Below are 55,533 nucleotides of genomic sequence, written 5' to 3' on the forward strand. Positions count from 1 at the left end.
TTCAACTACAACGATTGGGAATCCCACCCTAACCCTTGATAGCTCAAAAAATCTCAATGTCAATATTGATAGCACTTCTTCTCTCACTCTAGCAAGTGTTAGCACTTCTAGTGGGGCATTCAATGCTAGTGGTGATGGCTCACTTACTGCTACAAATATCACAAGTTCTAGCACTTCAGGAAGCAACACTATCAATGTAGGGACATTGACACTTAGTGGCAACCTTACAGCACAACAAGGCTCAACTAACTCTATCACAGCCAATACTGCAACTTTCTCAGGAGAGATTTCTGCCAACAACAATAATGCATCATCTAGAAATCTTATCACAATCAATGAAAGTGTGACTTTCAATACAAATGCTTCTATCAAAGCAGATAGCAATAACAATAATACAGGCAATATCTTCAAATTGAATGGAGCAGTGAATGGAACAATTACAGAAGTTACTAGCAAACAAGTTAATACCAAAAATATCCTAAGCTTTGATGGGACGACTGCAAATACTCTTACAATTAATGATATCAATAAAACCGATACTCTTAGTTCAAATGCTTCAGGATATGTCTATATTGGCAAAAACCTTACTTCAGGCAGTGGCTCAAGCCTTGCCCTTGCTTCAGGAGTCAATAACAACTGGAATTCAAGTGATTACACAGCCAACCTTAACCTCAAGGTTACAAACAATATCTACTCAAAAAGCAAAGGATTTAACTATATCAATGTAGCTTCTTTAGAAGTAGGCACAACAGGACAAGATAATACTGGAACAATCACAAGTGATGGAGCGACAAACAATATTGCCACTTCAGGGAGATTCAAAGCCAACAAAATTACCTCAGAGTCTGGAGGGGTAATGAATGTTTTCATTGGTGGAAATGGAGAGATAGGCAGTATCAATGCAGGAGGTGGAAGTGGAAGTGGGAATGGAACCAACACAATTACTTTCACTGGTGCAAACACTCAAAGTATAGTCAAGGGTGATATTACTACCACAACAGCTGGAACTGGGACAACAAAAGTCAATAATCTCACCCTCTCAGGCTCAAACGCTACTCTTACCCTTGAGGGCAAGGACGCTAATGGCACAACTCACGCAATCACTACTCTCAATGCAAGTGGAGCAAACACAATACTTGTGCTTGACAACTCAAAGGTTACAAGCGGAGCGATGAGCACAACGATTGGCACACTCAGCAATGGAGCTAACCTCACAGCCACACTCAAAGGGCAAGGAACTGACAAAGAGGTAACTCTAGCTCTCAATGGCGGAACTCTTAAAGCTCTCACACTAGGAGAGACAAGCACAGGAAATATCCTTGATTTGAGCAATGCTACTTCTATGAGTATCACAAACCAAGTCAATGTAGGAAATGGACAAGATCTTACAATCAAGCTCAAAAACACAACTCTAGCCCTCAATGGAGGATTAAGCACTTCAGGGAATGGCTCAAAGATAGAGTTAGTAGGAGATGATACCAATACTTCAAATGCCACACTCACAGGTAGAGCAGTTGCCCTCAGCAATCTTGCTCTAAGTGCGACAACTTCAAATACTCTCACTATCTCTAGCTCTTCAGCTGTGATTGATAGTATTAGTGCAAGTGGAACTACAAGCAATACTATTGCTTTAAGTGGCACACGCACTACAATTACTTCAGCTATCAATGTAAATGATACTAATAACAATAATCCTCTAAGCTTTGAGGTTACTAACTCCACTCTAGTGTTTGGCTCAAGTGATAATACGATTACTTCACTCACTTCAAATGGTGGATTAGTCGATCTCTCTGTGGGAGTGAAACCAGCAGGACAAGATATCTCCACACAAGACGCTATCACAGGACTTACTCCTGCTCTCCTCACAAGAGGACTTGTAAGAGAGGGAGAGGAAAGCGGAGTGGTTACAACTCCTGAAGCTCCTGTAGTTACAGATCCACAAGCTCCTTCTGTGGATTCTCAACCCTCCACTACTCCTAGCACCAATACAGGAAGCAAAGATGCTAGAAACACTCTTACAATCACAAGTGGATTTACAGGAGAAGCGACATTCAAACTCTATGCAAGTTCTAATACAGCAGATAGAGTGGTCTTTACACAAGCCTCAACACTTGATGCAGGTGATGATGCAGACAACTCATCTAATGTAACAGGAAAAGCAATCATTGCTCTCACAGGAAATAGTGATATCTACAATATTACTTTTGACGAGAATGGAAGCGACAATATTATGGTCGCTGATGCAAGTGGTGCAAATGGAAGTGTAGAAGTTGTGGGTGGAGAGAGTATGATAGGGACAAGCACAGCGATTGTCAATCTTGTTACAATAGATGAAAAAACTTATATCGGTGATGTAGTTGAGGGAGAAATCAATCAATCTCTCCAAGCCATAGCAAGTTCAGCCCTAGCTGTCAATTATGATCTCTACCTTGCCAACTTCAACTCTCTAAATAAGAGAATGGGAGAATTGCGAGATAATGATCACAATCAAGGAGTATGGGCTAGAGTCTTTGGTGGAAATATGAGCAATAGCTTTGGAGCAGGAAGTAAGACAGATTATCTCACAGCTCAAGCAGGATATGACTACTCACTTAGTGTAGGAGAGAATGCAAGAAACTATATGGGAATTGCCCTAGCTTATGGAACTTCTAGCACCAAGAGCAACACTCTAGGAATCAATGCGATAGGCACTCCATTTGAGAGCATTGCACTTGATAGAGTAGATTCTAATATGGTAGAAGTAGGACTTTATAACTCCTATGTCGCTGATAGTGGTTGGTATAATGACACAATTCTTAAATTTGATTACATTATGAGTGAATTCTCTTTGAGCAATGATACAAGCGTGATGAGCAAAACCAATAACTTTGCAATGGTGCTCAGTGATGAGTTTGGTTATCGCTATAGCTTTGCAGAAAATGAAAAAGGAAGCTGGTATATTGATCCTCAAGTAGAAGTCGCCTTTGGATACTTCAATCAAAGCGATTTTAATCGTGCAGTGCTTAATAACGACAAAGTTCCTGCTAATCTCAATGCTTCTCAAGATGCTATTCTCACTCTAAGAAGCAGAATTGGAGCAAGTCTAGGGAAGAAATTCACTACTGATAAAGGATTTGCAAGTCTTTATGTAGGAGCTTCTTATGAGTATGACTACATTGAGGGAGGACAATCTGAAGCAAGCACAAGAAGTGGAGGATATATCACCCAACTTGACAAAGTAGAGAGCAATGGAAGAGCAGTGCTAAATGTAGGAAGCAATATTGAGCTAACTAAGGGGGCTAGACTTTATATCGATGTAGAAAAGAGCTTTGGAGATAAGCAAAGAACCTTTATGCAGTTTAATCTTGGAGCAAGATATAGTTTCTAAGACAAGTTAGAAAAGGGAGTGGGAGAAAAGCAAAAAAGAGGGAAAAAAGGAAAAGGGGAGTGGAGAGAAAGAGGTAGGGAAACCCCTCTCTCTTAACCTCTCTCACAAATCTTTTAAGAGGATAGAAAATCTCTTTATCTAGCTCTCTCATCAAAAAAATCTATCCATAGATAGATAGATAGATAGATAGATAGTAGTCTTGCTGATACCTCTACTCTAAGATAGAGGTATCACAGAGCCTATTTTTTCTTTGTTGAGAATTTTGATTTTTAAGGCTCTGTTTTTGTTTTTTTCTCATTTTTGAGTGGGCTTTGCCCCACTCTAGCAAAGATTTGCTGATACTTCTTTAGCTTAAGCAAGGAAGTATCACAAAGTTTTTCCCCTAGCCTATTGCAAGAGGGTATAAAAGCCCTCTTTGAGATGGTGGAGGAGTATTACAGAGTTTAAGAGTAGAAAAGGTTTCTCTCTTGGATAAGATTTGATGATACCTCTTATCTCTAAGATTTTTTAGAGATTGTTTTAGAGTAAGAGGTATCATAGAGTTTTATGCTTTTTATGAAGAGTTTTTTAGTCTCCTCATAAAAGTTTTATTTCTAGGGGTTTTTCCTTTGTAAGTTGTTATATCCTAGAGATAAAACCTCCTTATCCCCCCCCCCCCAAGGAGTGCAAAAACTCTTGTTCTTGGTAGTTTTTTCATTATTTGGAGTGGGCTTTGGCTCACTCTACTCTTCACTAACTCTGCAAAATACCAAAATCGTTTTGTGCTTAAAATATAGAGATGATAAAATGGGAGATAAAGTGGTGTCCCCAGAGAGGTTTGAACTCCCGACCTTACGATTAGGAATCGTATGCTCTATCCAGCTGAGCTATGAGGACAAGCCCCCAAGAAGGGGGAGAGATTACTTAGCAGCTGCTACGCTATCTTTAAGACCTTTTCCAGGCTTGAATTTAGGAACAAATTTATCAGCAGTCTTGTAAGTTTTATTGCTTCCAGGAACTTTTCCTTCTTTTCCTTTTTGCATTGCAACCTCAAATTTACCAAAACCAACAAGCTCAATGCTCTCTTTTTTGATTAGAGCTTTCTCAACTCCTGCAACAAAAGCATTGATTGCTCTCTCTGCATCCTTCTTAGTTTCAAACTCACCAACTTCTTTTACAAGTTCTACAAATTCTGACTTATTCATCAGAAACCTCCATATAGAAATAATATTGCATCTTTGAGAGAACCAAAGATTGAGGCATTCTACAAAGTTTTTTTTAAATAATCAAGAATAATCAAGCAAATAAGGGGAGTTTTGAGCTTTATTGCAACTTTTTGACACTTTTTTTCCTCTTTTTTTCTAGCATAAGATAGAATCTAGCTCATACTATCTCATTACTATAAGGAGTCCTTATGCCAAAAGTAGGTATCAATGGAAGTGGTCGTATTGGACTTTGCACTGCAAGAATTATTGCAAACCGAAAAGATTTAGAGCTTGGAGCTATCAATACCACAGCAGATATTGATACCCTCATTCATCTTTTGCGTTATGACTCCATTCATCGTGGATTTGAAGTGCGAAAAATAGATGACAACACTATTGCGATGGGAAATTCTAAGAATATCAAAGTCTTAAGCAATCGAGAGATTACAAAGATTGGCTTTGAAAAATACGATATTGAGGGCGTGATAGAATGCACAGGGGCTTTCAATTCTCTTGAGAAATCCACCCCTCATCTTCATCACAGCATTCAAAAAGTCATCATCTCTGCCCCTGCTGAAAATACCCCTACTTTTGTCTATGGGGTTAATCACACAGCCTATAATGGAGAAAGTATCATCTCCAATGCAAGTTGCACTACAAACTGCCTAGCCCCACTTGTCAAAGTCCTAGATGAGAGATACACTATCATTGATGGCTTAATGACGACAATCCATAGCTATACCAATGATCAAAACCTCCTAGATGTCAAACATAGTGATATTAGAAGAGCAAGGGCAGCAGGAGTGAATATGATTCCTACCAAAACTGGGGCTGCCAAAGCCATAGGACTTGTCCTCCCTCATCTTCAGGGCAAACTCAATGGTTTTGCAATCCGAGTGCCAACCCCTGATGTGAGCTTGATTGATCTAAGTGTCAATCTCAAAGAGAAGACTTCTATTCAAGAGATAAATACTCTATTCAAAGAAGCTTCACTAGGAGAGATGAGGGGGATTATTGAAGTTGATGAAGAAAAAAGAGTTTCAAGCGATTTTATCGGCTCAAATGCAAGTGCGATTTTTATCCCTGACAAAACAACACTTCTTAATGATACTCACGCCAAAATCTTAGCGTGGTATGATAATGAAATGGGTTATTGTCATCGCCTTGTGGATATGAGTGTCTATGCCCTCACACATTAAGTCAAAGGATTGAAATATGGTTGTTTTTGAGAATTTTTTGGAAAATACAGGATCCAAATCCACTCCTCACCCAAGTGCCAATGCACTAGATAACCTCTATGATCTTATAGTCAAAGAAAAAGTGGCTGATCATAGTGGATACTATCGTTTGCCTTTTGAGGATAAAGGACCAAAGGATTGCCAAGAGTATATCCAAACTCACAAAGAACTTCTCTCAACCCTAAAAAATCTCATTGTCATTGGCGTGGGGGGTAGCTCTTTGGGGACGAAAGCTATCGATACAATGCTCTGTCATCTCCCTCATCGTAAAAATATTGCTCTCAAATTCCTAGAGCATACCGATCCTATTGAGATCACCAAAGCTCTGCAAGGTGTGGAGGTAGAAAACTCACTTTTTTTAGTCATCTCCAAATCTGGCACAACCATTGAAACCTCCTCTCTTGCAAAATATGTCCTCTCTCACTACAATCTCCTCTCTCACAAATCTCATCTTGCCATCATCACCGATGAAGGCTCTCCACTGCAAAAATGGGCTATGGAGAATGAAGTTGCTTGTATTGATATAGCCAAAAATGTAGGGGGGAGATTTTCAGTGCTAAGCTCTGTGGGGCTTTTGCCTTTGATGATTTTAGGATATGATATCCCCTCACTTCTTGAGGGAGCAAAAAAGTTTATGATGAGCTTTTTGTATCGCAAAGAAGATCATATCTTGAGAAAAGCAATCTTCCTAGCAAAAAGTCGTGATCGCTACCCTATCAATGTCCTGTTTTCTTACTCAAGCTCTTTTAAAGATTTCAATGCGTGGTATGTGCAACTTTGGGCTGAGAGTTTGGGGAAAATTGACACCTATGGCAAAAAAGTGGGGCTTACTCCTATTGCTCTAATTGGAAGCATTGATCAGCATTCATTTTTGCAACTCATTACTCAAGGGGTTATGGATAAAACCATTACTTTCCTTAATATCAATCGCCGAAATTACTCTGAACCCAAAATCCCTGATTTTAAAATGCAATATCTTGAAAGCACAGATTTTGTCAATAATACTTCCTTTGCCAAACTCTTAAGCTATCAGCAAATTGCCACAATGCAGACAATCCAAAATGAGGGAATCCCCACAGATGAAATCAAAGTAGATATGCTTTGTGAAGAGAGTGTGGGAACTTTGATTTTCTACTTTGAGCTTCTCACCTCTTGTGTAGGTAAAATTTTGGATATCAACACCTATGATCAACCCGGTGTGGAATTTGGAAAAATTCGGCTTAGAGAGATGTTTTAATTACCCTAAACTTGCTACAATTAGCAATATTTCAAAAATGGAGAAGACAATGCTAGAAGTTGCTGGAATTGAGTTAATGCAAAAAGTCAAAACAATCCGAGATATTGATGTGGCAGGAAAACGCGTTTTAATCCGTGTAGATTTCAATGTGCCAATGGATAGAGAGTTTAATATCTCTGATGATACTCGCATTAGAGAAGCACTCCCCACGATCAACTACTGCATTGATCATCAAGCAAAAAATATCATTCTAGTCAGCCATCTTGGACGCCCAAGTGGCAAAAATGCTGAACTTTCTCTCAAGCACATCATCAAACGCCTTGAGCGACTTTTGGGAAGAAGCGTTGTGTTTGCCGATGATATTGATAGTGCCAAAAGCATTCAAGCCACACTCAAAAACAACGCAATCATCTTGCTAGAAAATATCCGATTCTACAAAGGCGAAGAACAAAACGATGACAAACTCAGCAAAGAGTTAGCAAGTCTATGTGATGTCTATGTCAATGATGCATTTGGCACAAGCCACAGAGCTCACGCAAGCACTCACGGCACTGCTAAATACACTCAAGAGAAAGTCGCAGGACTACTCCTAAAAAAAGAAATCGATTCTTTTGCCAAAGCGTTTTCAAACCCACTCAAACCCGTTTTGCTCATCATTGGAGGAAGCAAAGTCAGCTCCAAACTTGCCTTACTCAACAATATCTTAGGACTTGTAGATAAAATCATCATCGGTGGAGCGATGAGCAATACATTTCTACAAGCTCTAGGCAATGATATGCAAAAATCTCTTGTAGAAAAAGATCTTATCACTCAAGCCAAAGCTATTCTAGATCACGCCAAAGAAAAAGGAGTAAAAATCTATCTCCCTGTTGATGTAGTCAGCACTGATTCGCTTCAATCTCCAAGTGAGATCAAAATCTCTCCAGTCCAAGATGTCCCTAGCAACTTTATGGCTGTAGATGTTGGACCTGCAAGCACAAAGCTATTCAACCAAGTAATCCGCGATAGCCAAACAATCGTTTGGAATGGACCACTAGGAGTTTATGAGATGACACAATTCTCACGAGGGACTTTTAGTGTCGCTCATAGTATCGCTGATACTTATGCTTTCAGTCTTATTGGTGGAGGAGATACAGCAGATGCTGTGGATAAGGCAGGAGAGAGAGATAATATGAGCTTCATCTCCACAGGTGGAGGAGCTTCTTTGGAGCTACTAGAGGGCAAAGTCCTCCCTGCATTTGAAGTCTTGGATAAGAGAAACTAAAATGTATATTTTTCTCAAAGAAGGTCAAAAACAAATCAAAAAAGAGGAGATTCACAATCCCTCTCACCAAAATATCATTTGGATTGATTTGTTTAAACCCATCCATGAAGAAATCTCTTATATCTCTCAAACCTACAATATCAATATCCCAACCAAAGAAGAGCAAGAAGAGATTGAGGAGAGTGCAAGATATTGGGAAGATGATCAAGCAATCACAATCAATACCTACTTTCTTATCCCTATGAGAGAAGAGAAAAGGATAGGCAATCAAAGTGTTACCTTTATTCTCTCTGAAAATATCCTTTTCACCGTGCGATATGAAGAGTTTCGTGTCTTTGATGAAGTGCAAAAGATTATCCTAGCCAATCCCAAGCATTTCAATAATGGTTTTGATCTCATCAGCAAAATCTTTGAAATCCGAGTAGAAAAAGATGCTGATATGCTAGAGGGCTTTGCACGCTCTACAAGGGCGTTGAGAAAAAAGGTATTTGACAAAGATATAGGCGATGATGTTTTGCAACAACTCTCCCACCTCCAAGAGTTTAATATGACGGTGCGAGATTCACTCTTTGATAAAAGGAGAGCGATTGCAGCAATGCTCAAAAGCCTTCAACCTCATATTGATGTGAAGAAAAATCTAGGCATTATCCTCAAAGATATCAACTCTTTGATTGAGTTTGCAAATACAAGTATGAATGCACTTGATAATGTTCAAAGTCTTCTAACCAACCAAATCAATATCGAGCAAAACAAAATCATCAAAATCTTCACCGTTGCCACAGTGGCAATGATGCCCCCTACCCTCATAGGCACAATCTATGGAATGAACTTTAAGCATATGCCTGAGTTAGAGTGGAGTTATGGCTATCCCATTGCTGTGGGCTTAATGGTAATTTTTACATTTTTGCCTATCCTTTATTTCAAAAAACGAGGATGGCTTCACTAAAAAAGCTTACCCAACTAAGATACAATACACGCTTTTGAAAATTCACAAGGAGAAAAAATGTTTGAATGGTTAGCTCAACCTGAAGCGTGGGTAACGCTTATTACCCTCACTGCCCTAGAAATCGTTTTGGGGATTGATAATATTATTTTTATTGCTATTCTTGTCAATAAACTTCCTCAAAACCAAAGGGACAAAGCAAGATTTTTTGGATTATCTCTTGCAATGCTGACTAGAATCGCACTTCTAGCCTCACTCTTTTGGATAATGAAGCTTACAAAACCGCTCTTCTCTATCGGTAATCTTGGGATTTCAGGTAGGGATTTGATTTTGATTGTGGGGGGGATTTTTTTGCTTTATAAGAGTGTCAAAGAGATTTATGAGCAGACTCAAACTCATCATCAAGATACCCAATCAAACTTCCATGGTGGCTTTTTCTCCACTTTAGTTCAGATTGCGATTTTGGATATTGTTTTTTCACTTGATTCAGTGATTACGGCTGTGGGTATGGCAAATCAACTAGAGATTATGATTATTGCCATTATTTTGGCTGTGGGAGTGATGATGTTTGCTTCCAAAGGGATTGCTCACTTTGTCGATACTCACCCCACTATCAAAACCCTAGCTTTGGCATTTTTAGCAATGGTAGGAGTCGTGCTTATCCTAGATGGATTCAAAATCCATATCCCCAAAGCCTATATTTATGTCGCTATGGGCTTCTCCCTAGTTGTGGAGCTTTTAAATATCTACATTAGGAAAAAAACTCACTCTTAAGATTTTTTCTTCTTACTCTCTACTCTTTTGTAGGGGGGGGGGGCAGAGCACTTTTAGAAAGTGATTTTCTAAGATTTTTTTCTCTTTAAGCTCACATAAAAAACTAGCAATTTGAGCCCTTTTGATAAAAATTGGCTCATCATCATTTTTTGCACCAATCACCCCTACAAGTCGCCCCTCTCTTGTATAATAAGCCTTGCCATAAGGATACTTATATCCTGCAAAATTGCTTGTTTGTGTATGTGCCAAATCCTCCAAACTCCCCTCTATGGGTGTAGCTTTTGTCAAAAACGAATTGATAGCACTAATGGTGGCAGAGTAAAGCACTCCATATTTTTCACTATCACCAAAATTGCTAAAGACATCAACCCAATTTTTTGCATAGATTCTGTCGTGATAAAAACTCTTCTCTCTCACATTACAATATGCATCAGTATATTCTGCAGTTTCTAGCACAGCCAATCCTCTTTGCAAGTCCAAAGCCTTGATAGAAAGCTTAGCCACACACAAAAAAGGAGGAGTGCTATCATCTTGCATCATTGCATAACTTGCCCTTGCATAGACATTTTGATTATAAACCATATTGGCTGAAGTGAGATACATTCCATCTCTAAGCAAGATTCCATAACTTCTTTTGATACTTCCATCTAAAAATGTCGTTGTGATGACTGCTGTGCCATAAATCCAGTCTTGATTGATGACGATTTTTTCTTCACTAGCTTTCTTTTTTTTCTCCTCTGCACTCATTCCTGCATAGGGATCATCAAGCTCTAAAGAGCCTTTGATATGCTCTTGTTTATGGGTTTTGGATTTTTTTTGTTTTTGGGCTTCTTGTAAAATCTTTAACTCTTCAGGAGTAAGAGAGGTTGGATCTTTAAGATAGCGTCGCATCAAAGCGTCTTCAGAGCCAAAGCAAAACAAACAAACACAAAGAAATACGATAATTTTTTTCACATTTTTTCCTTACATATCAACTCAGCAAAATAAAATCGGTAAAATACCCAAAATCTAAATCCAAAGGATATACAAAATGGCATTAAAAGTCTATGAAATTTCACCCAGTGAGTTGAGTGAAGCAAAATATGCGACAATCATTACTAACAAAGGAGCAATGCACTTTGAGCTATTTGGCTCTGAAGCCCCCCAAAATGTGATAAATTTTGCAACTTTAGCAAAAGAGGGATTTTATAAAGGGCTAACCTTTCATCGTGTGATTCCAAACTTTGTCGCTCAAGGAGGTTGTCCTATCGGCAATGGATGTGGAGGACCGGGATATAGTATCAAATGTGAAGTAGAGAACAATCCTCACAAGCATATCAAAGGGGCTTTATCTATGGCACACGCAGGAAGAGATACAGGAGGAAGTCAATTTTTTATCTGTTTTGCTTCCTTGCCTCATTTAGATGGAGAACACACGGTGTTTGGACAAATCATTGATGAGCAAAGCCTTGAAGTGCTTGATAATATCAGAGGAAATGATGTGATTGAGGATATTATCATCAGTGCAGAAAAACCTCAATAACACCCCCTTTGAGGGGATTACTTTGTAGGAATTGTGCTTAGCACTTCTTGCATACTAGGCTTATTTGCCAATAATGGAGCGATTTGCTCCTCGCTGACTTTCTTCCAAGTCAAAGTTTTTCCAATCCCCCAAACTGTGGCTTTGACTTTGAGTGTATCACCCTCAAGCTTGGCACTTGCACTATAAGTTTTACCATTAGAAGTATTATAAATCTTCCCATTATCCCACTCATCTCCATCTTTCTCCAAGCCCCACATAAACACCACACCTCTAAGTGGGCGTCCTTTGAGCTTGTCATCACGATTATTTACATCTTGACTATAAGTGCCATCACTATTGATAATCCCATAGGCATAATACTTGCCATCTTTTTCAAAAATCTCAGCAACAGCCTCTTTGCCCTCATCGTTTTTCTCTAGTAGATAATATCCACAAATTCCCTCAGCCATTGCAAAGGTAGTGAATAATAAAGTTGCAAGAATTTTCTTCATCTCTTTACTCCTTATCAAAAATAAAGCTTGAATGATACCCAAATTTACTCATGTCTTAGTGCATCAATGGGATTGAGTTTTGAAGCTCTCCTTGCAGGGAGATAACCAAAGAGTATCCCAATAAACACAGAAAATGCCAAAGCATAAAGCACAATCTCAAAATCAAACACAAAAGGCATATCAAAGTATTTGATAAGTCCCAAACTCACTCCCACAGCAAATAAGACCCCCAAAACTCCACCCAAAAAGCTCAATACCACAGCTTCAACTAAAAATTGCAAAAGCACCTCTCCTCCTGTGGCACCAATGGCGATTCTTATCCCTATCTCTTTGGTTCTCTCTGTAACTGAAACAAGCATAATATTCATAATCCCAATCCCACCTACAAGCAAAGAGATTCCTGCAATGGCAGTGATAAAGATTGTCATCATTTGATTGGTAGAACTAATGGTTTTTAAGATTTCTTTAGTGTCCATTACCTCAAAAGGATCTTTTTGTCCTCCCTGAACATTTCTTATCTCTCTCAAAGCTTCAGTAATCTTGCTGACTACATTTGTAGAATCCACTCCATCTTTGAGAGAAACAAAAATTCGTTTAATGTTATTAAGTGAAGCATTGGAATTGATTTGAGAATTAAAAGTCTTGATTGGCACTAATACAACATCATCTTGATCTTGCCCCATTGCCCCCTGTCCTTTTGGCTTTAGCACACCCACAACCTCGCAGATAAAATTGCCAACCTTAAGATTGCTTCCAAGTGGATTTTGCTCTTTATAAAGCTCTTTTCTCACACTCTCTCCAATCAGACAAATACGACTGATAGAGTGAAACTCGCCACTTTCAAACTCTCTCCCTTCTTGGACTTGAGAGTTTGTAGCATTAAGATATTCTTCCCCTATACCATTGATTGTCGTCATCACATTTTTGCTTCCATATTGCACCAAAGCATTTGTAGATGAAAGTGGGGAGAGATAAGCAATATCTCCTTGAATGCGTGAGCGTAAAAAATCCACCTCTTTTTGAGAAAATTGCTTTTTGCCTATACTTACCCCCCTACTATCCAATGCTCTTGAGGGCATTACAATAAGCAAATTACTTCCAAGAGCAGAAATGTTTTTGGTAATATTAAGCGTAGTGGCTTTTCCAAAATTAACCATACTTACCACAGAAGCTACACCGATGATAATCCCTAGCATTGTTAAAATTGAGCGTAAAAAGTTTCGGCTAATCTGCCTAAAAGCGATAACAAAAGCATTCCAAATCATCTTTTTACCTCTCTTTGAATCTTGCCATCAAGAAAATGAATTTCCCTACTTGCATAACTTGCCATATCACTCTCGTGCGTTACCATAAGGATAGTAATCCCCTCATTTTGATTTAGTCCTTGCAAAATCTCCATAATCTCAATACTTCTTTGAGTGTCAAGATTCCCCGTAGGCTCATCAGCAATCAAAAATACAGGAGAAATCGCCAAAGCCCTAGCGATAGCCACTCTTTGCTGTTGCCCTCCACTTAGCTCAGCACTGCTGTGATTTGCCCATCTCTCTAGCCCCACTTTTTGCAGTGCTATCATTGCAAGCTCTCTTCTTTCTTTTTTCTTTAATCCCTTATAGATAAGGGGCAATTCGACATTTTCTAGTGCTGTGGTTTTGGAGAGGAGATTGAAGCTTTGGAAAATAAAGCCAAAATAGTTTCTCCTAAGCCTTGCTTTCTCTCCAAAACTCAAATCACATACATTCACACCACAAAAATCATATACCCCGCTATCTGCATCATCTAAACAACCCAAAATATTTGAGAGTGTAGATTTACCTGAACCACTAGGACCCATTAGAGCGATAAAATCCCCTTTTTGTATATCCAAATCCACTCCCTTAAGCACTACAAAAGCATTTTCTCCCTTGCCATAGGTTTTTTTAATCCCTCTCAAACTCACAAAGCTCATTGCTCTTCTCTCATTCCCACTATCACTTGAGTGCCTTCCCCTATCCCCTCAATCTCCACACTTTTTCCATCTGAGATTCCCACTTTTACCCTTTGAGGCACAGGCACACCACCTTGCAAAACCCAAATCTGCTTCTCTTCTCCTGCATTTGTCTTTTGATCTTTGGGTTTGGCTGTGTTTTTGTGTCTTGGAGGCATAGGAGGAGAGAAGAAAGAGCCTGATTTTTTCTTGCTTTGAGTTTGTTGCTTGGTAGGATCAAAAAACAAAGCAGACACAGGAAGCAATAAGACATTTTTTTGCTCTGCCACTACAATATCGGCTGTGGCACTCATTCCAGGGCGAAGCAATAAGTCTTTGTTTGCTACATTGATTGTTACCTCATAGCTTACGATATTGTCTGTGGTAGTAGAACCAAAATTGACTTTATCCACTTTGGCAGAAAATTTGCGATTGGGATAGGCATCGACACTGAAAAGCAAGGGCTGATTGATTGCGATTTTACCCACATCACTCTCTGCAATTTGCACGACAAGTTTCATCTCCTCAAGATTTTGAGCAACATTAAATAGCTCAGGAGCAGAGAAACTTGCTGCCACAGTTTGCCCCACATCGACACTACGAGTTAGCACCACGCCATCGATTGGAGAAGTGATAATCGTGTTGTCAAAATCAATCTTTACCCCCTTGATATTTGCTTCAATCTCAGCAATATTGCCCTTTTTGCTCTCAATCTCAGCTTGTGCGACTTCATAAGCCACTTGAGCAGTTTGCACATCGGCAAATGAAGGGTATTTTCCTTTGCTTTGTTTATAGAGCTTTTGCAATCTTTCATATTGCCATTTTTTGTCTTTGAGAGTAGATTGCAATGAGCTAAGTTGGGCTTTGGCACTTTGAAGTTGAGCTTCATAGCGACTAAGCTCTTGGAGAATCTTTGAATCATCAATCTTGGCTAAAACCTGCCCTTTTTTGACTAAATCATTGGTATCTACATAGATTGAAGAGATGATTCCTGAAACTTGTGAGCCGATTTGAACTTCATTGAGAGGGTTGAGTGTGCCTGTGGCTGAAATGATTGCTGAGATATCCCCTCTCTTTGGCGTTACCACATCATAAACGATTTTGACTTCTTTTGGCTGAAGATAATAATACACTCCTCCCCCACACATTGCTCCTATAATTGCCAAAATGCCAAAAATTTTCCATAGTTTTTTGCGAGGTTTGACAACCCCCATAATCTCATCTTTTTGCATTCCCTATCCTTTGAATATAAATGCCAAAAGTTTAAAAAAGAAATATAAAGCCAAAGTAAAATAGACTAATTTTTGCAAAAACCTTTTAAAAAGATTGTAATCTCTTCTAATCTCTTATCCAAATCCTCAAGATTTTCGCACCCATCAAGCAAAGAAAAAAACTCTTCCCTCACCCACTCAAGCTTCTCAAATACCTCTATCGCTCTCTCCCCCTCCAATCTCAAAGAAGTTCCACCCCCACCAACCCCTCCATTGCTACTCTCTATCAAAGGCACACCTGAGAGTTCATTGATTTGATTGAGATTATCCCAAGCAGCTTTATAGCTCATATGCATTTTTTTGGCTGCTTTTGAGATAGAGCCTTCTTTTTGGATATGTTTCAAAAGCTCGATTCTCCCCTGCCCCAGATAGCTTTTCCCGTCTTTTTGTATCCAAATTCTTGATTGTATTCTCATCAACTATTCAACCATACAGCCCCAATCACACCGATAAGAATGAGGGGGATATTATAGACGATAAAAGTTGGCACACAAGTATCCCAAATGTGATTATGTCCTCCATCAGCATTGAGTCCTGAGGTGGGACCCAAAGTGCTATCACTTGCAGGAGAGCCACTATCTCCCAAAGCCCCAGCTATCCCTACAAGCAAGATAATAGAGGGGATAGAGAAGTTTAGAGCCAAAGCCAAAGGACAATAAATAGCAGCAATGATTGGAATCGTTCCAAAAGAAGTGCCAATCCCCATCGTGATAAGCAAACCCACTAAAAGCATTACAAGGGCTGAAAGTGCGTATCCTCCCATCATCGCTGAAGCCTCTCCTACAAGCAAATTGATTGCCCCACTCTCTTTAAGAACCGCTCCAAACCCTGAAGCCACAAGCATTACAAAGGCAATAAAAGCCATCATAGATAATCCCCCCTCCATCACCTTATCTACATCACTATATCGTATCCCACGCACGATAACCATCACGACAAGCCCACACAATGCCCCCAAAGGAAGCGAGGAAGTGAAGATTTGGATAGCAAAAGTTACAACTACCCCCAAAAGCACGCCATAGTCTTTAGGAGTCATTTTAGGCTCTTCTTCTACAAGCTCTTTTTTCTCTAGGCGAGTTTGCACATAATCTCTTGGTCTTGAATAAAGGATAAAGATTGCGATAAAAAGTCCTATAAGCATCGCAACTCCACCTATCCACATCACAGAAGTTACATCTGCAAGAGAAACCTTTACTCCATTTTGAATAAGATTGTCTTTGATAATATTTTGGAAAATCAACCCAAAACCAATAGGCAAAGCAATATATGGAGCTTGAAGTCCAAAAGAGAGGGCACAAGCAACTGCCCTGCGATCAAGTCGCATTTTATTCATCAGAGCCAAAAGTGGGGGGATAAGGATTGGGATAAAGGCAATATGCACAGGAATTAGGTTTTGAGAAAAACAAGCAATAAAGGCAATAAAAAGGCAAAAAAGTATCTTTTTGTTACCGACAAATTTAGACACCCAATGGATCAAAAATCTTGTGAGATTGCTTTGAGCAATCGCATAAGCAATCCCTCCAAGCAAAATATAACTCAATGCTGTTTCTATATTTCCACTCATTCCTTGAATGAAAATATTCATACTCTCCTCAACCCCCAAACCACTTAGCACCCCTGCAACAAGAGCAGAGATGACAATAGAGAGGAGGATATTAAAACGCAAAAGGCACAAAAGCGACATCAAAACAATAGATACCACCACAGGATTAGTCAAAACCACAATATCCTCCTAAAATACTTTTATCCATTCTAACAAAAGCTATTGGGTTTTTATCTTAAATATTTTAAAACTTCTTTAAATGAGAGAATTTTGATTGGAAGAAGAGGAGTGAGGAAGTCCCCCTAGCCAAGAGCTAGGGGTAAAGATTACTTCGCACCTTTTGGAGGAGTGAAGGCTTTAAGCTTTGGAGCTTTACCTTTGTATTTTTCAATATTTGCCAACGCTGTGTTTGCAATGTTTGCATCTGCAAGCTCAGAAGTTGGGATATCAATTGTCAATACATTGGCATTACCATTTACACAAAGTGTGTTTTCTTTTGCAGGATTCTCAGGATCATACCAAGCACCCTCATATACTCTAATCACACCTTTTGGAACAATATCACTTACCACTGCACCTGTAAGGATCTGTCCTCTTTTGTTGAATACTCTTACGATATCGCCATTTTTGATCCCCTTAGCTTTGGCATCAGCAGGGTTGATCCAAATTGGCTCACGATCAGCAACAGCATATTGATTTCTCAAACTTGTGTTGTTGAGTTGAGAGTGAAGTCTTAGGCTTGGGTGTGGGCTAACAAGTGCAAATTCAGCAGGTTTGTTTTTCATACCCATCCACTCAATTGGCTCAAACCATTGTGGATATGCACCACAATCTTTATATCCCATTTTTGCAATTGTCTCAGAGTAGATTTCAATCTTACCACTTGGTGTTCCTAGAGGATTGAGGATTGGATCTTCTCTAAACTCTCCATATCTTACAAAGTTTAGCCCTTCTTCTGTTGGAGCGAATGTAAGAGGTCTATTTGCATTCCAGAATGTTGTAAAGTCAGGCATTGGCTCACCATCAGCCATCAATGCTCCTGATTTTTGAGCTTGATTGTAGGCGACATTATAGAACTCTTCAAGCCATTGCATCTCGCTCTTGCCTTCTGTGAATTGTGCTTCAAATCCTGCAACTTTTGCTAGATCTGCAAATACCTCATAGTCGTGTTTGCTCTTTGGCATTCTCTTGACTACTTGTTTCATTGGATTGATATTGAGATTACTATAATCCCCACTCATTGTAAGGTCGTTTCTCTCATAAGGAGTTGTGATTGGGAATACGATATCTCCCATTTTTGCTGTTGGAGTCCAATACATATCATGGACAATGATTGTGCTAGGTTTCTTCCAAGCTTTTACAAGTAGGTTTGTATCTTGGTGATGAACAAATGGGTTACCACCTACCCAATACACTAGATCAATCTCAGGATAAGTAATCTTTCTACCATTGTAGTCAATTGTTTTTCCAGGATTGAGCAAACAATCAGCAATTCTTGCCACAGGGATAGAGAGTGATGATCCATCATTGAGCCACTCTTGTCCTCCACCACTTGCTTTACCCACAGTGATACCACCAATTACAGGGGCATTTGTTGTAGGACTTCCACCATTTGCATAGTGATAGCTGATACCAAATCCACCACCAGGGAGTCCGATTTGTCCGATTGCACTTGCAAGAGCCACAGTCATCCAATGCACTTGCTCTCCGTGGTGCTGTCTTTGCATATTGTAACCTGTCATAAGCATTGTTCTATTAGCAAAGAATAGATCTGCAAGTTCTTTGATTTTACTCTCACTTACTCCACAGATATTTGAAGCCCATTTTGCACTCTTTGGAGTTTTATCAGCAGTTTTGCCCATAACATAATCTGCAAACTTATCAAATCCTTCTGTATAAGTTTCGATAAATTCTTTGTCATATTTTCCAGTTGAGAGCATTGTGTGGATAATTCCTAGCATCATTGCCACATCGGTGTTTGGCTTAGGAGCGATATGCTCTGCTTTGTTGCCATAGAATGCAACTGTATTGCTCTTGATTGGATCAATGATGATGATTTTTTTGCCACTATTTTTGAGCTTTGTGAAATACTCTAGTCCTACACCATCGTTTGAACTCCAAGCGATTCTGAGTGTATCCATTGGGTTTGCTCCCCAGATTACTACCACTTTAGAGTGTTCCATAATCAAAGGCCAAGAAGTTTGTTGCTCATAAGTCTCTAGTGTTCCCATAACATGAGGCATAATCACTTGAGCCGCACCTGCTGAGTAATCCCCCAATCCTCCTACAAATCCACCACCCATAGTGAGGTATCTGTGAAGCAATGTTCTTGCATTGTGCAAGTTTCCACTTGATTTCCATCCATAAGATCCACCATAGATTCCATTTGCACCTTTTTCTTTTCTTACTCTTGCTACTTCATCAGCAACAAGTTTGATTGCTTGCTCATAGCTTACCTCTACCCACTCATCAGCTCCTCTAAGCTCACGATTGTTTTTCTTTTTCTCAAGGTAACTTTTTCTTACCATTGGAGCTTTGATTCTATTGGTGTATTTTCCATCTACCAAATCCGCTGTAACGCTTTGAAGTGGGTTATAAACCATTCCATCAAAAGCATTCACGCTCTTTACAATCTTTCCATTTTTTACACTGACTTTCATCGCTCCCCAGTGTGCTGCTGTATAAACATCACCATTGAGAACCAAATCTGTGCTGAATTTATTTGCACCTGCTGCTAGAAGTGTGCTTTTATCCACCAATTGGCTAACAAATGGGATAGAAGCAAAAAGTCCTGCGTATTTAAGGATATTTCTTCTGTTTGTATCGATTGTTTTCATGCATTCCTCCTTATTGCATATCTTTTGCATTTTTTTGTAGGTATTCAATCACAAGTTGATAGTCATTTTTATCAATTCCTGTTCGACCTGCCATTGATTTGAACATACTTGGCCATTGATTTGCACTAAACTCTTTTTCAGGGTGAAGTCCGTGACACATAGAGCAGTTTTGAGAGAATAAATCTTTTGCCTTAGCATAAAGAGGTGCTACATCTGAAGTCAAATTGGACTTATCTGTCCAAGCTGTCGCACTGACCTTATCATAAGTAACACCATTCACTACAACTGAGCCGAGTTTTTTAAACTCTACTCCTGCTTTTCCATCAAAACCTGCATTGAGGATTCTTTTCCCTGCTACAAAGTAGATTGCAGGTTTTCCTGCATCTTGATACCCACTGATAGAAACCAATACACGATTTCCCTCTTCTTTGAGAACCTCTACTTCTGCCGTAGGAAGAAGCTTCCCTATCACTTTTCCACTTGTTGCATCTGCATAAAGTGGCTTAACTACTTCAGCATATTGGGCTGCAAATACTGAAGCACACAATAAAGCTGATACTGCAAAAACTCTAGCCAACATAGACTTTGCTCCTAATGTAATGATTTTAGACTTTTTGAGAAAGTCCATGGCAATCATTTTACTTCAGTGCATTTACAAAAGCTTCAAATGGGTTATATATATTTTTATACAACGATAAAAAATACTTACAAAAATAAATAAAACTATACTTTCTTTAAAATCAAATGATTTGAAATCCCCCACCTATCGCTATTTGAGAAAAAGTGTTACTTTTGGAAAACATTCTAAAATTTTTATATTTCCCCCTTATGAAAAATCAAACCCTAAGAGATAAAAAGCTTTTTCAAGATATAATTACACCCCTATATCTAATCAATAAGGACTTTCTATTAAATATTTATTTTTAGCATTTTGTGCAATTTTTGCCTTTTTTGAACTTATGATTGTTTTTGGTGGATTTGATCTTATGGGCGTTTTTGGCAAAAGGTTTTGGGAAATCAATTTTAAATTTTTTGGAATCTTTGCCTATCTCTATCCTATCGTTTTGGTGTATTTTGGCTACTTGCTTTACCAAAAAAAAGGCACAAGGTTTAGAAGAATTGAGGTGGGAGCATCAAGCTCTTTGCTTTTTTTGCTCCTTTTGGTTTTGCAATATGCTTTGATTGACTATGGAGCGATTGGGGAGGCGATTGTAGGTGTGCTAAAACCCTATCTTGGGACATTTGGAGTGATTAGCACTTCTATGCTTTTGAGTGGTTTTTGTCTGCTTAGTTTGAGAGATGAAGATATTTTTACCTATATCAAAAAAATCAATCTCTCAAAAACAAAAACCTATCTCTCAAACTCTCTATGGACTTTCAAAACAAAAGTTGCTACCCCTCTCAAAGAGTTGCTTCAAACTCGCAAAGCCTCACAAGAAAAAATCCCTACCCCTGCAATAGAGCTAGATTTGATTGAACCCCAAATAGAAGAAGAATCACAAGAGGAGATAGAACAATCTCCACCCTTGCCTATCCCACAAATTTTACCTAAGGAGGAAACATTGTCATTACCTAAGATTCTTGAAAACACAGGATTTAGAGAAGAAGATATTGAGATTCAAGAATACTTCATCTCTCAACCCAAAGCTTCAAAAAAACACCATATTGGGTTTGCAGAACAAGATGAGATACAGCCCAAAAAAAGCCCCAATCCCTTTTCTCGTGAAGAGCTTTTGGCACTAAGCTCTTCACATATTAGCTCTAGTGCAGAGCTTCTTCAAAAGATTCGTCAAGATGATTGCAAAAATCAACCCACACAATCTACCCAACAAGCTCCACGCCCTCTCTCTCCTAAAAAAACACAACAATCTCAACCCTCTCAAATCCCAACACCTAAAGAAATGCCAAAGATTTTGCAATCCACCCCTTTGGATAAACCCAAAATCAATCAAGAGATTGAAAATATACAAGAAGAGAGTTATCAAGAGGATAGGATAGATGAGTTCCTCCAAGAGCAGATTTGGGAAGAAGAGAGCGTGAGTGAGGCTCAAGAGATGAGTGAAGAGAGAGAAAAGAAAGAGAGCTTTGAAGAGGTGCAAGAAGAGAGAGAAGAGATTGTATCTAGCTTAGAGATAAGAGAGAGTGATGAAGAGGAATTGCCCCCTACAATGCCCAAAGACTTTGAAGAGCAAAGCCCACAAGAGCTTCACACTCTCTCTATCCAATCTGCTCCCAAAAAATATTCCTCTGCTTTTGATCTCCCCCCTCAAATCCCTCAAACTCGCACTTCCAAAGTCAGCTCTCTAGCTGAAAATGAAGCATTGCTAAGTGAGATTGACAAAGGAGAGAGGGAGATTCCCAAAGACTATGCCCTCCCCCCACTCTCTCTTCTCTCTCCTGCTCCACAACAAGAAAATACAGAACTCAATGAAGAAGAGATTGATGAGAAAATTGAAAGTTTGCTAGAAAAACTTGCAGTATTCAAAATCGATGGAGATGTAACACGCACTTATTCAGGGCCAATCATCACCACCCTTGAGTTTCGCCCTGCTCCCAATGTCAAAGTCAGCCGAATCCAAAGCTTAGAAAATGATATCGCTATGGCATTGGAGGCAAAATCTATCCGTATCCAAGCCCCAATCCCTGGGAAAAATGTCGTAGGGATTGAAATCCCAAACACAACCATTCAAACTATTTATTTAAGAGAAATTTTTGAATCTGAAATCTTCAAAAATTCCTCTTCTCCCCTCACCCTTGCACTTGGAAAAGATGTCGTGGGTAATCCTTTTGTAACCGATCTCAAAAAACTTCCCCACCTCCTCATCGCAGGAACGACAGGGAGTGGAAAGAGCGTGGGAGTGAATGCGATGATTCTCTCCCTCCTCTATCGCAACTCTCCTGATGACCTAAAGCTAATGATGGTAGATCCCAAAATGGTAGAGTTTATGCCCTACACCGATCTCCCTCATCTCATCACTCCAATCATCACAGACCCCAAAAAGGCAGTGATTGGACTTGCTAATGCAGTAAGAGAAATGGAGCGACGCTATACATTGATGAGTCAATCTCGCACCAAAGAGATTGTCAGCTACAACCAAAAGGCTGAAGAGCTAGGGCTAGAGAAATTTCCCTACTTTGTCATCATCATCGATGAATTAGCCGATCTAATGATGACAGCAGGAAAAGAAGTAGAATACTCTATGGCAAGAATTGCCCAAATGGGAAGAGCTTCAGGAATGCACCTCATCGTCGCTACTCAAAGCCCAAGAGCAGAAGTGCTTACAGGACTTATCAAAACAAACCTCCCTGCCCACCTCAGCTACAAAGTGGGGACAAAAATTGATGCAAGTATCATCGGTTGTGCAGGGGCTGAGACATTGCTAGGAAGAGGAGATATGCTATTCACTCCCCCTGGAGTGAGTGGGCTAGTGCGACTGCATGCTCCTTGGAGTAGTGAAGATGAAGTCAATGAGATTGTCAGCTATATCAAAGATCAAAGAGAAGTGATGTATAACCCACTCTTCTCTCCTGAAGAAAAAGAAAGCTTAGGGGCGATGGATAGTGAAGAGCTAGATAGTGAGAGTGCTGAACTTATTGCTAGGGCAAAAGATGAGATCTTACAAAGTGGCAAAACCTCTATTAGCTATATTCAAAGACGCTTGGGGGTGGGATTTAATAAGGCTTCAGATATTATGGAGAAACTAGAGCAAATGGGATTTGTATCTGCTCCAAACTCAAAAGGAGCTAGAGAGATTTTGGGAGATTAAGAATCAAATTTTCTCCTTGTAATCTAATGAGTTTTTTTAAAATGCTATTCTTTGAAAAAATTTTGAAGGAAAAACAATGAAAAAACATATCCACGCTCTACTTCTCCCCCTCTACCTCTTTGGGGCAGAAGAAGTGATTATCGAGCAAGAAGTCGTGCAAACTCCTGAGATGCAACCTCGCCAAGAAGTCATACTTGAGCCTATGCCTGAAGTGTTTTATGAGATGAGAAAGAGTGGTTTTCTTTTGGGGGTTGATTTGAGTTTGGGAGAGTTCAATACAAATACAATGTTTCCCCTTGCATCTTTTTCTGAAAATGCCAAAAGCCTCTCTACAATGTTTGGAATCTTTGGGGGCTATCAATACTATTTTGATGAAAACTTTGGACTAAGAACGACGCTTCATCTCTCAAGTGGGACTTTGAGTGATGCCCAATACTCTATTGATGGAGATGAATTGCAAAACACCTCTACTCCTCTTTGGCTTGGACTTAGAGTGAATGCATTATGGGATTTTTGGCAATTTGGCACACACGCTTTGGGAATGAGTGCAGGGATAGGATACAACGCAGAGTTTTATCTCAACCACCAATACAGCGTCAATGAGGACTCTTATAATGGCTCAAACCTAATCCAGCACAACCTCTATCCGATTCTAGGAATCCACTACTATTATAGGAATCATCAATTTGAGCTAACCTATCGCTTCAGTGGTTCGCTCAATTACTCTTCTTTGGCAAATGACAATGGCTTTGAATCCCTTATCAAATACAATAACTTTTTTGGACTCTCTTATTCTTTCAGATTCTAAGAATCTTGCTTAAACACCATTTTGCCTATGGGGGCTTTAAGCACCCCACTTACAACAGGGCATTTAATCTTGCATAAGAAAAACACCCTCTTATCCCCCTTGCCCTCCATACACTCAAAGTTTCCCATCCCCTTAGCCACTATCACATCGCAACTCAAAAATATCTCTCTAGCCTTTGGCAATGCCTCTTCACACACAAACCCTGCACTCCCCACTCCACTATCCACCACCTCTGCTACTTCAAACATTCCACTGCATTGTGGAAAGTGCAAAATATCAGCATAAGTAAGATCGTTGATGATAGGTTTGCCTCGTGTGAAATAATAGATTTTGAGGTGGGGATATTCTCTCTTTAGCACCTTTGCCAAAACCTCATCAAAGAGATTTTCCCCTGCATTATCTCCTAAAATCGCTAGACTTTTAGCACTCTGTAATCTAGTCAAAAAGCTCTCAAACTCAAAATAAGCAAACTCTAGCCCCTCCCTCTCCCTCTCAAAGTCAAACGCCTCTATCTCAAATGATGACGCACTCCCATAATCTATCACATTGCCTAGCACACTTACTTTGAGGGCATCTTGCAAAGAGAGTGTAGAGCAATCAAGGCAGGAGAGAATCTGATAAGCTTTCAAAATACATTCTTGCTTGATTTCTCTATACAAATCTTCCACCCCTCTCTCTTTGGCGATTTTGCCATAGAGGGTTTGAGCGATTTGTGGAGGGCAGAGATGAGCTGAAGCCCCATTGCTATCTTTGGGGAGCAAGGAGAGAAAAGTTTCATATTCTTCTATATCTTCTATCCATACTCTAGCTTGATTGCTCAAGCATTCAAAGCATTCACTTTGAGCTTTCATTTTTGCTGACTTTATCCCACATCAAGCGATATTTTCTCTTCATCGCCTCAATCTCTTCACGATTTTTCTCCAACTCTTGGCGTAAAAACTCAATCAGTTGTTTTTCTTGTTTGTAGGTTTCTTGCATTGAGGCAATGGTGTTTTTGAGAAATTCATTTTCACTCTTATAGGCTGAAATCACCTCATCTTTGGCGATAGTGAGTTTGGAGTGGATTTCTAAAATCTTTTGGATACTCTCTTGAAACATTTGCTCCTCACCACTAGGCACAGGGGGAGTCGCTACCACTCTTAAATACAGCTCTCCTTTGACATTCTTTGCCTCAATCTCTTTGCTTTTGACAAGCTTAGCAATTTGAGATTTGCTATATTGTGTCTGCTCTATAAACTCATTGAGCTCTAGCCATTCTTTCCCACTCACTGCACTCTTACCTCAATCTCACTAGAATCAAGCTCCACCTTTTTGGCTTTCATCACACGATCTTCAAGGAGTTTGCCAAAAAGCTCTTTGTTTTTGAGTGCCATAATCTGCATCGCAAAATACGCACTATTCACAGCCCCTGCTTTGCCCACACTCATCGTCGCCACAGGCATTGCTGAGGGCATCTGCACGGTGGAGAGCAAAGCATCAACCCCATCAAGCACCCCACCACTCAAAGGCACACCAATCACAGGGCGAGAAGTCATCGAGGCAATCGCTCCTGCCAAGTGGGCTGCCATCCCTGCTGCACCGATGAAGACTTGAGCTCCTCTTGATTCTGCATCTTTGATATACTCTTTTGTCCTCTCAGGGCTTCTATGGGCTGAAGTGATTAGCACCTCATAGGGCACATCAAACTTCTTAAACACCTCTACACAATGGCTCATCACTTCCCAATCGCTCTTACTCCCCATCATCACTGCTACAAAATCCATACTTCCTCCTTAGACGCTAGCTTTTTTGTTTTCTTTTACGATTTGCAGATTCTTTCATAATATCAGCATGTGCTATTTTTGCTTCATTGGGCCAATCAGCTCCTTGCTCTTGAAGATTCCATTCAGGATACTTGCCCTTTTCTCTCTCCAAATAATCCTCCAAACAACATTCTTCAATCAATTTAGGATTAAGACTAGCAATCTTTTTCTTTTTGCCAAAAAGTCCTTTAACATACGCATCAAAATTATCCTGATAAATCATATAGAACTCAATTTTCTTCCCTTGAAGAATTGTATGATATAGAAAATACCAAACTCCATAACTTCGAATACTTGGCCTACCTTTAACTCCACCGTCTTGATAGATTTGCAAAGTGTTTTTCATCCCACCCTTAGAACCTGAAGCTCCAATCTTTTTAATCACGCCATCTACAACAATCAGATACACCCTAGAAACATCAGCCGTTAGAATCTTTTTTGGCAACTCCTTGCCATTTTCATCTATGAGCTTAGACACATAATTGAATTTAAGCTTCGTTTGTCCCTCTACAAACTCAACATCTACAATTTTAAAAGCTGTTTTTACTTCTGTGATTTTCACTCCTACTCCTTTACTATCAGCAACTCATGAGATTGCTTTATGTTTGTAAAATCCCCTCTATCAATACGATTTTTTCCAATCCTTGTTTCCCCTTGTCCCATTGTGTATTGCCATGATACATCAATGAGTTTAAAATCTTTGTATGTCTCTCTCACCCATTGACAATCATTATAACTCAAGACAAATTTCCCCTTATGATTTTTCAATAGTTCAGCCAGTTTATCATGAGGGAAATTATTGTGATGAATAGGAAAATTCCTTTGTGGATATATCCCTCTAAACATTTTAGAATCTCCTTCTAAAAAATATGGAGGATCAAGATAAAAGAAATCGTTAGGATAGTCTTCAAGCACTTTCTCAAAACTACTGCACTCTACGCTTAGATTTTCTCCATTAAAATTTCTTATTTTTTCTATCATATTCAGATAGCGTTGTGGAGATTCATAAATCTTACTCATCCACCCTAAAAATCCTGGACCATAGCTAAGGTTAAAATTGAAATAATAATCTCGTGCCAATGTTCTGCTATCCAAAACAATTTCTTTTTTCCAATGTTTTTTTAACTCTTCTTTAATTTCAGCGTATTGTTCTTTTGTAGGGAGAAGTTGAATCAGGTCATCATAAAGAGTTTTAGAATCTTGAATCAAGAATTGCCAAAAATTAACAAGAATATCAAATATATCAAAACCCACTACTTTCACTCCAAGCTCTGAAGCACAAGCAATTTCTACGCTTCCACCTCCAAAAAATGGAGAAATAACCCTATTTATATCTTTAGGAAAATACTCAAGTATGATTCCTACAGCCAATGACTTTCCACCTGGATATCTCAAGGGGCTTTTGGTGTATCTTTTATAGGCTAAACGCTGTCCTCTTAAAGAGTGCAAAAAAGTTACTCTTCTCTCTTCAAGAGAATAGATTTCATCAGAAAACAAGCTTTGAGTATTGCTAAACAATCTATATCTCCTCCCTAAAGAAACTAAAACTAGGCAATCTCACAGGAAGCTTTACACGATTGACATTTCCACTATGGATTTCACTTAGCTCTTTTCCATTTTCTAGCTCAAGTTTTTTGAAGCTAATGAGATATTTTCCATTATGCTCCACAATCACGCCAAGCTCATTATTGACACAAGGGATTATCTCGCCTTTGGGAGCGATGATTTCTTTATACTCCCCCACTCTTATGGTATGGCGACACACACACCACTCTCCACACTCACTCACCTCTGCATTGACTTGATAGCTCCCCTCACTTATAGCTGTTTTGTGGTTTTGGGTATTGAGTTTTTCGTGAGGGCGGTGGATAATATAGCCATCAGTAAATCCTCGATTTTTAAGAGTATTTAGCTCTTCTTGGTATTTTGGAGCTCTATATCTGCCCTCATAGTAGTCGTCTATGGCTTCACGATAGGTGCGTGCAGTGATTCCTGCATAGTAATTACTTTTTGTCCTTCCCTCGATCTTAAGTGCATCAATAGCTCCACTTTTTAGAATCTCATCTAAATGAGAGGCAAGATTTAAATCTTTGGCATTGAAAATATGTGTGCCTACCCCCTCTTCTTCGTGCAACCTCATCATCACGCCATTATCAGGGTTTCGCACATAGTATTCATAATCAAACCGACAATCATTCGCACAGCTCCCACGATTGGGGACTCTTCCGTTTTGGAGTGCTGAGATTAGACAACGCCCTGAGAATGCAAAGCACATACTCCCATGCACAAAAATCTCTAGCTCCAAATCAGGCAGATGCTTTTTGATTTCCACCGCATCACTTAAGCTTAGCTCCCTAGCTGCTACAATCCTCTTCACACCTAGCTCATAGAACACTTCAGCATCTAAGACATTTAAGACATTGGCTTGAGTGGAGAGGTGGATTGGGATTTGAGGGGCTAGTTTTCTAGCAAGTCGCACCACCCCTGGGGTAGCGATAATGAAAGCATCAGGCTCTAGCTCTGCCATTTTTAAGATATGAGATTCTAGAAGTTTGAGCTGAGAGTTGAAAGGAAATCCATTAATTGTGGCATACACCTTCTTCCCCCTCTCATGAGCGTAATCTATCCCCTCTTTGAAGCTCTCTAGGGTAAATTCTTTCCCTGCTCGATTTCTCAAAGAAAAATGCGATACTCCTCCATAGACTGCATCAGCCCCATAACTGATAGCGATTTTGAGTTTTGTAAGATTCCCTGCGGGGGAGAGAAGTTGTGCTTTTTTCATAATTAACCTTTATTCAAAAAATGATTTGAGAGATTTTGCAAACTTTGTGAATCAATGTTTTGATTGTCTGCATTTTGATTGCTTGTCGTGGTTTGGATAAAGTCTTTGATTTTCTCACCTAGCAACATATCCAAACACCCTATCACGCTTTTGAGTAATACCCCTGCTTTGGCAATCCCCTCTTGCTCCTCACTTGTATTGGCACTCACCTCTAATATCTCTAGCCCCCTCTCACTTAGCTGAGAGAGTGCAAGGGAGTGGGTAAGGGCTTCTTGTATTTGATCTTTTGAGGTTTTAAAGATTTCATATTCAGGATTTTGCTCACTTAGGATATTCATCACTTGGGCTTGTTCTTTTAGGCATTGTTGCACGAAAGTATTTCTACCTTGCACTTGAGTGAGAAGTGAGCAAAGCTTCTCAATCCTCTCTAGCATTTCCACACTATAAGTCTTGGCCTCTTTGATAAGCTCTAGGGCTTCTTGTATTTGAGGGAGTTGTGAGCTCATTGCACTGCTCCACTGACCAATACCCCCTCAATCATCTCATCTAAATCCCCATCCAAAATCGCCTCAACATTGCTAAAAGCTTGATTGCTTCTTGAATCTTTGACTTGCTGATAGGGGGCTAGGACATAGCTTCGGATTTGATGACCCCACCCAATCTCACTTTTCTCTTGGTTTGAGGCTGAGGCGTTTTGCTTTTCTCTCTCTAGCTCATAGAGTTTGCTCTTTAGCATTTTTAGAGCTGTGGCTTTGTTTTTGTGCTGACTTCTGTCATTTTGGCATTGCACGACAATCCCTGTGGGAAGGTGGGTGATTCGGATAGCCGATTCGGTTTTATTGACATGTTGCCCTCCTGCCCCACTTGCCCTATAAGTATCTATCCTTATATCTTTATCTTCAATGACTATATCAATATCATCATCAAGCTCAGGACTGACTTGCACACTAGAGAAACTTGTATGTCGCTTCGCATTGGCATCAAAGGGAGAGATTCTCACCAAACGATGAACGCCATTCTCACTTTTCATATATCCATAAGCATTCTCTCCTTTGATGATAAATGCCACACCTTTTATCCCTGCCTCCTCGCCATCTTGATAATCTAGTAGCTCCACTTTAAACCCCCTTCTCTCAGCCCATCTAAGATACATTCGATAAAGGATGCTTCCCCAATCTTGACTTTCCGTCCCCCCTGCTCCAGGTTGAATAGTAATGATTGCGTTTGCTCCATCGTGCTCCCCACTAAGCATTACTTCAATCTCCACCTTTTTGATCACACCCTCAAGCTTAGCACTTTCAGAAAACAACTGCTCTTTTAATCCCTCATCTTCTTGAGCGATTTCAAAAAGCTCTTTGGCATCATCTAGCATTCCTCTAGCATTGTTGTATGTTTCTAGCAATCGATTGAGGCGTGATTTTTCTTTGCCCACTTCCCCTGCTCTTTTTGCATCATTCCAAAAGTTTGGATCTTGCTGAATAGCTTCAATCTCATCAAGTTGAGATTTGATTTCATCAGGTTTGATGATTTTTGCAATGTTGTTGCATTTGTTGTCAAGTTCTTTTAGAAGTTCAGAGTATTCATAATTATCCATAGAATTCCTAGCTAATTAAATTTTAGGGAATTCTAGCAAAAGATAAAGATTCTTAAAAGCTCTCCACCCCCTTTTGTGAATCTTTTAGATAAACTCTCCTCTAATTTGCTCTACCCACGCTTTCACTCTCCCCTCTGTAAGCTCACTTTGATTCTCCTCATCAATAGCTAGTCCCAAAAACTCCTCCCCATCAACTGCCATACTCTCCTCAAAGATATACCCCTCTTTACTCACTCTCCCTACAACTTTGGCACTTTTGACAACTTGATAAAGATGATAAATACTCTCTACAAATGTATCTCCATAGCTATCGCCATCTCCTACACCCACCAATGCCACGACTTTTGAGCTAAAATCACTCTCGTTTAGGTTTTTTAATGCCTTCTCCCAATCATCTTGCAAATCCCCACTTCCATAAGTCGCACTTGCAAAGATAAGGTTTTCAAATCCCAAAATTGTGTCTTTATCTACTTTGGCAATGTCAAAGATTTCAGCACTATCGCCTAGCTCACTAGCAATCTTTTTGCAAACTTCTTGAGTGTTTCCACTTTCGCTTCCATAAAAAATTCCTACTTTTTTCATTTGTTTTCCTTTATAATGGTTTTGACAAAAGGCATATACCTAACTTATGATTTATTTTTTGTTTATTTCAAGGATTGCGTATGGAAATTTTCACTCAAACTCGTGGAGGAGATAACACCCCTCATTTCACACTCAAAGAAAGTATTCTCTCGCCCAAAGCTAGTTTTGGAGGGCTATATACTCTAAACTCACTTCCCACTATCCCCTCTCTTCAAGCCCTGCTCCATCTAAACTACTCTGAGCTTACTCAACACATTTTCTCACTTTTACACATTGAGAGCCAAGAGCTTAGTGTGGCATTGGAGAGTTATAAGAGTTTTGATAATCCACTCAATCCTGCTCCCACCCACAAAATCGCTCCAAACCTCTATCTTCAAGAGCTTTTTCACGGACCTTCAAGAGCATTTAAAGATATGGCACTTCAGCCATTGGGGCAATTGTTTTCTCTTTTTGCAGGGGAGCAAAAATATCTTTTGCTTACTGCTACAAGTGGAGATACAGGCCCAGCAACTTTGGAGAGCTTTAAAAATATAGATAATATCCAAGTCGTTTGCCTCTATCCTGCCAAAGGGACAAGCGATGTGCAACGATTGCAAATGAGCACCCAAGATGCACCCAATCTCAAAGTCATTCCACTCATTGGAGATTTTGATGACGCTCAGCACACACTAAAATCCCTCCTCAATGATGAAGAGTTTTTACAAACTTTAAGAGAGAGAGGGGTGCAAACCTCTGTGGCAAACTCTGTCAATTTTGGACGCATTGCCTTTCAAATCATCTATCATATTTGGGGATATTTGAGCCTTGTGAGAAGTGGAGAGATTACACTAGGGGAGAGCGTGGAGTTTGCAATCCCTAGTGGAAACTTTGGCAATGCTTTGGGAGCGTTTTATGCCAAGCTTATGGGTGTGCCAATCAGCAAAATCATCATCGCAAGTAATCCAAACAATATCTTAAGCGACTTTATCCAAAGCGGAATCTATGATATCTCTCATCGCCACTTGCTCCCTAGCTACTCCCCTGCAATGGATATCCTCAAAAGCTCCAATATCGAGCGAGTGCTGTTTACTCTCTTTGGAGCAAATCGCACAAAGGAGCTAATGGCAAATCTTGATGCCCACAAACGCTATACCCTTACAAGTGAGGAGCTAGAAGTCTTGCAAGAGCATTTTATGGCAGGGTATTGCACTGATAAAGAATGTTTGCAAACTATTAGAGAATTAGCCAAAGATAATATCATCATCGATCCCCACACAGCCAACGCCTACTTTATCGCCCAAAAACTCTCCACTCAAAAAACGCTAATTTGCTCTACTGCTGAGTGGAGTAAATTTAGCCCCACAATCGCCTATGCAATCAATGGCGAAAAATATAGCGATAAAAAAGCACTAGAGTGGATAGCACAAAATTATCATCTCTCTATCCCCTCCTCTATCTGTGCTTTGTTTGAAAAAGAAGAGAGGGTTTGCTCCCCTATCTCTCCTCAAGAAGTGAGAGGGAAAATCTTGGAGTGGGTGAAATAATTTGCTTTTTTGTAACTAAATTGACACAATCCCCAAAAAAGCTCTCATTTTTTTCAACTTCTTGAAGTTTTTGAGATAAAATGAGTTAATTTTTTGTCATCAAAATTTATCAAAGTGAGGAAAATATGGAAGGACGAGTTTTTACCTTTGCAGGACTAATCAACTCAAATCACGATTTCATCATTGGATTTTATACAATCCTTGTGGCATTGCTTGTTTTACTCTTTGCCAAACTTGCCACACGCAATATGCAAATCATTCCCACAGGGCTTCAAAATGTCTATGAGTTCTTTATCAGTGGGATTATCAATGTCGCAAGTGATGTGGCAGGAAGAGAAATAGCACTCAAATATCTTCCACTTGCTGGAACGATTGCATTTTTTGTATTTTTCTCCAATGCCATTGGGATTATCCCTGGCTTTGAATCCCCTACTTCAAGCTGGAGCTTTACTCTTGTTTTGGCGTTGGTTGTGTTTTTCTACTATCACTATGAGGGAATCAAAGCAAAAGGATTCTTCCACTATTTTGGACACTTTCTTGGACCTGTCAAAGTTTTGGCTCCATTAATGCTCCCTATTGAAATCATTTCACATTTTTCAAGAATCATCTCTCTCTCATTCCGTTTGTTTGGAAATATCAAGGGAGATGATATGTTTTTGCTTGTAATGCTTATGCTTGCTCCTTGGCTTGCACCCCTTCCTGCATTTGCAATCCTAACTCTTATGGCATTTCTTCAAGCCTTTGTTTTTATGATTCTCACTTATGTGTATATTGCAGGTGCTGTAATGGAAGAAGATCACTAAGATCTTCTCCAATCCTCTATTATCTCTTGTATTGCCCCCTCTTTTTGATTATCGACAACCTTTGAAGCTTGAGCTTGATATAGCTTCTCTCTTTGGATATAGAGAGTTTTTATCTCTTTTGATAGAGGGCGTTTGACACTCTCCTCTCCCACAGATAGCCTTCTCTCTATCTCATCTAATCCCACTTGAAGATAATACACTCTCCCAAGCCTTCTCACATCATTTTGCAATACAAATCCTCCCCCACAATCAATGATATAGCTCTCCTCAAACTCAAAAATCCTCTCAAATGCTCTTTTTTCCCATTCTCTAAACTCTCTCTCTCCATAAAGAGAGAAAATCTCAGCAATGCTTATCCCACACTGCTTACTAATCCAAGTATCACTAGAGAAGATAGGGAGTGAGAGGGAGTGGGAGAGGGAAGAGGCAAGTGTGCTTTTTCCACTTGCCATAAAGCCAATCAAAACAAGGTGTTTCATTTCAAGACAATGATATAGCCCTTTTCATCTTGTTCGATATTGTAACCATATTGCCCATCAAGAGTGAGGGTTACACGATAGAAGTCTTGGTGAGTCCCCAAAGAGATATTGCTAAAAAATCTACCTTTGAGATTGAAAACTTGATTGATATTTTTCTCACTACGATTGAGATCTAAGATGATTCTAAAAGGCTTGGGTAAAACAAAGTTTTGCACCAATCTAAAAGGAGAGTAGATACGAATCGTTTTGGCTTTGATGATAAACTCAAATTCCCCTACCTTATAGCTCACAGGCTTTTTCTCTTCAATCACAGATTCATCGCCAATTTGAGAGATTGTGATAGGATAGTGCCAATCTATATCGCTATTGATTGGCACACTTTTTTCCTCAATTGAGCCATCAATCTTTTGATAGACAAACTTCACTTCTTTTAAAATCCTTGTTGTGCTTGGCAAACTCACATCAAGACTTTCAAGAGGCTTGCTTATCTCTCCCTCCACACTATGAGGGCTTCCTTTGGGTGTCATCTTTAGCTCAAAAGGATCTTCTCTCCCTACAAGCAAAGAGAGTAATAATCCCACAATAAATAATTTTTTCATTTTTTCTCCTCAAGATTAGGCTCAAGTCCTCTAAGTTCAAAAATTACTTTTTGCAATTCTACATTTTCATTTTGCAAACTCAAAACCTGATTTTCAATTTGTCGTTTTTCTTTAACAAGTTTTGAATACACCATAATGGAATTGTCTCCATAAAATAGAAAATACACATAAATCCCCAAAGCCAATACAAAACCTATAATCCAACCCTTTTTGAGAAACTTTTTTAAAGGCTTCTCCTCTTCTTGAGTAAAAAGTTCTTCTAAATCTTCTTTCATCTATCCAAATATCTTCCATCCCAAATATTCTCCCCCTCTTAACTCTTGCTCAATCTGAAGCAACCGATTGTATTTTGCCATTCTCTCACTTCTTGCTGTTGAGCCTGTTTTGATTTCCCCTGTATTAAGTGCCACAGCAAAGTCTGCAATAAAAGTATCCTCACTCTCTCCACTTCTATGACTCATCACACTGCGATAACGATGATGAAGTGCTAGGCGAATGGCTTTCATTGTCTGAGAGATTGTGCCAATTTGATTGGGTTTAATCAAAATTGCATTACCAATCCCCTGACTTATGCCCTCTTGCAAAATCTTATGATTGGTTACAAACAAATCATCTCCCACCAATTGCACCCTCTTTCCAAGCTTCTCTGTCAAGAGTTGCCACCCACTCCAATCATCTTCACTCAATCCATCTTCAATGGATACGATTGGATAGGAATTGATAAGCTTTTGATAATACTCCACCAATTCCTCAGAGCCCAGAACTCTTCCCTCGCCTTTGAGATGATAAGCTCCACCCTCTCCTACTAGCTCACTGCTTGCCACATCAAGAGCGATAGAGATTTGCTCCCCTGCTCTATATCCTGATTTTTCAATCGCTTGTAAAATCACCTCAATTGGCTCTTGGTTATTTGCAAAGTTTGGAGCAAATCCCCCCTCATCGCCAATGGCTGTAATCTCTCCCCTATCATTAAGAATCTTTTTGAGATTTTGATACACTTCAGCTGAAGCCCTCAAGGCTTCAGAAAAACTATCAAACCCTAAGGGCATAATCATATATTCTTGAAAATCCACATTGTTATCTGCGTGGCTTCCTCCATTGATGATATTAAGCATTGGCACAGGCAAAACATTTGCATTCGCACCACCTAAATATCGATAAAGAGGGAGATTGAGGGATTTTGCACTTGCTCTTGAGTATGCCATACTCACGCCCAAAGTCGCATTTGCTCCAAGATTGGAGAAATTATCTGTCCCATCAAGCTCTTCTAATAATCCATCAATCTTTCCTTGATCATTTGCCTCAAGCCCCACTAGATTGTCTTTGATTAAAGTATTGACATTCTCACACGCCTTTAGCACCCCCTTACCCAAATAACGCTCTTTGTCTTGATCGCGTAATTCTAGTGCTTCCCTTTTGCCTGTGCTTGCCCCACTTGGCACGATTGCCTCCCCACTGCTCCCCTCATCAAGCAAAACCTCAACTCTCAAAGTGGGATTCCCACGACTATCTAATACTTCAAACGCTCTAATGTCTGCTATTTTTGGCATTTTGTCTCCTTTTATGGGATTGACTTATATCTCCTCAGGCTCATCAGGCAAAGGCATAATCTCATCTTGAACGCCAATTTGCTCTTTGATTTTTGCCACAATCTCCTCACGCACTTCTTTATTTTCTTTGAGGAAGAGCTTTGCATTCTCTCTTCCCTGCCCTAGCTTAGTCGCTCCATAGCTAAGCCAAGAGCCACTTTTGTCAATTATGTCAAGCTTCACTCCATAATCAATAATCTCTCCCTCAAAAGAGATACCTTCTCCAAACATAATGTCAAACTCAGCCTCTCTGAAAGGTGGAGCGACTTTGTTTTTGACAACTTTAGCTTTGGCTCTATTTCCAATTTGTTGCTCGTTTTGTTTGAGGGTGGCAATGCGTCTGATATCAATTCTCACACTTGCATAGAATTTGAGTGCATTTCCACCTGTGGTTGTCTCAGGGCTTCCATATCCCATCATTCCAATCTTCATACGAATTTGGTTGATGAAAATTAGTGTTGTATTCATTTTGTGAAGCACACCTGTAATCTTACGCAACGCATGACTCATAAGCCTTGCTTGAAGTCCCACATGCTGATCTCCCATATCTCCTTCAATCTCGGCTTTGGGAGTAAGGGCAGCCACCGAGTCGATAACCACCAAATCCACAGCCCCACTGCGTGTAAGAGTTTCTAAAATCTCTAAAGCCTGTTCTCCATTGTCAGGTTGAGAAACCAAAAGATTTTCAATATCCACTCCAAGCTTTTTTGCATAATACACATCAAGTGCGTGTTCAGCGTCAATAAAGGCACAAATCCCACCATTTTTCTGACACTCTGCAATGATTTGCAAACTCAAAGTCGTCTTTCCTGAACTCTCAGGTCCATAGATTTCTACAATCCTTCCCTTAGGAATCCCACCAATTCCTAGAGCCATATCAAGCCCTAGTGATCCTGTGGAAATGGCATCAATTTTTTCAACCTGCTTATCACCCAATCGCACCAAAGCCCCCTTACCAAAGGCTTTATCCACTTGTTTGAGTGCAAGTTCTATGGCTTTTTTCTTTTGCTCATCAATACTCATTGAATCCTCTCTATCTAAAAAATGTATTTTTGGTTATTCTATCTTAGAGTCTGAATATTTTTTTCACTTTTGGATAAAATCTCAAAATTATCACAAATTAAGGTTTTGAAATGAAAAAAATTATTGTCGCTCACAGCCCTGATGCTGATGATTTATTTATGTATTATGCGATTGTTTTTGGCTGGATTACACCTCCTACACCTTTTGAAAATGTCGCACTTGATATCCAAACACTCAATGCTTTGGCTCTGCAAAAAACCTATCCCATCACAGCCATATCTTTCGCCCTCTATCCTCTTATTGCAAAAGATTATGCACTTCTTAGGACAGGGGTGAGCTTTGGAGAGGGCTATGGCCCAAAACTCATCAAGAAAAAAGGTGCAGTTCTCAAAAAAAACTTCAAAGTCGCTTTGAGTGGGGAGCATACAAGCAATGCAATGCTTTTCCGCCTCTATTATCCCAATGCTAGGATTATCTACAAAAACTTCCTAGAGATAGAAAAAGCCGTTTTAGAGGGAGAAGTCGATGCTGGAGTGCTAATCCACGAATCGATTCTAAACTTTGATGAGAGTTTGGAAGTAGAGGCACATTTGTGGGATATTTGGCTTGATTTGTGCAAAGATGAGTTGCCCTTGCCTCTAGGAGGTATGGCACTCTCTCGCTCAATCCCCCTTATCCAAGCCATAGAGTATGAAAAAACTCTGATTAATGCTGTAAGGATTGCCACTCATCAAAAACCACTGCTTTCCAAAATGCTTCTAGAGCGTGGGCTAATCCGAGTAAATGCAGAGGAGCTAGACACTTACCTCAATCTCTATGCCAACAATCACTCCATATCTTTGAGTGAGATTCAATACAAAGCCATTGACAAACTCTTTGAGCTAGGCTATAACGCAGGATTTTATCCGCAAAAAATCCTCTCACAAGACTACACTATCCCTCAAGAATATGAAGCAATCAGATTTAACTAAGGAGATTTTATGCGATTAGAAGCTTTTTTTAAATATACACTTTTTGCATTTGTGCTGTTTATCGGTATTACAGGAAGGTGGTTGCATCGTAGTTTTGGAACAATCACATACGATCAATTGAGATTTCATACAAAAATCTCTTTTTTGTTTGAGGGGTTAGAGCCTACTTTTTATTATGATTTTTTCAACCATTGTATTTTCCCTTTTGTTACCTTCCTTTTGATTTATTATTTATTGAGGCGTTTTTTCTTTTTGAAAAACAAAAAGAGAAGGGTTTATGAAAATGTCTTTTTTGTCATTTTGATTGCCTCTTTTTCTGTGGCAGCACAAAAATTTTGGCATTTTGACAATCTCTATGCACAATCTAAACTTACACAGGTTTATGGAGATTTTTATGAAAAGCATTATGAATTTCCCAAGCAGGAAAACATTGTTTTCCCAAAAGAAAAGAGAAATCTTATTGTCATTTTTGCAGAATCAATGGAATCAACCTTTCTTCCTAACACACTTTCTCTTGCTAATACTCAAGAAGAAGATTTTTCTCCTTTTGGGAATCTTGCTTCCAATCTTGGAGATATTGCATCTCAAAATATCGTTTTTAGCGATACAGAAAGTATAGGAGGGGCAGAACAAGCCTTTGGAGTAACTTGGACTATTGCAGGATTGGTGGCTTACAATTGTGGGATTCCCCTCACAATGCCTATTGATACAAATCAATTTGGAAGAATTGGTGGGAATTTTTTAGGTGGTGCAGTCTGTCTTGGCAATATGTTGGATAAAGAAGGATATAAACAAACTTTTCTTGTCCCTCACCCTAAAAATTTTTCAGGAGTTGGTCCATTCTTAAAGGATCACAAAATTGCAGTAAAAGATGTTGATACCTACAAAAAACTCAATGAGCTTCCACAAGATTATCAAGGTTTTTGGGGAATGAAAGATTCTCTCACTTTAGACAAAGCCAAAAAGGAGCTAACCAATCTTAAAAAAGATACGCCCTTTGCTCTCTATATTCTCACGATTGACACTCACGCTTCAACAGGATATACAGACTTGCAAAAATGCACCCAAAAATATGGAGAGCAAACCCCCACCCAAAAATATAAAAATGCTATCTCTTGCTCTGATTCTCTTATTGGAGAATTTGTAGAATGGGCTAAAACGCAAGATTTTTACAAAAATACAACAATTGTGATCTTAGGAGATCATCTCTCAATGAATGCAGGATTTTTCCCAAGCAATGCACATCGCAGAATCTACAATGCTTTTATCAATGCAAAATTTTTCAATCCAATTCAAGCAGACAAGATTTATAATCGCAGATTTTCACATTTTGATATCTTACCTACAATTCTTGATTCTCTTGATGTGGAAGTCAGGGGTGGAAGACTTGGGCTAGGTTCAGATCTTTTAAGCAATCAGCCCACGCTTTTAGAACTCTATAATGGTGGGGGGGGGGGATACAGCAAGAAATATTCAAAAAGTCCAAAATTTATGAAGACTTCCTATATCAAAACAAGGCAGATTACTAATGAAAAAAACTCAATTTAATCTCTATATCCTCAGCAACACCTTGCTCTTTGCCCTACTCTTTTTGGGTGTGGGGGTAGTGGCAAGATATATGATGATAAGCTCATTTCTCCCTCACGACTTGCCTCAAGAAGCTCATCAAAGCCTAGTGAGATTGTGGAAAGTGGGATTACTCTATGATGGCAGGATTGTTTGTAGTGCCCTCATTCCCTTCTATCTCTTTGGGCTTCTCCTCACACCTTTTAGTCAAAAACTCTCCCCACTCTTTTGCAAACTCTCTAGCTATTTTTTGGGACTTTTGGGGTTTTTATTCCCTCTAGTGTGGCTAGTGAATTACTACTATTTCAAAACCTATCATACTCAAATTGATATTTTTATCTTTGGACTAGCCGATGATGATACTTGGGCGATTGCTCAAATCATTTTCAAAGACTATCCCGTGTTTCCTATCCTCTTTGGCTCTTTGGCTTGTGGATACCTCACTTACAAGCTCTCTGCCAAAAAGCCTTTTTCTACTCTATCTTTGCCAAAAGCCCTACTTATCCTCTCCAACCTCATCTTCTTGCCCCTCTTTGTCTGTGGAGTGAGAGGCTCTGTGATTTCCACCCCACTGCTTAGGGCTCAAAGCACGGTTTCAAACAACCCCACTATCAATCACCTTGTTCCCAACCCTATCATTGCTTTGAGTTGGGCAGTGAGTGATTATAAGAAAAATGCTTCATTTTTTCCTGTCTCTCAAAGTGAGGGGGAAAGACTAGCCACTCTTGCTCTTGGCTCACCTCAAGCCCTATATGCCACCACACCCACAAACGACTTTCTCTCCCAAAACCCTCCTCATATCATTCTCAACCTTATGGAGAGTTTTGGAATCAATCTTTTGAGCTTTGATAATCCCAAAGATTTTGATTTGCTTGGAGAGTTTAGAGGGCATTATAAGAGTGATTTAGTTTTTGAGCGATTCCTCTCTAGTGGCAATGGCACAGCCTCAAGCTTCTCTTCTCTCTATCTCAACTCCCCCACAGCCACGATTTCTCTAAGCTCGGTTAAGAGGGTGAAGCCCACAAACAATGCCTTTGAGCCTTTCATAAAAGCAGGGTATGAAGTGGTTTTTATCACTGGAGGGAGTGAGAGTTGGCACGAGTATGGGGACTATTTACGCACTTTGGGGATATCTCAAGTATATGATATGAACTCAATCATCGACTTCTTCCCACAAGCCAAAGCTTTTCAAAGTGCCTATGGAATCCCTGATGAATATCTCTATAAAACCATAGAAAGACTTCTCCCCACTTTCAAAAACCCCACACTCATCATCACTCTCACCACTTCAAACCACCCACCTGAAATCATCCCCACTCACTACAAAGCCTATCCAATAGAGAACTCCACAGCCCTTAAAGGCTATTTGGAAGATAAGCACTTCCCCCTAGTGCCTTTGGCTTTCCAATACAGCAATGATAGTTTTGGCAAATTCCTCACTTGGCTCAAGCACTCCACCTTTGCAGATAACACAATCGTTGTAGCCACAGGGGATCATAGAATGCGTAGCCTCTCAAGTCTTGGAGTGCAAAAGAGCTTTATGGACTTTGCAACACCCTTTTATCTCTATGTCCCCAAGCCCTATCTCACCCACACCCAAGCCCATTTCAATCCCCAAACCCTAGGCTCACACAAAGATATTTTCCCTACCCTTTTTGCCCTCTCACTCTCAAATGCAAAATATCTAGCCAATGGTGGGGTAAGCCTATTGCACTCAAACACCCATTGCAATTTTGCCTACAATGAATCTCTACAAGCTGATTGTTTGGGCGTCTATGTGGGGGGGGGGGTTATGCACAAATGGATAGCACCTCTGCAAATCTCAACCACTCCAATCCCTGCACCCAAAGAGAAAAAAGAAAAATTTGAGAGTTACAAAGATTTACAATGGTGGCAGATTAGAGCAAGGACTAAGGGAGTGGTGAATCCTTAGTCTTTGAGGGGAGAAGACAGAGCAAAAAAGGAAAAAGCATAGGAAGTTGAAAATAACTCATAGGCAATGAATACAGCATTAAAATATACAAAAACCAATCAAATCCATATATTTCAGGATATTTTGTATAAGCAATAAAAATGGGGGTTAATTCAGCAAAAATAGCAAGAAAATACCACTGACTACTAAAACCTGCATCTCTTAAACGCCCAATAATCAAAGCAATCAGGTGTATCCAAAAGCATAAAAAACAAAAGCCTAAAAAGAATAAAGCATAAATCAATGCTTGATTTGTTCTAATGAAATAATCAAGAAAATTCAAACTATAAAGTCCCAATACGATAAAAGAAACATAGATAATAAACACTATCACTAAAGAAGCCCAAAAATCCCTCCTGCTAACCTTTGCTTGTATATTAAAAGACCAAAACCCCTTAAATAAACTCCAAACTTTCTTCATCTCTCCCTCCTTTTGATAATAAACTATATTACCTTAGTTTCTTGTTTTGCAAAAAAGAAGTTTGAGAAATGATAAGAATAGAATAAAGTTTGTTTGATAGAATCAAAGTCGCACAGGGGTGGTAAGTCTCTGTGCTTTTAGATGTAGTTTCAGCGGTTATCGTTTTCTCAAAAAATCCCTTATCTCTTCTCGAAAGAGCGTAACAAGGATAGAGATAACCGCGATAAATATCATAAGAGTATCCATCTTGGACTCCCAATGTGGAATCCTCCCACACAACCCAACCAAATAGCCAAAAAAAAAAGCCTAAGCCCCCACAAAAAGGACTTAGGCTAACCACATTGGACTACATCCAAAATAACCATCTACCAAATGGCTATAAGCATTCTAACTCAAAAACAATAATAATCCAAACCCAAAATCTCAATAGATAAACAAGGCTTTTTCAATATTTTGAAATCCCTTTACTCCTCCTCCCCCTCAATCGCCCTCTGCTCTTTTCTCCCTCTAGCACTGATAAGAATTGGTGTGCCTGAAAAGTCAAAACTATCTCTCAAGAAATTCACCAAATATCTACGATAGCTGAAGTGCAAGGCTTTGGGGCGATTCATCACTAGGGCAATCTGTGGAGGACAAGTCTCATACTGAGTAGCATAATAAATCCTCACAATCTTTCCATGATCGCTTGGAAGCTGGTGGCGTTTGGTGGCTTCTGCGATACAATCATTGAGTCTTGAAGTGGGGATACGGAAAGAGTAGTTTGCATACACTTCCAAAATCTTTTTCTTAATCTCTTCAATATGTCGCCCATTTTTGGCACTCACGCTCAAAAATGGTGCATACTCTAAGAATCTAAACTTCCTCTTTAGCTCACTGCGAATCGCCTCAAACTCACCTGCCCTTATATCCCACTTGTTTAACACGATAATCACACCCAAAGAGTATTTATCCACAAGTGAGCTAATGCGTTCATCAAGCTCGACAAACCCCTCACTCACATCAAGCACCAATAGAGCAATATCGCTTTGCTCTAGCACTTTTTTGGTGCGATCTAGGGCAAATCGCTCGATTCCCTCAATCTTGCTCCTTCTTCTAATCCCTGCGGTATCTACAAACTTAATCACCTGCCCCTCATACTCCATTTCCTCATCGACAGGATCGATTGTCGTCCCTGCCACAGAGCTAACCACACTTCTCTCGCTTCCCAAAAGTGCATTGAGCAAAGAGCTTTTTCCCACATTCACACGACCGATGATTCCTACATTGATACTTTTTCTCTCCTCGCTTACCTCTTCTTCTTGAGATAAAAACTCTTCCAAACTCTCATCTTCATCTACCTGCAAACTTGCCTTAGAGCTTAGCCCCAAAGCGTGGAGGATATGAGCTTTGAGAGCCAAAATCCCACGATTATGACTTGCTGAAATCATAAAGCTCTCTTTTGCTCCAAAACTTGCAAACTCCCACCCTCTTTGCTTCTCTTTATCATTATCAATCTTGTTGATGACTAGAACGCATTGCTTTGCCTTCTTGCTGATTGCATAAAACAACGCCCTATCTTCTTCTTGTGGCAGAAGCTTTCCATCGACCATATAAAGCACCAAATCAGCCTGCTGGCTTGCCTTGATACTTAGCTCTTTGACTTTTGAGAATAGCTCACTGCTCTCATCTATCCCTCCAGTATCTAGCACCTCAATAGCATTGCCATCAAAATCCATAATACTTGCATTGACATCTCGTGTCGTTCCTGCCACATCTGAAGTAATCGCCTTTCTTTGCTTCAAAAAGCGATTAAAAAGTGAGCTTTTCCCTACATTGGGCTTTCCTAAAATTGCAATTTTTTTCATTGTCCTATCTTTGTATGAGAATCATTATAAAAAGGTATAATATTCAAAACTTGCTTAAAAAAGGTTTGATTGTGCATTATTGGCTAGTATTTTTATCATTTTTTTCTTTTGGCTTTTGTGAGATTCAGCGTGCAAAAATCTCTCAAACTTACGCCTATGAGGCATCTGCACAGGATTTTTCACAGCAAAAACAAAACGATGAGATTTTTATCCAGATTCTCTCCACCTCACTCCTAGAGTTTATGGAATCCAACCACCCCCAAGCCAAAATCGACACCCAATCTGTCAGACTCAATGGCACATTTACCGAGTTTCAAACTTCCAATAAAAACTTACGCACCTATTCCAACTCCTCAAACAATGGCTATCACTTCAAGTTTAATTTTGGGGATATTGTCTTTGAGTTAGAAAAGATTGATGAGAAAACCTATCGCCTCAAACACGCCACAGAACTCATCAATACCACTCAATGCAAATTTATCCTACAAAAGGATCTCACAAGCATTGTAGATGGGAGCAAGGACTTTGTCATCAACCTTGACAATCAATATTATTTCAGCAAAGTTTTGGCAACTCATCGCTATATTCAATGCAAGAAATAAAATTGGAACACCATTTGCTATATACCCTCACATCAAATCAAAATAAAGGATGAGACAAATGAGAGTTAAATTAACTTACTCAGCAATGATTAGCACGGCGGCTTTAAGTTTGGTAGGATGTGGAGCATTTACAGATGGTGTAAGTGATACAGCCCTTATCCCACCTTCAGCAAATTATCAGGCAAACTATGTGCCACTTCAACCCCCAACACCAATGTATGGGAATATGGGAAATATGATGCCTCAACCACAGATGAGTGCTCCTGTAACAATTGTAGAGGATACAACTCCTAGAGTTCAGAGAGTCAATAATATGGTAGTTGATAAAATTGAAGTAGCAAATCTTCCAGAGCCTGTTGCTCCAGCACCTTCAGTTGAAACACAAATGGCAAAGCCATCTCAAAACCAAGAAATGGGAGAGCCTTTGATTCCAAACTCTCCTATGCTAACTCCTAGCAATATCATTGAACTCAATGCAGTGGGTATGGGTGTAGCACCTGAAACTTCAGTTTCCCCCTCTCAAGCTCTAGCACTTGCCAAAAGAGCGGCAATCGTTGATGCTTACAGACAGATTGGGGAAAAAATGTATGGAATCAGAGTAAATGGTCAAGATACCGTCAAAGATATGATGCTCCAAAACTCTGTTGTCAAAACAAAGGTTCAAGCATTGATTAGAAACGCTGAAATTACTGAAACGGTGTATAAAGATGGTTTGTGTCAAGTGAGTATGGAACTCAAACTTGATGGTAAAATTTGGCACAAAGTCCTATCAGGAAATCTATAATTAAAGGATAAGCAATGAAGACATATATCACAAAACTATTTTTTGGGATATGTGTTGCCTTGTTTTTAAGTGCGTGTTCCTCAACTTCAGAGGGGTGGAACAACTTCCTCTCAATGTTTGACAAATCTCAGCCAGTCGATCCCAATTCTTTGGAATCCCTAGCCCATGTGTCAGGAACAAAACTTTTGCTTATCAATACTCCTGCCATCAAATTCTATGATTTGGCTGTGATAAGGTTTTCTTATTATGCAATTCATGTTGATCTCTTCCAAATGGGGACTCCAATCGGAGCCCTTGAAATCAGCAAAAATGAAGTCTGCTTTCAAGGAGAATGTGCTCCAAAGTCTTTGGCAGCAAGGAAGATTTTTGGTGAAGTGAGTTATGGAGATCTTTTTGATGATATTTTCTTCTCTGCTGATATTTTCGGAGGAAAAGGACTAAGAATCACCAAAGAGGGAGTGCTAACTCAACGCTTCTTACTCAATAACCAAGAGATTTTGTATGAGAGAACAAATGAATACACCCTTTTCAAAAATCTCACCAAAGGGATTGTGATTTCTATCCAAAATTACTCATTTCCCAATATGAATCCCCCCAATCCAAGACAGCGATAAGCACACAAAGGAGAGAGAATGAAGCACTTTTTAAGCCTTAAAGACTTTAGCAAAAATGAGATTTTAGAGATTATCACCCTAGCCCAGCAAATCAAAAAAGACTTCAAAAACAATATTCCCACCCCACTAATGCCTCAAAAAATCCTAGCAATGATTTTTGAGAAAAACTCCACTCGCACAAGAGTGAGCTTTGAATCAGGGATTTATCAGCTTGGAGGAGTGGGATTGTTTCTTTCAAGCAATGACATTCAACTCAGCCGTGGAGAGCCTATCAAAGACACAGCAAGGGTGATTAGCTCAATGGTGGATATGATTATGATTCGCACTTTTGAGCATTCACGCCTTGAGGAGTTTGCCTCTTACTCTAGTGTGCCTGTTATCAATGGATTAAGCGATAGCTATCACCCTGTTCAGCTTTTGGCAGATTATCTCACGATGCTTGAGTGTGGCATAAGCCTTGAGGGAGAGAAACCTATCGCTACCTATATTGGAGATGGCAACAATATGGCTCACTCTTGGCTGATGCTTGCCTCAAAGCTTGGATTTGATCTAAGGATTGCTACACCCAAAGGCTATGAGGTTGATAGCGAGATTCTCTCCCTAGCCCTTAGCTTTGCCAAAGAAAGTGGAGCTTCAATCCTCACAACACACAACCCCAAAGAAGCCATAGAGGGGTGCAATGTGGTAACTACTGATACTTGGATTTCTATGGGGCAAGAGAGTGAAAAAGAGAAAAAAATCAAAGCTTTTGAGGGCTTTGAAGTCAATGAGGAGTTAATGAGCTTGGCTCAAAGTAATGCTATCTTTTTGCACTGCCTCCCTGCTTATCGAGGATATGAGGTGAGTGAGGGAGTGCTAGAGGGAGCTCAAAGCCGAGTTTTCCTAGAAGCTGAAAATCGATTGCACGCACAAAAGGGAATAATGGTATATTTGCACCAACAAAAGGAGAGAAAATGTTAGATTTAAATCAACACATCGCAAGTGGCAATCTCAAGCAAATTGATGAAACCCACCTAAGTGTCGAGCTAAGTGAGGGAAAGCTTAGCGACTCAAAACCTTGCTTTGTCTGTGATGAGAGTGGAGAGGAGTATGTCATCATCTCCTCAAAGATTCTCAAAAATCTCTTAGAGAGTATGAAAAAGGCACAAGAAGAGCGATTTGCTATCTCTTTGGAAAAAGACATCGCCAACCTTATGCCCCTAGACTTTGAAGATGTGCTAAGCGTGGCAAAAAGCAAACTCACAGAGCTTAACCTTGACATCTCCCAAGTCAATACACTAGAACTCATCAAAGAAATCAAAAAAGAACACCCCAATCTTTTTTTCAATCTTGATGACTACCTAAGGAAATAAAATGATAGATTTTGAAAAATTTGCCAAATACTCCAAAGCAGGGCCACGATACACAAGCTATCCCACAGCCAATGAGTTTCACTCCAACTTCACTCATCTTGACTATCAAAAAGCTTTAGTTCAATCCAATTCTAGTAATCTCCCTCTCTCACTCTATCTCCACCTTCCATTCTGTCGAAGTGCGTGTTATTTTTGTGGGTGCAATGTGATTTATACAAGCAAAGAAGAGAACAAAACCCTCTATATCCCCTATTTACGCAAAGAGCTTGAAATCCTTAAGCAGTTTTTGGATACCAAACGAGAGGTGATTCAGCTTCATTTTGGTGGAGGGACTCCGACATTTTTCAATGCCAATGAGTTAAAAGAAGTGATTGCTTTACTCAAAGAAACTTTCCCCAACTTCTCAAGCCAAGCAGAAGTCAGCTGTGAGATTGATCCTAGATTTTTTACAGAGGAGCAAATGCAAGTGCTAAAAGAAGGGGGATTTAATCGTGTGAGCTTTGGGGTGCAAGACTTTGATCCCCAAGTGCAAAAAGCAATCCACAGAATCCAAAGCGTTGAGCTAGTGCAAAACGCTGTAAAAATCGCTAGAAGTTTTGCAATCAACTCAATCAACTTTGATTTGATTTATGGCTTGCCCTATCAAGACCTCCAAACCTTTAGTCAAACACTCCAAAAAGTGCTAACTCTCTCTCCTGATAGATTGGCAATCTTTAATTACGCTCACGTGCCTTGGATGAAAAAGACGATGAGAAAGATTGATGAAACCACACTTCCCTCTCCCAAAGAGAAGTTAAAAATCCTAGAGTTTATGATCTCATTCCTCTCAAACAATGGCTATGAGCTAATCGGAATGGATCACTTTGCTAAGAGAAATGATGAACTTTACCTTGCCAAAGAGAGAGGAGAGCTAAGACGCAATTTCCAAGGATATACCACCAAAGGATTCTCTCAAACCGTGGGAATTGGACTAACTAGCATTAGTGAAGGGCTAGATTATTATGCACAAAATCACAAAGACTTATGCGAATACCAAAAAGCCCTAGATGAGGGGATATTGCCTACAAGCAAAGGGATTTGGCTAAGTGAGGAAGATAGACTAAGAAAAGAAGTGATTATGCAGATTATGAATAATCTCTATCTGGATTTTTCAATGATACAGAAGCGTTTTGCAATCGATTTCAAATCTCATTTCTCCCACGCTCTCTCAGCCCTCAAACCCTATGAAGAAGCAGGATTGCTAGAGCTAGGAGAGAACTACCTCAAAGCCACACCTACAGGAGGAATGCTTATCCGAAATATTGCAATGGAGTTTGATGGCTTTCTTCAAAACACCCCTATTGGAGAAAACAAATTTAGCAAAACCCTCTAAGGAGAAGAAGTGGAGCAAGTGTGTATCAAATGTGCCAAGTGCAACCCCATCTGCCCTACTTTTATCTCTAGTGGAGATGAAACCTACTCTCCTAGAGGTTATCTCCACCTCTGCTCTCTCCCACCCTTTCCAAATACCTCTGCTATCCTCTCCACTTGCACACTTTGTGGTGAGTGTGAAAAACTCTGCCCACTCAATCTCCCTATTACAAAAATAATAAAAGAGAAGAGAATGTCTATAAAGCCCCAAATCTAGTGGCTTTAAGGCTATTTAATCACAAAGATTATAAATCCTTCCCCCCCCCCCACCTAGAGAAAATCTCTTGCAAAAGATTAAAAAATCTGATAGAATATTAGCTTTACTTTCAATCCAAATTTAACACAAAGGAAAAATAATGACTAAAAAGAATAAAACTCTAGGGGGGGGGGGGCAGAGTAAAAAACTAGCCCTTTCAGTATCTAAAGGCTTCAGACCTCTTGTAGCCACTTCTTTGGCTTTGGCTTTGGGTGTGAGTGTGGCAGTAGCAAATCCTACAACTACCATAGACAGCAGTAGCAATACCAATATCACTTGGACAACTACCGACAATATCAGCACTACAACATATGAAACGCTTACATTTAAAAATGGCGTTAGCTCTTCTACAAGTGGAACAAATCAAATCATCGGCTTTACTAGTTCAGCACAAGTCGATGGCAATGGCAATAGTCTTCAAATGGGTAGCAGTGGCACTGGAACAATAGAGTTTAGATATGCAAATGGAAGCAATATCACTACAAGCCTTAATCTAGGCAATATCACCACAACAACAAACTATGCCCTATATGGAAATATCTATGTTGGAACAGGAGGTAATGCAAACAACCGATTTACAGGGGATTTTGGTGGTAAAGGAGTGAAGGGCAACATCACTCTTGATGGGAGCAATGGAATTTCTACACTCATTTTTAGTGGTAGCGATAGTGAAATCTTAGGCAACCTTACACTTCAGGGTAATGGAACAAAAGAAATCAATATGAAAGGTAACACCTCATCAATCGGCATACAAAATACAAGTTGGTGGACAATCTCCTCTACAGGTGGAGCAACCACAATCAACTTCAGCAATGCTACAACAGAGAACTCCACCAATACTGCAAACTCAACAATCTATGGGGGGATAAAATCCACAGGAAGTGGTTCTCTTACCCTCAATGCAAACTCTCTCACCATCACCGATCACCTATTTTCTCAAGGCAATGCCAAAAACTATATCAACACAGCATCAAATCTGACAATCAATGGTTTTATACGAACTTTTAAGAATGGAAGCACGGGAGGAAACTACATTGTTGTTGATAGTGATATGTCAGTCAATGGAATTGATGCCTACGATCAAAATCCCACAGATAGCAACACACAATTTCACTCCAATCTCTTATGGATAGGTGGGAAACTCACTCTTACCACAAACAATTCACTCAATGCCAATTGGGGGAATGGTTTTAATGGCAATACCCAAACTGGAAGACCGACAGAAAACTGGGGGTTTAAAACCTTAAGTGCTTTTGGAGGCGTAACTAATGTTGTCATTGCTGGTGAGATTGATTTCTCAGCCTATCAAAATGCAAGCTCTCAAACTTATCTTTTTGCCAAAGAAGATGGTGGACAAAACACTGGACAAAATCACTTGATTCTCACAGACAGCACAAAAACTTTCAATTTTGTAAGTGCTGGTAACTTTGTAGCTGATTTAACAGTGCAAAATGGTGGAAATGGATTAAGTCTTGCAGGAACAAACAATATCGGGAGTGAGACAAGCAGAGTTACAATATATGCTGATAACTCCCTAAGTAGTGGAACAGGGACCTCTACTTTTAATCGTTTGCAATTTGGAGAAAACTCTGTCAATACTCTCTATCTTGATAATTTAAAGGTATATGGAAAGATAGGAGCAGGTGAAGGAGGAACTCACAATATTTTGAGCTTTGATAATACAAGTGGAGAATCTACAATTGATATAAACAATCTAATCGCAGAATCTTCAGGGCAAAACTATATAGGAAAAAATCTTATCACTTTTGATTCTTCTAAGACAACTAATGATAATCGCGATACACAAAAAAAGGGATTATTGCCCAATACGACATATTTCAACTCAAGCTCTGATAAAAGATTTTCTCTCAAAAGTGCTGATGGGATTATGGTAGAAGATACGAAAGCCAATGTAGCAAAAATCACAGTCAATACAGAACTTTCAGCCAAAAGTAGTGGGCAAAACTACATCAATATCACAGGAGATCTTGATGTGAAAGCAGGTGGATTGTCTTCAGCAGGGACAAACTATATCATCGCAAACAATATCAGTATTGTTGGAAATATCAATGCAAATGGAGGGACAAATAAAACTTCAGCACTTGGAACAACGACACTTGCAGGAAGTATTAGTGCAAGTGGAGGGGGAAACAACTCAATAACAACCAATACTTTTAGTGGAAGTGCAACCTCAATTACAGCCAACAATGCTACAAATACGATACACTCCACAGGTGAGGGAAATCTTGTAATCACTCAAGGAATTTCTACTTCAACATACACTAATAGTCAAAAAGGAAACACTATCACCCTTGCCAATGGTGATTTAAGCATTGGAGCTTTTAATTCTGGAAATACCGATGGCTCATCTCTGTATGCTTGGAATGGTGGCAATAGCAACACTATCAATCTAGCAAAAGATGGAGCGATTCTGACTTTAGGTGGGGCTATCACTTCAGGAGGTGGAAGTCAAAATGGCAACACCATCAATTTCAATGGAACTAGTGGTATCTTAAAGTCTAGCAGTGGAGATTCTATCTCTGCAAGTGGAATTACAAATATCGATGCAACTTCACTCACAATCCAAGATAATGACTCAGGCACTGGAACTCTTACTACTTCAGGTGGGACAACAAATCTCACTTTTAAAGACAGCACCGATGGTAGTCTAAATGGAAATATCACAACCACAGGTGGGACAACAAATCTTGTGCTAAAAGATAGTCAGTCTTATAGTATTGTAGGAACTCTCTCTACTTCAGGAGGAGGAAAAAATATTATTGATCTTACAAGCAAAAGTGCAACGATTAGCACAGACCTCAATTTCTCAGGAAGCGAGAGTATTTCTAGTGGTGCAGGAAATATTATCAATATTGGAAGTGGCAAAACTCTAACGTTTAGTGATAGTAGTGGCACTCCTAGCACAAAACAAATCTCTACCACAGCAGGAGCAACCACGCTTAACTTCAATGGAGCTAATGCAGGATTGAGTGGTAATGTTTCTACAAGTGGTGGAACTACAAATATCAATTTCAAAAACACTTCTAGTATCACAGGAACACTTGCTACTTCAGATAATGGAACTACAAACATTGCAGTAACTGATGGAATGAATGGAACAATCAGTGGAGCAGTAACAGCAGGTGGAGAAGCTATGAATATCAACTTCTTGGCTGGAAGTGAGGCAACAACTCTCACACTTGGAAGCAGTGGTAATGGAACTCTCTCTACCACAGCAGGAACTACTGCAATCAACTTCAATGGAAGCAATGGTGTTCTTAGTGGTTTGGTTAATACCAATGGAAGTAATGCCATTACAACAATTACTATCGCAGATAATAGTGGTGGGACAATCAGTGGAGCTGTAAGCACAAATACCACTAATGGAACTACAAATATCAGCTTTGCTAGTGGAACTAATGCAAAATCCCTTACTCTCAATGGAAATGCAAACACAATCACAAGCATCAATCTAGGAAGTGAATCCACTCCCACTTCCACAAACAATACGCTTATTCTCTCCACAGGAAACACTACAATTAGCACACCCACAAGCATTGCAAACAATCAAGCTCTAACATTTGATTTGAAAGATGGTGTCAATCTTACAAACAATATTGCCAATGCAGGGACTACAAATCTTGAATTCAATGGAAGTGATGGAATCCTAACAGGGACAATCAGCACCACAGCAGGGACTACAACCATCAAGATTGCAGAGGGCAAAAGTGGGACAATCACAGGAGTCACCTCTTTGAGTGGTGGAGCAAATAATGTAACTATTGGCAATGGTGGAACTCTCACCTTGCAAGGTGCGACAAATGCCCTTACAAGTGTTAGCTCTACTACAAGTGGGACACTTAGTCTTGATGGTGCTTCAAATGATAATGGAGTTAGTGCTAGTGTGGCAAATGCGATTGAAAACAATACCACTACTCTCAACTTCAATGGTGCAAGTGGCAAAAAAGCAGAGATGACTCTAGCTAGTGGTGGTAATGAACTCAAAGCAATCACTTTAGGAAGTGGTGCAGTAGAGAATAAACTTATCCTCTCTGCAGGAAGCACAAGCATTCAATCAGCCCTAGCCATTGCAGAAAATCAAGCTCTCACTTTTAGTCTATCAGGAGATGCAGAACTTTCTACTTCAGGTATCACTACCACACAAGGAAGCTCTACAATCTCTGTGAGCGGAACTAATATAATCAGTGGAAGTGGAAATATTGGCATCACAAATCTTGTGATGGAAGCTCAGCCCTCCAATACAGCTTCACTGACTTTCAAAAACGCACAAAGCACATTTGACACTCTTTCAACCACCATAAATGATAGCAACTCCCAAACCTATAATCTCACTTTGGACAATGGCTCAACACTTCTTAAGTTTGGCACAACAAATGGAGAAGCCACACTCAATGAAGTTACCTTCAGTGGAACAGGACAAACCCTAGAGTTTGCTGGAGGAGAGACAACAATCTCTGCTATCACTACAAGCACTGATTCTACCCTCAAGCTTTCATCAGGAACGGGTGAGACAAACTCTCCTTTAAACAACACAAGAGTAAAAGTCAACAATTCTGGAAGCAATCTTAAAGTTGCCTTTGAAGGTGGAAAAGCAAACGATCAGCTTCACCACTCAACACTTGTTCTCACAAATTCTTCCAACACTCTAGAGTCAGTAGTAAGTAACGCCAAGAATGCTGTAATTTCACTAAGTGATAGTGCAGGAGCGACAATTACCTCCACTACAATCCAAACAAATTCCTCTCTTACTTTTGCTTTCACAGGAAGTGGAACATCAAATATTGTACTTACAGGTGGAGTCAGCGTAGGAAGTGGCTCTACCTTTGGTATCTCTTTGGGTGGAAGTGATGAGAAAACAATCACAGGAGATATCACCTTTGCAGAACACTCAACACTTTTGATTGATTTTCAAAATGGAAATACTGCTAATGCCACAATTAGCACCAAAAATAGTGGGGATAGTTCAGCCAACACAAATGGCATCACTATTGGAACAAATAGAAATTCTATCATCAACTTCCATGGAAGCAATAGTGGACAGCTCAATGGTAGTGGTATTGTCATTGATGGTGGAAATAGTGAAATCAACTTCATTGGAACAGCTACAATGGATGGTGTAACACTTACTAGTGGAATTAACACTTTCAATGTCTATGGATCAGAAGATAGTGAGAGTGCAATTACAGGGACAATCAAAGATGCAAGTGCAAATCTAGGAGGCATAGAAAACACTATCAATCTTGCAGACTATGCAATCCTTAAGATTGGAGAAGGTGGGAGTAGTTCACTTACGACAAACTCAAGCAATACTATCAACTTCAATGGAATTGAAGGAACGATACAAGGTGGGCTTATCACAAATGCCAATGCCTCAACGACTCTTAACTTCGGCTCTGATATAAACGATGATTCTGGCTCTATCACTGCCACAATCACAGGAACTATCACAAATTCAGATGACACTCAAGAGCAATACAATGGAGGGGAAAACCTCTTTAATATCAAAGCCAAAAATGTAACATTTAAGAATGGGGATAGTGGTTTGGTATTTGCAAATGGGTTAAACATTATTAATTTTAAGAATATTTCCACAAATGGTGCGACACTCACTTGGCAAGATAACACTCAAGCAATAAAAACCACAGGTGGAAACACAGAAATCAACTTCACAAATAGTGGGACAATTAGTGGAGGAGTTAGCACGAGTGGAGGAATTACACAAATCAATATTGAAAATAGCAAAATTGCAAATATTTCTGCTCTAAACACAAGTGATAAGGGAGCAACATTTATCAATTTCAATGGAAACACAGGAACTCTAAAAAGTGCCATCACTACAAGTGGAGGAAAAACAACACTAGAGCTTACAGATGGACAAACAGCAACTATCACGGGTTCTATGACTACAAGTGGAGGAATTACAGAAATCTCTTTTGCTGGGGTTTCTAAACTCTCTATAAGCGGTGATATCTCTACCACAGATTCAGGAACTACAAATATCAACATTGCCGATAATACTTATGGCGTGATTAATGGAGAGATTAATCAAATCAAAACTAATGGATATGCTCTTAAAGGGATATCTCCTAGAGGGGTAGAAACAACAACGACAAATACAGGCACAAATGTAAAATTCACAGGAAGCAGTGGTGCTTTGATTCTCACAGGACAAAGCAACTCCATAAGCAATGTTACTTTGGGAGATGGAAACTATGCTCTATCGCTAACAGAAGCCACAAGCAAGGGAGGAGAAGAATCAAGAAGCACTAGAAGAAGCCTTACAATTGACACTCTTGACACTGGTTCTGGAAGTGGCTCCTTCATTCTTGGGACACAGGCGACTGCCACAGAGGCTGACACTTTTGTCATCAATGCTGCAACAGGAAGCAAACAGGGGACTTATCATTTCGGTATTGTTCTTGACAAAGATACTCAAATGCAAGATGTTGGAGTTCAAAATGGGGTTAAATTGGCAAGCGTGGCCACATCTGCTGGCATTGACTTTGAACTAAAATCTAAGGTTATTCAGGATTTTACAACAGGTGATGCAGAAATCAACACAATCACAAGCAATGGCTACACAAGCTACTATATTGGAAAAATTGACAATCTTGAAGTCATCGCAGCCGAGCAAGAAATCACAGCCACAGCCTTCACTCTCAATTATGATTTGTATATGGCAAATCTCAACTCTTTGAATAAAAGAATGGGAGAATTGCGTGAGAATAATCATAG

General features: G+C 39.6%; 48 protein-coding genes and 1 tRNA gene. 22 read left to right on the plus strand and 27 right to left on the minus strand.

Annotated features, from left to right (window positions below):
• Positions 1–3,367: autotransporter outer membrane beta-barrel domain-containing protein (locus CQA58_RS05690; RefSeq protein ID WP_115569762.1), on the plus strand; the 3,367-nt coding region annotated here is incomplete at its 5' end.
• A 799-nt stretch (positions 3,368–4,166) separates the two neighbouring features.
• On the opposite strand, the gene CQA58_RS05700 is transcribed toward CQA58_RS05690, so the two are convergent.
• Positions 4,167–4,243 (minus strand) — tRNA-Arg (locus tag CQA58_RS05700).
• Positions 4,244–4,266: 23 nt separating this feature from the next.
• Positions 4,267–4,551, minus strand: coding sequence for an HU family DNA-binding protein (locus tag CQA58_RS05705; protein ID WP_115569764.1), 285 nt, complete (start codon positions 4,549–4,551; stop codon positions 4,267–4,269).
• A gap of 209 nt (positions 4,552–4,760) precedes the next feature.
• Between CQA58_RS05705 and gap the strand changes: the two genes are divergently transcribed.
• The 5 genes from gap to CQA58_RS05730 are packed head-to-tail and all read left to right on the plus strand — an operon-like array spanning position 4,761 to position 10,007.
• Positions 4,761–5,750 carry a type I glyceraldehyde-3-phosphate dehydrogenase gene (gap, locus tag CQA58_RS05710; protein ID WP_115569765.1) on the plus strand — a complete coding sequence of 330 codons (990 nt, stop codon included), beginning with the start codon at positions 4,761–4,763 and terminating at the stop codon, positions 5,748–5,750.
• A 16-nt stretch (positions 5,751–5,766) separates the two neighbouring features.
• Entirely contained in the window at positions 5,767–7,026 is a 1,260-nt protein-coding gene (locus CQA58_RS05715; RefSeq protein ID WP_115569766.1) for a glucose-6-phosphate isomerase, read from the plus strand.
• A 49-nt stretch (positions 7,027–7,075) separates the two neighbouring features.
• Positions 7,076–8,290 carry a phosphoglycerate kinase gene (locus CQA58_RS05720; protein WP_115569767.1) on the plus strand — a complete coding sequence of 405 codons (1,215 nt, stop codon included), beginning with the start codon at positions 7,076–7,078 and terminating at the stop codon, positions 8,288–8,290.
• A 1-nt stretch (position 8,291) separates the two neighbouring features.
• Positions 8,292–9,236: a magnesium/cobalt transporter CorA gene (corA, locus tag CQA58_RS05725; RefSeq protein ID WP_115569768.1), complete on the plus strand. Its 945-nt coding sequence runs from the start codon at positions 8,292–8,294 to the stop codon at positions 9,234–9,236.
• Positions 9,237–9,293: 57 nt separating this feature from the next.
• On the plus strand, positions 9,294–10,007 hold the full coding sequence (locus tag CQA58_RS05730; RefSeq protein ID WP_115569769.1) for a TerC family protein: 714 nt from the start codon (positions 9,294–9,296) through the stop codon (positions 10,005–10,007).
• 12 nt (positions 10,008–10,019) lie between these two features.
• Here the strand turns inward: CQA58_RS05730 and CQA58_RS05735 are convergent, their stop codons facing one another.
• A complete protein-coding gene (locus tag CQA58_RS05735) occupies positions 10,020–10,961 on the minus strand; it encodes a hypothetical protein (RefSeq protein ID WP_115569770.1) in 942 nt (313 codons plus the stop codon).
• 76 nt (positions 10,962–11,037) lie between these two features.
• Here CQA58_RS05735 and CQA58_RS05740 point away from each other — a divergent pair, with 76 nt between their 5' ends.
• Positions 11,038–11,529 carry a peptidylprolyl isomerase gene (locus CQA58_RS05740; protein WP_115569771.1) on the plus strand — a complete coding sequence of 164 codons (492 nt, stop codon included), beginning with the start codon at positions 11,038–11,040 and terminating at the stop codon, positions 11,527–11,529.
• A 17-nt stretch (positions 11,530–11,546) separates the two neighbouring features.
• Here the strand turns inward: CQA58_RS05740 and CQA58_RS05745 are convergent, their stop codons facing one another.
• From CQA58_RS05745 to CQA58_RS05780, 8 genes are all read right to left on the minus strand, one after another.
• Positions 11,547–12,020, minus strand: a complete 474-nt coding sequence (locus CQA58_RS05745) for a DUF2147 domain-containing protein (protein ID WP_115569772.1) — start codon at positions 12,018–12,020, stop codon at positions 11,547–11,549.
• A gap of 44 nt (positions 12,021–12,064) precedes the next feature.
• Positions 12,065–13,285, minus strand: a complete 1,221-nt coding sequence (locus CQA58_RS05750) for an ABC transporter permease (RefSeq protein WP_115569773.1) — start codon at positions 13,283–13,285, stop codon at positions 12,065–12,067.
• Entirely contained in the window at positions 13,282–13,965 is a 684-nt protein-coding gene (locus CQA58_RS05755; RefSeq protein ID WP_115569774.1) for an ABC transporter ATP-binding protein, read from the minus strand. The genes CQA58_RS05750 and CQA58_RS05755 overlap by 4 nt, the downstream gene beginning before the upstream one ends.
• Positions 13,962–15,215 (minus strand): efflux RND transporter periplasmic adaptor subunit, encoded by a 1,254-nt coding sequence (locus CQA58_RS05760; RefSeq protein ID WP_115569775.1) that lies wholly within the window; start codon positions 15,213–15,215, stop codon positions 13,962–13,964. Before CQA58_RS05760 ends, CQA58_RS05755 begins: the two co-directional genes overlap by 4 nt.
• 65 nt (positions 15,216–15,280) lie before the next feature.
• Entirely contained in the window at positions 15,281–15,670 is a 390-nt protein-coding gene (locus CQA58_RS05765; RefSeq protein WP_115569807.1) for a winged helix-turn-helix domain-containing protein, read from the minus strand.
• On the minus strand, positions 15,670–16,977 hold the full coding sequence (locus CQA58_RS05770) for a Na+/H+ antiporter family protein (RefSeq protein WP_115569776.1): 1,308 nt from the start codon (positions 16,975–16,977) through the stop codon (positions 15,670–15,672). Before CQA58_RS05770 ends, CQA58_RS05765 begins: the two co-directional genes overlap by 1 nt.
• 146 nt (positions 16,978–17,123) lie before the next feature.
• Positions 17,124–19,634: a molybdopterin guanine dinucleotide-containing S/N-oxide reductase gene (locus CQA58_RS05775; protein ID WP_115569777.1), complete on the minus strand. Its 2,511-nt coding sequence runs from the start codon at positions 19,632–19,634 to the stop codon at positions 17,124–17,126.
• Positions 19,635–19,644: 10 nt separating this feature from the next.
• On the minus strand, positions 19,645–20,214 hold the full coding sequence (locus CQA58_RS05780) for a heme-binding protein (RefSeq protein ID WP_115569778.1): 570 nt from the start codon (positions 20,212–20,214) through the stop codon (positions 19,645–19,647).
• Positions 20,215–20,620: 406 nt separating this feature from the next.
• Here CQA58_RS05780 and CQA58_RS05785 point away from each other — a divergent pair, with 406 nt between their 5' ends.
• Positions 20,621–23,401, plus strand: a complete 2,781-nt coding sequence (locus tag CQA58_RS05785) for an FtsK/SpoIIIE family DNA translocase (RefSeq protein WP_245942782.1) — start codon at positions 20,621–20,623, stop codon at positions 23,399–23,401.
• Positions 23,402–23,477: 76 nt separating this feature from the next.
• Entirely contained in the window at positions 23,478–24,209 is a 732-nt protein-coding gene (locus CQA58_RS05790; protein WP_115569779.1) for a hypothetical protein, read from the plus strand.
• Here CQA58_RS05790 and CQA58_RS05795 read toward each other — a convergent pair.
• From CQA58_RS05795 to CQA58_RS05835, 9 genes are all read right to left on the minus strand, one after another.
• Positions 24,206–25,060: a damage-control phosphatase ARMT1 family protein gene (locus tag CQA58_RS05795; RefSeq protein WP_115569780.1), complete on the minus strand. Its 855-nt coding sequence runs from the start codon at positions 25,058–25,060 to the stop codon at positions 24,206–24,208. The two genes, CQA58_RS05790 and CQA58_RS05795, sit on opposite strands and share 4 nt — an antisense overlap.
• A complete protein-coding gene (locus CQA58_RS05800) occupies positions 25,044–25,478 on the minus strand; it encodes a DUF3972 domain-containing protein (RefSeq protein ID WP_115569781.1) in 435 nt (144 codons plus the stop codon). Before CQA58_RS05800 ends, CQA58_RS05795 begins: the two co-directional genes overlap by 17 nt.
• The gene (gene purE / locus CQA58_RS05805; RefSeq protein ID WP_115569782.1) at positions 25,475–25,972 is read right to left on the minus strand and encodes a 5-(carboxyamino)imidazole ribonucleotide mutase; all 498 of its coding nucleotides are present in this window, start codon (positions 25,970–25,972) and stop codon (positions 25,475–25,477) included. The genes CQA58_RS05800 and purE overlap by 4 nt, the downstream gene beginning before the upstream one ends.
• A gap of 16 nt (positions 25,973–25,988) precedes the next feature.
• Positions 25,989–26,573 carry a GIY-YIG nuclease family protein gene (locus CQA58_RS05810; protein ID WP_115569783.1) on the minus strand — a complete coding sequence of 195 codons (585 nt, stop codon included), beginning with the start codon at positions 26,571–26,573 and terminating at the stop codon, positions 25,989–25,991.
• Between the two features lie 2 nt (positions 26,574–26,575).
• Positions 26,576–27,508: a DNA adenine methylase gene (locus CQA58_RS05815; RefSeq protein WP_245942783.1), complete on the minus strand. Its 933-nt coding sequence runs from the start codon at positions 27,506–27,508 to the stop codon at positions 26,576–26,578.
• A gap of 22 nt (positions 27,509–27,530) precedes the next feature.
• Entirely contained in the window at positions 27,531–28,793 is a 1,263-nt protein-coding gene (locus CQA58_RS05820; protein ID WP_115569784.1) for a peptidase U32 family protein, read from the minus strand.
• Between the two features lie 2 nt (positions 28,794–28,795).
• On the minus strand, positions 28,796–29,299 hold the full coding sequence (locus CQA58_RS05825; RefSeq protein ID WP_115569785.1) for a hypothetical protein: 504 nt from the start codon (positions 29,297–29,299) through the stop codon (positions 28,796–28,798).
• Positions 29,296–30,387, minus strand: coding sequence for a peptide chain release factor 2 (gene prfB, locus CQA58_RS05830; protein ID WP_115569786.1), 1,092 nt, complete (start codon positions 30,385–30,387; stop codon positions 29,296–29,298). Before prfB ends, CQA58_RS05825 begins: the two co-directional genes overlap by 4 nt.
• An 84-nt stretch (positions 30,388–30,471) precedes the next feature.
• Positions 30,472–30,969, minus strand: a complete 498-nt coding sequence (locus tag CQA58_RS05835; protein WP_115569787.1) for a flavodoxin — start codon at positions 30,967–30,969, stop codon at positions 30,472–30,474.
• An 80-nt stretch (positions 30,970–31,049) separates the two neighbouring features.
• Here CQA58_RS05835 and thrC point away from each other — a divergent pair, with 80 nt between their 5' ends.
• The gene (gene thrC / locus CQA58_RS05840; RefSeq protein WP_115569788.1) at positions 31,050–32,492 is read left to right on the plus strand and encodes a threonine synthase; all 1,443 of its coding nucleotides are present in this window, start codon (positions 31,050–31,052) and stop codon (positions 32,490–32,492) included.
• Positions 32,493–32,617: 125 nt separating this feature from the next.
• Positions 32,618–33,295 carry a F0F1 ATP synthase subunit A gene (locus CQA58_RS05845; RefSeq protein ID WP_115569789.1) on the plus strand — a complete coding sequence of 226 codons (678 nt, stop codon included), beginning with the start codon at positions 32,618–32,620 and terminating at the stop codon, positions 33,293–33,295.
• Here the strand turns inward: CQA58_RS05845 and CQA58_RS05850 are convergent.
• Genes CQA58_RS05850 through recA form a run of 5 tightly spaced genes read right to left on the minus strand, consistent with a single transcriptional unit; the run spans position 33,292 to position 36,985 of the window.
• Positions 33,292–33,774, minus strand: a complete 483-nt coding sequence (locus tag CQA58_RS05850) for a shikimate kinase (protein WP_115569790.1) — start codon at positions 33,772–33,774, stop codon at positions 33,292–33,294. The genes CQA58_RS05845 and CQA58_RS05850 overlap by 4 nt on opposite strands.
• Positions 33,771–34,373, minus strand: a complete 603-nt coding sequence (locus CQA58_RS05855; protein WP_115569791.1) for an AMIN domain-containing protein — start codon at positions 34,371–34,373, stop codon at positions 33,771–33,773. The genes CQA58_RS05850 and CQA58_RS05855 overlap by 4 nt, the downstream gene beginning before the upstream one ends.
• The gene (locus CQA58_RS05860; protein ID WP_115569792.1) at positions 34,370–34,648 is read right to left on the minus strand and encodes a septum formation initiator family protein; all 279 of its coding nucleotides are present in this window, start codon (positions 34,646–34,648) and stop codon (positions 34,370–34,372) included. The genes CQA58_RS05855 and CQA58_RS05860 overlap by 4 nt, the downstream gene beginning before the upstream one ends.
• The gene (gene eno, locus CQA58_RS05865) at positions 34,649–35,923 is read right to left on the minus strand and encodes a phosphopyruvate hydratase (RefSeq protein ID WP_115569793.1); all 1,275 of its coding nucleotides are present in this window, start codon (positions 35,921–35,923) and stop codon (positions 34,649–34,651) included.
• Between the two features lie 24 nt (positions 35,924–35,947).
• Complete coding sequence (gene recA, locus CQA58_RS05870) at positions 35,948–36,985, minus strand: recombinase RecA (protein WP_115569794.1); 1,038 nt, start codon at positions 36,983–36,985, stop codon at positions 35,948–35,950.
• Positions 36,986–37,095: 110 nt separating this feature from the next.
• Here recA and CQA58_RS05875 point away from each other — a divergent pair, with 110 nt between their 5' ends.
• From CQA58_RS05875 to CQA58_RS05885, 3 genes are read left to right on the plus strand one after another with little or no spacing between them, the layout of a single operon-like run.
• Positions 37,096–37,956, plus strand: a complete 861-nt coding sequence (locus CQA58_RS05875; protein WP_115569795.1) for a menaquinone biosynthesis family protein — start codon at positions 37,096–37,098, stop codon at positions 37,954–37,956.
• Between the two features lie 9 nt (positions 37,957–37,965).
• A complete protein-coding gene (locus CQA58_RS05880) occupies positions 37,966–39,504 on the plus strand; it encodes a sulfatase-like hydrolase/transferase (RefSeq protein ID WP_115569796.1) in 1,539 nt (512 codons plus the stop codon).
• Positions 39,485–41,455, plus strand: coding sequence for an LTA synthase family protein (locus CQA58_RS05885; protein WP_115569797.1), 1,971 nt, complete (start codon positions 39,485–39,487; stop codon positions 41,453–41,455). The genes CQA58_RS05880 and CQA58_RS05885 overlap by 20 nt, the downstream gene beginning before the upstream one ends.
• Here the strand turns inward: CQA58_RS05885 and CQA58_RS05890 are convergent.
• Positions 41,433–41,915, minus strand: coding sequence for a DUF805 domain-containing protein (locus CQA58_RS05890; RefSeq protein WP_115569798.1), 483 nt, complete (start codon positions 41,913–41,915; stop codon positions 41,433–41,435). The two genes, CQA58_RS05885 and CQA58_RS05890, sit on opposite strands and share 23 nt — an antisense overlap.
• A gap of 464 nt (positions 41,916–42,379) precedes the next feature.
• Complete coding sequence (gene der, locus CQA58_RS05895; RefSeq protein ID WP_115569799.1) at positions 42,380–43,759, minus strand: ribosome biogenesis GTPase Der; 1,380 nt, start codon at positions 43,757–43,759, stop codon at positions 42,380–42,382.
• A gap of 71 nt (positions 43,760–43,830) precedes the next feature.
• Between der and CQA58_RS05900 the strand changes: the two genes are divergently transcribed.
• From CQA58_RS05900 to CQA58_RS05935, 8 genes are all read left to right on the plus strand, one after another.
• Entirely contained in the window at positions 43,831–44,361 is a 531-nt protein-coding gene (locus tag CQA58_RS05900) for a hypothetical protein (protein ID WP_115569800.1), read from the plus strand.
• A 58-nt stretch (positions 44,362–44,419) separates the two neighbouring features.
• Complete coding sequence (locus CQA58_RS05905) at positions 44,420–45,145, plus strand: LPP20 family lipoprotein (RefSeq protein ID WP_115569801.1); 726 nt, start codon at positions 44,420–44,422, stop codon at positions 45,143–45,145.
• A gap of 14 nt (positions 45,146–45,159) precedes the next feature.
• Positions 45,160–45,759, plus strand: coding sequence for a hypothetical protein (locus tag CQA58_RS05910; protein ID WP_115569802.1), 600 nt, complete (start codon positions 45,160–45,162; stop codon positions 45,757–45,759).
• 18 nt (positions 45,760–45,777) lie between these two features.
• Positions 45,778–46,719 carry an ornithine carbamoyltransferase gene (gene argF, locus CQA58_RS05915; RefSeq protein WP_115569803.1) on the plus strand — a complete coding sequence of 314 codons (942 nt, stop codon included), beginning with the start codon at positions 45,778–45,780 and terminating at the stop codon, positions 46,717–46,719.
• Positions 46,713–47,111 carry a DUF2603 domain-containing protein gene (locus CQA58_RS05920; RefSeq protein WP_115569804.1) on the plus strand — a complete coding sequence of 133 codons (399 nt, stop codon included), beginning with the start codon at positions 46,713–46,715 and terminating at the stop codon, positions 47,109–47,111. Before argF ends, CQA58_RS05920 begins: the two co-directional genes overlap by 7 nt.
• Position 47,112: 1 nt before the next feature.
• Positions 47,113–48,483: an oxygen-independent coproporphyrinogen III oxidase gene (gene hemN / locus CQA58_RS05925; RefSeq protein ID WP_115569805.1), complete on the plus strand. Its 1,371-nt coding sequence runs from the start codon at positions 47,113–47,115 to the stop codon at positions 48,481–48,483.
• Positions 48,484–48,492: 9 nt separating this feature from the next.
• On the plus strand, positions 48,493–48,738 hold the full coding sequence (locus CQA58_RS05930) for a 4Fe-4S dicluster domain-containing protein (RefSeq protein ID WP_115569806.1): 246 nt from the start codon (positions 48,493–48,495) through the stop codon (positions 48,736–48,738).
• A gap of 139 nt (positions 48,739–48,877) precedes the next feature.
• On the plus strand, positions 48,878–55,533 hold a 6,656-nt coding region (locus CQA58_RS05935; protein ID WP_147288613.1), incomplete at its 3' end, for an S-layer family protein.

It is taken from the genome of Helicobacter brantae (assembly GCF_003364205.1).
Classification (GTDB): Bacteria; Campylobacterota; Campylobacteria; order Campylobacterales; family Helicobacteraceae; genus Helicobacter_G; species Helicobacter_G brantae.

Bases quoted from the DNA above. Each gene is read 5' to 3' on its own strand.
- CQA58_RS05890 (WP_115569798.1), bottom strand. From the start codon at position 41,915: ATGAAGAAAGTTTGGAGTTTATTTAAGGGGTTTTGGTCTTTTAATATA.
- der (WP_115569799.1), bottom strand. From the start codon at position 43,759: ATGAAAAAAATTGCAATTTTAGGAAAGCCCAATGTAGGGAAAAGCTCA.
- CQA58_RS05850 (WP_115569790.1), bottom strand. From the start codon at position 33,774: ATGAAACACCTTGTTTTGATTGGCTTTATGGCAAGTGGAAAAAGCACA.
- CQA58_RS05785 (WP_245942782.1), top strand. From the start codon at position 20,621: ATGGGCGTTTTTGGCAAAAGGTTTTGGGAAATCAATTTTAAATTTTTT.
- CQA58_RS05740 (WP_115569771.1), top strand. From the start codon at position 11,038: ATGGCATTAAAAGTCTATGAAATTTCACCCAGTGAGTTGAGTGAAGCA.
- gap (WP_115569765.1), top strand. From the start codon at position 4,761: ATGCCAAAAGTAGGTATCAATGGAAGTGGTCGTATTGGACTTTGCACT.
- argF (WP_115569803.1), top strand. From the start codon at position 45,778: ATGAAGCACTTTTTAAGCCTTAAAGACTTTAGCAAAAATGAGATTTTA.
- CQA58_RS05920 (WP_115569804.1), top strand. From the start codon at position 46,713: ATGTTAGATTTAAATCAACACATCGCAAGTGGCAATCTCAAGCAAATT.
- CQA58_RS05715 (WP_115569766.1), top strand. From the start codon at position 5,767: ATGGTTGTTTTTGAGAATTTTTTGGAAAATACAGGATCCAAATCCACT.
- CQA58_RS05760 (WP_115569775.1), bottom strand. From the start codon at position 15,215: ATGCAAAAAGATGAGATTATGGGGGTTGTCAAACCTCGCAAAAAACTA.
- CQA58_RS05825 (WP_115569785.1), bottom strand. From the start codon at position 29,299: ATGAGCTCACAACTCCCTCAAATACAAGAAGCCCTAGAGCTTATCAAA.
- CQA58_RS05835 (WP_115569787.1), bottom strand. From the start codon at position 30,969: ATGAAAAAAGTAGGAATTTTTTATGGAAGCGAAAGTGGAAACACTCAA.
- CQA58_RS05745 (WP_115569772.1), bottom strand. From the start codon at position 12,020: ATGAAGAAAATTCTTGCAACTTTATTATTCACTACCTTTGCAATGGCT.
- hemN (WP_115569805.1), top strand. From the start codon at position 47,113: ATGATAGATTTTGAAAAATTTGCCAAATACTCCAAAGCAGGGCCACGA.
- CQA58_RS05885 (WP_115569797.1), top strand. From the start codon at position 39,485: ATGAAAAAAACTCAATTTAATCTCTATATCCTCAGCAACACCTTGCTC.
- CQA58_RS05750 (WP_115569773.1), bottom strand. From the start codon at position 13,285: ATGATTTGGAATGCTTTTGTTATCGCTTTTAGGCAGATTAGCCGAAAC.
- CQA58_RS05775 (WP_115569777.1), bottom strand. From the start codon at position 19,634: ATGAAAACAATCGATACAAACAGAAGAAATATCCTTAAATACGCAGGA.
- purE (WP_115569782.1), bottom strand. From the start codon at position 25,972: ATGGATTTTGTAGCAGTGATGATGGGGAGTAAGAGCGATTGGGAAGTG.
- CQA58_RS05705 (WP_115569764.1), bottom strand. From the start codon at position 4,551: ATGAATAAGTCAGAATTTGTAGAACTTGTAAAAGAAGTTGGTGAGTTT.
- corA (WP_115569768.1), top strand. From the start codon at position 8,292: ATGTATATTTTTCTCAAAGAAGGTCAAAAACAAATCAAAAAAGAGGAG.
- prfB (WP_115569786.1), bottom strand. From the start codon at position 30,387: ATGGATAATTATGAATACTCTGAACTTCTAAAAGAACTTGACAACAAA.
- CQA58_RS05820 (WP_115569784.1), bottom strand. From the start codon at position 28,793: ATGAAAAAAGCACAACTTCTCTCCCCCGCAGGGAATCTTACAAAACTC.
- CQA58_RS05795 (WP_115569780.1), bottom strand. From the start codon at position 25,060: ATGAAAGCTCAAAGTGAATGCTTTGAATGCTTGAGCAATCAAGCTAGA.
- CQA58_RS05905 (WP_115569801.1), top strand. From the start codon at position 44,420: ATGAGAGTTAAATTAACTTACTCAGCAATGATTAGCACGGCGGCTTTA.
- CQA58_RS05910 (WP_115569802.1), top strand. From the start codon at position 45,160: ATGAAGACATATATCACAAAACTATTTTTTGGGATATGTGTTGCCTTG.
- CQA58_RS05855 (WP_115569791.1), bottom strand. From the start codon at position 34,373: ATGAAAAAATTATTTATTGTGGGATTATTACTCTCTTTGCTTGTAGGG.
- CQA58_RS05880 (WP_115569796.1), top strand. From the start codon at position 37,966: ATGCGATTAGAAGCTTTTTTTAAATATACACTTTTTGCATTTGTGCTG.
- CQA58_RS05755 (WP_115569774.1), bottom strand. From the start codon at position 13,965: ATGAGCTTTGTGAGTTTGAGAGGGATTAAAAAAACCTATGGCAAGGGA.
- CQA58_RS05875 (WP_115569795.1), top strand. From the start codon at position 37,096: ATGAAAAAAATTATTGTCGCTCACAGCCCTGATGCTGATGATTTATTT.
- CQA58_RS05790 (WP_115569779.1), top strand. From the start codon at position 23,478: ATGAAAAAACATATCCACGCTCTACTTCTCCCCCTCTACCTCTTTGGG.
- CQA58_RS05730 (WP_115569769.1), top strand. From the start codon at position 9,294: ATGTTTGAATGGTTAGCTCAACCTGAAGCGTGGGTAACGCTTATTACC.
- recA (WP_115569794.1), bottom strand. From the start codon at position 36,985: ATGAGTATTGATGAGCAAAAGAAAAAAGCCATAGAACTTGCACTCAAA.
- eno (WP_115569793.1), bottom strand. From the start codon at position 35,923: ATGCCAAAAATAGCAGACATTAGAGCGTTTGAAGTATTAGATAGTCGT.
- CQA58_RS05720 (WP_115569767.1), top strand. From the start codon at position 7,076: ATGCTAGAAGTTGCTGGAATTGAGTTAATGCAAAAAGTCAAAACAATC.
- CQA58_RS05845 (WP_115569789.1), top strand. From the start codon at position 32,618: ATGGAAGGACGAGTTTTTACCTTTGCAGGACTAATCAACTCAAATCAC.
- thrC (WP_115569788.1), top strand. From the start codon at position 31,050: ATGGAAATTTTCACTCAAACTCGTGGAGGAGATAACACCCCTCATTTC.
- CQA58_RS05860 (WP_115569792.1), bottom strand. From the start codon at position 34,648: ATGAAAGAAGATTTAGAAGAACTTTTTACTCAAGAAGAGGAGAAGCCT.
- CQA58_RS05780 (WP_115569778.1), bottom strand. From the start codon at position 20,214: ATGTTGGCTAGAGTTTTTGCAGTATCAGCTTTATTGTGTGCTTCAGTA.
- CQA58_RS05765 (WP_115569807.1), bottom strand. From the start codon at position 15,670: ATGAGAATACAATCAAGAATTTGGATACAAAAAGACGGGAAAAGCTAT.